Annotated in this window: 46 protein-coding genes and 4 tRNA genes (1 of these 50 running past the window's edge); 19 read left to right on the top strand and 31 right to left on the bottom strand. The window is 45.2% G+C overall.

Annotation, left to right across the window (positions count from 1 at the left end; all coding sequences use genetic code 11):
* The 3 genes in view from V512_RS13375 to V512_RS13365 are tightly spaced (at most 8 nt apart) and all read right to left on the bottom strand, a layout consistent with a single transcriptional unit that may run on beyond the window.
* Positions 1-344 carry the 5' portion of a P1 family peptidase gene (locus V512_RS13375; protein ID WP_099830947.1) on the bottom strand. 652 nt of this gene lie to the left of the window's left edge, so only the first 344 of its 996 coding nucleotides appear in the window; the start codon lies at positions 342-344; its stop codon lies off the left edge, out of view.
* Positions 345-352: 8 nt separating this feature from the next.
* On the bottom strand, positions 353-2,527 hold the full coding sequence (locus tag V512_RS13370; protein WP_099830946.1) for an FtsX-like permease family protein: 2,175 nt from the start codon (positions 2,525-2,527) through the stop codon (positions 353-355).
* Complete coding sequence (locus V512_RS13365) at positions 2,520-3,188, bottom strand: ABC transporter ATP-binding protein (RefSeq protein ID WP_099830945.1); 669 nt, start codon at positions 3,186-3,188, stop codon at positions 2,520-2,522. The genes V512_RS13370 and V512_RS13365 overlap by 8 nt, the downstream gene beginning before the upstream one ends.
* 214 nt (positions 3,189-3,402) lie before the next feature.
* Here V512_RS13365 and V512_RS13360 point away from each other — a divergent pair, with 214 nt between their 5' ends.
* The 6 genes from V512_RS13360 (at position 3,403) to V512_RS13335 (ending at position 11,339) form a co-directional block, all read left to right on the top strand.
* Positions 3,403-3,963, top strand: a complete 561-nt coding sequence (locus V512_RS13360) for a hypothetical protein (protein WP_243392450.1) — start codon at positions 3,403-3,405, stop codon at positions 3,961-3,963.
* Between the two features lie 22 nt (positions 3,964-3,985).
* On the top strand, positions 3,986-6,487 hold the full coding sequence (locus V512_RS13355) for an alpha-amylase family glycosyl hydrolase (RefSeq protein WP_099830943.1): 2,502 nt from the start codon (positions 3,986-3,988) through the stop codon (positions 6,485-6,487).
* Between the two features lie 41 nt (positions 6,488-6,528).
* The gene (locus V512_RS13350) at positions 6,529-6,870 is read left to right on the top strand and encodes a DUF4258 domain-containing protein (RefSeq protein WP_099830942.1); all 342 of its coding nucleotides are present in this window, start codon (positions 6,529-6,531) and stop codon (positions 6,868-6,870) included.
* A 94-nt stretch (positions 6,871-6,964) separates the two neighbouring features.
* Positions 6,965-8,536, top strand: coding sequence for a tetratricopeptide repeat-containing diguanylate cyclase (locus V512_RS13345; RefSeq protein ID WP_099830941.1), 1,572 nt, complete (start codon positions 6,965-6,967; stop codon positions 8,534-8,536).
* Positions 8,537-8,550: 14 nt separating this feature from the next.
* Positions 8,551-10,116: a GGDEF domain-containing protein gene (locus V512_RS13340; RefSeq protein ID WP_099830975.1), complete on the top strand. Its 1,566-nt coding sequence runs from the start codon at positions 8,551-8,553 to the stop codon at positions 10,114-10,116.
* A 386-nt stretch (positions 10,117-10,502) separates the two neighbouring features.
* Positions 10,503-11,339 (top strand): MBL fold metallo-hydrolase, encoded by an 837-nt coding sequence (locus V512_RS13335; RefSeq protein ID WP_099830940.1) that lies wholly within the window; start codon positions 10,503-10,505, stop codon positions 11,337-11,339.
* Between the two features lie 166 nt (positions 11,340-11,505).
* Here the strand turns inward: V512_RS13335 and V512_RS13330 are convergent, their stop codons facing one another.
* Positions 11,506-12,702 carry a hypothetical protein gene (locus tag V512_RS13330; RefSeq protein WP_099830939.1) on the bottom strand — a complete coding sequence of 399 codons (1,197 nt, stop codon included), beginning with the start codon at positions 12,700-12,702 and terminating at the stop codon, positions 11,506-11,508.
* A 158-nt stretch (positions 12,703-12,860) separates the two neighbouring features.
* Here V512_RS13330 and V512_RS13325 point away from each other — a divergent pair, with 158 nt between their 5' ends.
* A complete protein-coding gene (locus tag V512_RS13325; RefSeq protein ID WP_099830938.1) occupies positions 12,861-15,632 on the top strand; it encodes a transporter substrate-binding domain-containing protein in 2,772 nt (923 codons plus the stop codon).
* Between the two features lie 290 nt (positions 15,633-15,922).
* On the opposite strand, the gene V512_RS13320 is transcribed toward V512_RS13325, so the two are convergent.
* The 6 genes from V512_RS13320 to V512_RS13295 all read right to left on the bottom strand — a co-directional run bounded on the left by V512_RS13320 (position 15,923) and on the right by V512_RS13295 (position 24,561).
* Positions 15,923-16,924, bottom strand: a complete 1,002-nt coding sequence (locus tag V512_RS13320) for an alpha/beta hydrolase (RefSeq protein WP_099830937.1) — start codon at positions 16,922-16,924, stop codon at positions 15,923-15,925.
* Complete coding sequence (locus V512_RS13315; RefSeq protein WP_099830936.1) at positions 16,915-18,261, bottom strand: ATP-binding cassette domain-containing protein; 1,347 nt, start codon at positions 18,259-18,261, stop codon at positions 16,915-16,917. Before V512_RS13315 ends, V512_RS13320 begins: the two co-directional genes overlap by 10 nt.
* 99 nt (positions 18,262-18,360) lie before the next feature.
* Positions 18,361-19,407: a hypothetical protein gene (locus V512_RS13310; RefSeq protein WP_099830935.1), complete on the bottom strand. Its 1,047-nt coding sequence runs from the start codon at positions 19,405-19,407 to the stop codon at positions 18,361-18,363.
* Positions 19,408-19,415: 8 nt separating this feature from the next.
* A complete protein-coding gene (locus tag V512_RS13305; RefSeq protein WP_099830934.1) occupies positions 19,416-23,654 on the bottom strand; it encodes a PolC-type DNA polymerase III in 4,239 nt (1,412 codons plus the stop codon).
* Positions 23,651-24,145 (bottom strand): crossover junction endodeoxyribonuclease RuvC, encoded by a 495-nt coding sequence (gene ruvC, locus V512_RS13300; protein WP_180977914.1) that lies wholly within the window; start codon positions 24,143-24,145, stop codon positions 23,651-23,653. The genes V512_RS13305 and ruvC overlap by 4 nt, the downstream gene beginning before the upstream one ends.
* Positions 24,146-24,483: 338 nt before the next feature.
* A tRNA-Asp gene (locus tag V512_RS13295) sits at positions 24,484-24,561 on the bottom strand.
* Between the two features lie 912 nt (positions 24,562-25,473).
* Here V512_RS13295 and V512_RS13285 point away from each other — a divergent pair.
* Together V512_RS13285 and V512_RS13280 are read left to right on the top strand one after the other, a co-directional pair.
* Positions 25,474-26,760: a peroxiredoxin gene (locus V512_RS13285; RefSeq protein WP_099830932.1), complete on the top strand. Its 1,287-nt coding sequence runs from the start codon at positions 25,474-25,476 to the stop codon at positions 26,758-26,760.
* Between the two features lie 359 nt (positions 26,761-27,119).
* A tRNA-Cys gene (locus V512_RS13280) sits at positions 27,120-27,196 on the top strand.
* Here the strand turns inward: V512_RS13280 and V512_RS13275 are convergent.
* Positions 27,175-27,693: a nucleoside-triphosphatase gene (locus V512_RS13275; protein ID WP_099830931.1), complete on the bottom strand. Its 519-nt coding sequence runs from the start codon at positions 27,691-27,693 to the stop codon at positions 27,175-27,177. The two genes, V512_RS13280 and V512_RS13275, sit on opposite strands and share 22 nt — an antisense overlap.
* A 493-nt stretch (positions 27,694-28,186) precedes the next feature.
* Between V512_RS13275 and V512_RS13270 the strand changes: the two genes are divergently transcribed.
* Complete coding sequence (locus V512_RS13270) at positions 28,187-29,194, top strand: glycosyltransferase (protein WP_099830974.1); 1,008 nt, start codon at positions 28,187-28,189, stop codon at positions 29,192-29,194.
* Positions 29,191-30,201 (top strand): lysylphosphatidylglycerol synthase transmembrane domain-containing protein, encoded by a 1,011-nt coding sequence (locus tag V512_RS13265; protein WP_099830930.1) that lies wholly within the window; start codon positions 29,191-29,193, stop codon positions 30,199-30,201. Before V512_RS13270 ends, V512_RS13265 begins: the two co-directional genes overlap by 4 nt.
* On the opposite strand, the gene V512_RS13260 is transcribed toward V512_RS13265, so the two are convergent.
* Positions 30,185-31,342 carry a glycosyltransferase family 4 protein gene (locus V512_RS13260; protein ID WP_099830929.1) on the bottom strand — a complete coding sequence of 386 codons (1,158 nt, stop codon included), beginning with the start codon at positions 31,340-31,342 and terminating at the stop codon, positions 30,185-30,187. The genes V512_RS13265 and V512_RS13260 overlap by 17 nt on opposite strands.
* Positions 31,343-31,400: 58 nt before the next feature.
* Here V512_RS13260 and V512_RS13255 point away from each other — a divergent pair.
* Positions 31,401-31,475 (top strand) — tRNA-Gln (locus V512_RS13255).
* 14 nt (positions 31,476-31,489) lie between these two features.
* On the opposite strand, the gene V512_RS13250 is transcribed toward V512_RS13255, so the two are convergent.
* From V512_RS13250 to surE, 7 genes are all read right to left on the bottom strand, one after another.
* Complete coding sequence (locus tag V512_RS13250) at positions 31,490-32,002, bottom strand: ComF family protein (RefSeq protein WP_243392445.1); 513 nt, start codon at positions 32,000-32,002, stop codon at positions 31,490-31,492.
* A gap of 116 nt (positions 32,003-32,118) precedes the next feature.
* A complete protein-coding gene (locus V512_RS13245) occupies positions 32,119-34,671 on the bottom strand; it encodes an ATP-dependent DNA helicase (protein WP_099830928.1) in 2,553 nt (850 codons plus the stop codon).
* Between the two features lie 43 nt (positions 34,672-34,714).
* Positions 34,715-34,803 (bottom strand) — tRNA-Leu (locus tag V512_RS13240).
* 67 nt (positions 34,804-34,870) lie between these two features.
* On the bottom strand, positions 34,871-35,086 hold the full coding sequence (locus V512_RS13235) for a hypothetical protein (RefSeq protein WP_099830927.1): 216 nt from the start codon (positions 35,084-35,086) through the stop codon (positions 34,871-34,873).
* 2 nt (positions 35,087-35,088) lie between these two features.
* A complete protein-coding gene (fmt, locus tag V512_RS13230) occupies positions 35,089-36,021 on the bottom strand; it encodes a methionyl-tRNA formyltransferase (RefSeq protein ID WP_099830926.1) in 933 nt (310 codons plus the stop codon).
* Between the two features lies 1 nt (position 36,022).
* Positions 36,023-36,514, bottom strand: coding sequence for a peptide deformylase (gene def / locus V512_RS13225; protein WP_099830925.1), 492 nt, complete (start codon positions 36,512-36,514; stop codon positions 36,023-36,025).
* Entirely contained in the window at positions 36,511-37,275 is a 765-nt protein-coding gene (surE, locus tag V512_RS13220; protein WP_099830924.1) for a 5'/3'-nucleotidase SurE, read from the bottom strand. The genes def and surE overlap by 4 nt, the downstream gene beginning before the upstream one ends.
* Before the next feature lie 96 nt (positions 37,276-37,371).
* Between surE and V512_RS13215 the strand changes: the two genes are divergently transcribed.
* Positions 37,372-38,031 (top strand): HD domain-containing protein, encoded by a 660-nt coding sequence (locus tag V512_RS13215; RefSeq protein WP_099830923.1) that lies wholly within the window; start codon positions 37,372-37,374, stop codon positions 38,029-38,031.
* 3 nt (positions 38,032-38,034) lie between these two features.
* Here V512_RS13215 and V512_RS13210 read toward each other — a convergent pair whose 3' ends face one another.
* The 4 genes from V512_RS13210 to V512_RS13195 all read right to left on the bottom strand — a co-directional run bounded on the left by V512_RS13210 (position 38,035) and on the right by V512_RS13195 (position 39,678).
* Positions 38,035-38,313, bottom strand: coding sequence for an acylphosphatase (locus tag V512_RS13210; RefSeq protein ID WP_099830922.1), 279 nt, complete (start codon positions 38,311-38,313; stop codon positions 38,035-38,037).
* Positions 38,303-38,944: a lactate utilization protein gene (locus V512_RS13205; RefSeq protein ID WP_099830921.1), complete on the bottom strand. Its 642-nt coding sequence runs from the start codon at positions 38,942-38,944 to the stop codon at positions 38,303-38,305. The genes V512_RS13210 and V512_RS13205 overlap by 11 nt, the downstream gene beginning before the upstream one ends.
* Positions 38,945-39,012: 68 nt before the next feature.
* Positions 39,013-39,363: a hypothetical protein gene (locus V512_RS13200; RefSeq protein WP_099830920.1), complete on the bottom strand. Its 351-nt coding sequence runs from the start codon at positions 39,361-39,363 to the stop codon at positions 39,013-39,015.
* Positions 39,364-39,678, bottom strand: coding sequence for an SCP2 sterol-binding domain-containing protein (locus V512_RS13195; protein WP_099830919.1), 315 nt, complete (start codon positions 39,676-39,678; stop codon positions 39,364-39,366).
* Positions 39,679-39,768: 90 nt separating this feature from the next.
* On the opposite strand from V512_RS13195, the gene V512_RS13190 reads away from it, so the two are divergent.
* Positions 39,769-42,018: a TIM-barrel domain-containing protein gene (locus V512_RS13190; RefSeq protein ID WP_099830918.1), complete on the top strand. Its 2,250-nt coding sequence runs from the start codon at positions 39,769-39,771 to the stop codon at positions 42,016-42,018.
* Here V512_RS13190 and V512_RS13185 read toward each other — a convergent pair.
* Entirely contained in the window at positions 42,007-44,475 is a 2,469-nt protein-coding gene (locus tag V512_RS13185; protein ID WP_099830917.1) for a hypothetical protein, read from the bottom strand. The genes V512_RS13190 and V512_RS13185 overlap by 12 nt on opposite strands.
* 115 nt (positions 44,476-44,590) lie before the next feature.
* On the opposite strand from V512_RS13185, the gene V512_RS13180 reads away from it, so the two are divergent.
* On the top strand, positions 44,591-45,520 hold the full coding sequence (locus V512_RS13180; RefSeq protein ID WP_099830916.1) for a DMT family transporter: 930 nt from the start codon (positions 44,591-44,593) through the stop codon (positions 45,518-45,520).
* The gene (locus V512_RS13175) at positions 45,517-47,562 is read left to right on the top strand and encodes a glycoside hydrolase family 13 protein (protein ID WP_099830915.1); all 2,046 of its coding nucleotides are present in this window, start codon (positions 45,517-45,519) and stop codon (positions 47,560-47,562) included. Before V512_RS13180 ends, V512_RS13175 begins: the two co-directional genes overlap by 4 nt.
* Positions 47,563-47,632: 70 nt before the next feature.
* On the opposite strand, the gene V512_RS13170 is transcribed toward V512_RS13175, so the two are convergent.
* The 7 genes from V512_RS13170 to V512_RS13140 form a co-directional block, all read right to left on the bottom strand.
* Positions 47,633-48,952 carry a glycoside hydrolase family 36 protein gene (locus V512_RS13170; RefSeq protein ID WP_243392444.1) on the bottom strand — a complete coding sequence of 440 codons (1,320 nt, stop codon included), beginning with the start codon at positions 48,950-48,952 and terminating at the stop codon, positions 47,633-47,635.
* A 12-nt stretch (positions 48,953-48,964) separates the two neighbouring features.
* On the bottom strand, positions 48,965-49,411 hold the full coding sequence (locus V512_RS15215; RefSeq protein WP_243392443.1) for a hypothetical protein: 447 nt from the start codon (positions 49,409-49,411) through the stop codon (positions 48,965-48,967).
* A gap of 203 nt (positions 49,412-49,614) precedes the next feature.
* Positions 49,615-50,757 (bottom strand): aminotransferase class I/II-fold pyridoxal phosphate-dependent enzyme, encoded by a 1,143-nt coding sequence (locus V512_RS13160; protein ID WP_099830913.1) that lies wholly within the window; start codon positions 50,755-50,757, stop codon positions 49,615-49,617.
* Between the two features lie 7 nt (positions 50,758-50,764).
* Positions 50,765-51,766 (bottom strand): Gfo/Idh/MocA family oxidoreductase, encoded by a 1,002-nt coding sequence (locus V512_RS13155; RefSeq protein WP_099830912.1) that lies wholly within the window; start codon positions 51,764-51,766, stop codon positions 50,765-50,767.
* Positions 51,767-51,837: 71 nt separating this feature from the next.
* Complete coding sequence (gene galK, locus V512_RS13150) at positions 51,838-52,938, bottom strand: galactokinase (RefSeq protein WP_099830911.1); 1,101 nt, start codon at positions 52,936-52,938, stop codon at positions 51,838-51,840.
* Between the two features lie 113 nt (positions 52,939-53,051).
* Positions 53,052-53,291, bottom strand: coding sequence for a glutaredoxin family protein (locus V512_RS13145; RefSeq protein ID WP_099830910.1), 240 nt, complete (start codon positions 53,289-53,291; stop codon positions 53,052-53,054).
* 116 nt (positions 53,292-53,407) lie between these two features.
* Complete coding sequence (locus tag V512_RS13140) at positions 53,408-55,009, bottom strand: DUF2207 domain-containing protein (protein WP_099830909.1); 1,602 nt, start codon at positions 55,007-55,009, stop codon at positions 53,408-53,410.
* Positions 55,010-55,070: 61 nt separating this feature from the next.
* Between V512_RS13140 and V512_RS13135 the strand changes: the two genes are divergently transcribed.
* The 3 genes from V512_RS13135 to V512_RS13125 are packed head-to-tail and all read left to right on the top strand — an operon-like array spanning position 55,071 to position 57,460.
* Complete coding sequence (locus V512_RS13135; protein ID WP_099830908.1) at positions 55,071-55,859, top strand: HAD-IIA family hydrolase; 789 nt, start codon at positions 55,071-55,073, stop codon at positions 55,857-55,859.
* A gap of 24 nt (positions 55,860-55,883) precedes the next feature.
* A complete protein-coding gene (locus tag V512_RS13130) occupies positions 55,884-56,447 on the top strand; it encodes a LemA family protein (RefSeq protein WP_180977912.1) in 564 nt (187 codons plus the stop codon).
* Positions 56,448-56,452: 5 nt separating this feature from the next.
* Positions 56,453-57,460 carry a M48 family metallopeptidase gene (locus V512_RS13125; protein ID WP_099830907.1) on the top strand — a complete coding sequence of 336 codons (1,008 nt, stop codon included), beginning with the start codon at positions 56,453-56,455 and terminating at the stop codon, positions 57,458-57,460.
* Positions 57,461-57,671 lie beyond the last annotated feature (211 nt).

The raw sequence follows: 57,671 nt of genomic DNA, 5'->3' as shown, positions 1-57,671 counted from the left end.
GACAATTCAGGATTACTCTGGAGGGCGAGCCTTACCGCACCTTGATGTACGGCTCCAATTGAAAGTGTGTTGGTCAGAAAGATATCGCTTTCGATCGTCCCGAGTTCTTCTATCTGAATAAGACCCATCGACTTTCCATAACCGTTGAAGACGCTGGAAGCTGCCGGGACGGGCCTTTCATATACGTAAGGAATCCTTATGACGCTTATTCCCGTTCGAAGATATCTCGGTGAATCCTCAGTCAAAGTGTAATGCCCGACTCGTATTCCCTCAAGATCGGTGATCTTGTTCAAAGGCCCCGTTTCGTAACCGTCTCCCGGGTAAGCGAGCTCTCTATATCTCATCTCTTCACCTATCTTTCGATAATTGATATTGGATCTTGTTTCGAAATCAAGAATCTTGCCGTGATTACTCCGGCCAACATAACAATAACGGTCATTACAGAGATTCTGAAAAGCGTCTCAGGAACTACGATCGAGGAAATGTAAAGTCCCCGAAGAAAGACCGATCTAAAAATCTGCCAGCAGATCGTAGTCAGAAGATATCCAATTGCTGCGCCTAGGAAAAGCACTAATGACAGTTCTCCGAAAAAGAGAAGACCAATCTCATCTCTACTCTGTCCCAAAATGTTCCTGATTGATATCTCGCTCCGTCTCGCCAAGGTCACCCTTGTAACAGTAACCAGACCGATTATTATGACGACGATGTACTGAAGATAGATGATAATCGAGGAAATCAACCCCATGAACTGCGTCTCGGCACGGATCTTCAACTCGAAAGTCTTCTTGTCGACCAATTCCACCTGACCGGCCTCGGAGGCGAAACTTCTCATTTCACCTGCAAGATCACGGTCATCGTATAATACCAGGAGACCGGCAGATTCTATTCTGTCTTGCACTAAGACACCAGCGAGACTTTCTAGATTCGGTAGAACCTCCATCGAAGAGTAATCCAACCCCCTGACAGAACCATTGACAATTAAGTCGAAAAGACTCCTGCTAACATACAGCGTACCGGCCGACGGATCTTCGTCGAATATTGAGAGAAGTCTCGAATGCTCAGTAGATACAACAGGAATGAAGAGTTTCGAGGTGCCGAACATAAGCTTTACATCCAGCTCGAGAAGATCGGCAGGAAGAACAGCCGTCGATTTCGATGAGATTTCTTCAGGAAGCCGGATCTCCTCCAATGCCGAGGTCTGAATATAAGAACATTGATCGAACAACCAGCCGCTGTCTCGAACAGTATCCGTCAATGAAGATAGAAGCAAACCAAAAACGGTCACTAGCACGGCAAGCGCGGTGATGTTAACAAAAAGAGATCTGTAACCATCGCTTCTCAGAGGAAATTGGAGCCAGGGCAAACCGACATTCCTGAATCTGTTCTTGAGCAGACCGACTCTTTCTTCAGAACTCTTCAGAAGACCGACGAGATCTCTTCTCAGATGTCTTCCTATCAGTATCTGAGATAGAACAATCGTAGTGAACGGTATAAATAACGTGCAAATAGATGAGACGGCGCTGTCGCCTATATAAAGTCCATTGGGCGTGAAAAAGCGATCTTCGAATAGTGAAAGAACGGCTCCACCTGCAAGGAGGCCAAGGATCCAACCAGCGATTCCCTGATAAAGCGACTCCAGAAAGAGTCTTACCTTCAAACTCGCGGGAGAATGACCTATGGCAGTAAGGATAGCATACTCCTTCCTTCTTTCACGAATGCTTACCGAATTAAGCATTGTAAGAGCTATTATGAAGACCAGAGAGACAAAGAGATTTGTCAAGAAGACTCCCAAATAGTAGCTTGCGTACTGCCTTTCAAGGGCCTCCCGGGAAGAAACAGGTCCTCTGATCGAAACTGAAAGCTCTTCTCCGATGATCCTTGATCTCAGCTCGTTTTCAACTGCCATTAGGAAACCATCCTCAGCGAATACCAGGAAGCCAAATGATCCCTTGCCCCTCGAAATCCCCGACGGCCCCAGTCCAAACACCGATGGTCCTTCCAGAGATGCGACCACTGTATATAGACCTACGCTCGACATTTCGGAGATCTCCTCATAGACATTTTTCAGATCTACTCCTGAGGCTCTTAGAAATGAATCGGAGACAATAATCTCATTTGTCCCTGGGGAAAATACCGTCCCTTCTGAGATGTAGGCATTGCTCTCCCGCAACATTCGAGATATCTCCGTCTGCTTGATTCCATAAACAGGGAAATTGGCTCTTGCACTTCCGAAAAGGTTGTAGCCGAGATAGGCGATATCTACCGGGATAACATCTGAAAGACCAAATACGTCTTCGAAAATCTCGGTAAGACTATTGTCAATCGATTCATCTCTTCCACTTTCAGAGAGATACTGTACCGTAATCCAGCTCTCATTGATCTTTGCTATCCTGCTTCTCGTCTCTCCGAAGGAAAGAAAGATTGAGCTAATCACAAGGCTCATTGATAAACCAAGAGCGACAACGAATATGAAGACCAGTATTCTGCCCGGTCTTCTTCTGAGATATAGCCACATGTACTTAAGCATTCACACCAACCTCATAGACCTGGCCATTCTCCACTTTGAGTTTTCTTCTGAAATCACCTATAATCTCAGACGAATGAGAAACAAGTATCAGAGTCGCACCAGACTTCGAGCAATAAGACTTCAAGAGCTCTATTACCCTGCTACCATTTTCGTTATCCAGGGAAGCGGTCGGTTCATCGGCGAAAACAACCTTCGGACCGGCTATCAATGCTCTTGCCACTGCTACCCTCTGACTCTGCCCAAGCGAGAGCTCATACGGGAATCGCTTGAGAAGTTGGTTCAATCCAAGCGCAGTAGTGATTTCTTCGAGCCTCTTTTTTGCTCCTCGCTTTTCTTTCAGGGGGAGCAGAATATTCTCCCTGACAGTCAGATGGTTTATCAAGAAGTGTTCTTGAAACACAAAGCCGAACTCTTTGCGCCGAAGTTCGGCTTTTGCGGAAGGAGTAAGAGCCGTAAGCTCCTTGCCTTCGTATTTGACTTCTCCGCGACTTGGCTCCTTTAGTGTGCTCATAATGAAGAGAAGCGATGACTTCCCAGAACCCGAAGGGCCGAATATCCCAACTTCTTCTCCCTTCTCTATCTTGAGGTCAGTCGATTTGAGCGCCGCCAGAGCCTGCTTCTTCGTCTCATATATCAATGCGACTTCTTTCAATTCGAACATTCTACTTCCTCCCTCAAAAAACCTACTGAGATTATCCCATAAACCATGTCTAGTGACAAAGACAAGGCGGATTGATCTTTTCACTAGAGCGAAAAGATTTCTGAGTCTTCCTGATTGGATAATCGTTCACCCGAAAACCGAGATACCTCCTCGACAAAAAAGAGATAATAAATATGATATATACTCTTCTATACGGAGGTGAACCGTGAAGATAATGATAGATATTGATGACATCCTATCGAACTTCAATCTTGCATTCCTGAAGATCGCGAATGAAATGTTTGAAGAAGTGCCAATGGATGTTGAGGTCAAGGTATGGGACTTTTGGAAAAGCGTGCCCAATCTCACTCTCGATATGGAAGAAAGGGTGTGGGAGAGAATTAGAAATACTCCGAACTTCTACGAGTTTCTTCCTCCATATGCAAGTCCCAAGGAACTGAAGCGGCTGGGTAGTCTTGTCGCCCAGGGCTGCCACGAATTCTACTTCATAACTTCGCGTTTTCCTACAAAAGGAAGAAGTGTTCAGCTGCAGTCTCAGAGATGGATTCAGAAGAAAATCGGCGAACCGGTATCGGTTATCGTCAGCTCCCGAAAGGGCGAGCTTTGCAAGGTTCTTGGCATCGATTATGCAGTAGACGATGCACCTCATCACGTAGAGAATCTGCTCGATCACGGAATCAATACATACATAATGGATTGGCCTTACAACAGACACATCGATCACAGACTCAGGGTGAAGAACCTGGGAGAGTTTCTGGACAGTGTTTTGGTCTAGTAGAAAACCGGAGGTGAGAGGTTTGAAAAAGATACTTCTTGCTCTTCTTCTTTCAGTCTTCTTAACTGGAAGCCTCTTTACAGCAACAACATGGGAAGATCAAGTCATTTACTTCATCATGATCGACCGTTTTTCAAACGGAGATCTATCCAATGACGACATGGGATATGGAGAAGCCGGTACCGACAACTCGCGATACAACGGCGGAGATCTCGCCGGGATAATCGAGAGGCTAGACTACATAAAGGGATTGGGCGCAACGGCAATTTGGATAACCCCACCGGTGGCCAATCAATGGTGGAATCCATGGGTGAATTACGGTGGTTATCATGGATACTGGGCCAGAGATTTCAGGATGATTGATGAGCATTTCGGTGACGTTGCACTCTACAAGAGACTCGTTGAAGCCGCCCACGATAAGGGCTTGCTGGTAATACAGGATATCGTTCCCAATCATGTGGGTGACTATTTTCGTTTCGTAGATGGACAGTTCGAACTCAACTCCGAAAGCGTCCCGACCTCTTCTCCCGAACAGCACCCCTTCTCACTAAACGATTTCAATAATCATAAGGATGAGAGCATTTATCACTGGACTCCCGATATCTATGACTTCAATGACCCTTATCAGAAGCTGAACTACCAGATGTCCGGTCTGGACGATCTCAACACGGAAAATCCTGTGGTAATCTCAGCACTCAAGGATTCTTTCACTTTCTGGATCGAAGAGGCCGATATTGATGGATTGAGGATCGATACAGTAATCTACGTTCCTCTAGAATTCTGGGACGAGTTTCTGAATGGTGAAGAAGGTATCTATGAAGCTGCCGCGAAGAACGGCAAACCTGAATTCATAGCATTTGGCGAGGCCTGGGTTAGAAGCGACCCCTTCGACGATGCTGGGGAAATGGTTATAAAAGAGTTTTTCGAAGCAGGAATGAATTCCATGCTGGATTTTCCGCTGAACATTGAATTGAGAAGTGTATTCAAAGAAGGGAAACCAACAGCGAATATCGGATACAGACTTGAGGCGCGGCAGAGCCACTTCGATCAAACCAGGCTACTGACTTTCATCGATAATCACGACATGGAACGATTCTTGAAAGGGTCAGGATTGGCAAATCTTAAACAGGCTCTGGCCTTCATTTTCACGATTCCCGGCATCCCGGTGATCTATTACGGCACTGAGCAAGGCTTTGTAGAAACTAGGGCAGCGATGTTCGCCGGAGGTTTTGAGTCTGGTGAAATCGACCACTTCGATTCTCAATCTGAGCTCTACAGATATATAAGCGAACTCGCAATGCTGCGACAGGAATACCCTGCGCTGAGGTATGGGGAGGTCAAAGTGCTAAAAACCGACCCCAATGGGCCTGGGATCTTTGTCTACAGCATTGAACATAACGAAGAGAAGATCTTTGTTTTAATGAATACTTCGGGAGAACGTAGGATTCTAGCTAATTTGGATACCGGCCTTGGAGTGGGTCAGTTAATCAAGCCGATTTACACTTTCAATTCGCTCTCCAAAAGCTATCCTGTCGAACAAGGCGGGAAACTCGTGATGACCATGAACCCACGCTCCGTCTACGTGGGAATCGCTTCCGAAGAAACTCGTGAAGTTGAGACACCTGAAATCAAGTTTAACGCGAACCTCGAGGATTTTCAGAGGATCGACTCAACTTATACTGTGACAGGAACAGCTTCGGGAGCCTCCTCCGCGCGGATAATATTCGACATGAGAATTGAAGAGGCAGAAGACATCGAAATAGTCAGCGGAGAGTGGTCTTACGAATGGGACATTTCGAAGTTTGACCCGGGAATCCATTCAATTCTATTCAAAGTCTACGGTGATACAAGAAGAGAATCGATCTACAGCGAAGATTACCGAGTGATTCTCGATATTCCGGAATTGCTTCTAGCTTCGATTCCAGATCCCGAAGGAGATGACTGCGGTCCGGAATGCAGGTACAAATATCCTACAGACATCACTTTCAAGAACCAGATGGACCTGCTAGAGGTTGAAGTCAAGCAGATAGGAGCTTCGATGGTTCTGGGGATTAGAATCAAAGATCTAACCGACTCATGGGGACCACAGAACGGATTTGACCATGTTACCTTCCAAATATTCGTAGATGATCCCAACAGAAAGGGATCAACCGACCTGCCGTTCCTAAACGCGACTATGCCTGACGGACTGGACTGGGATTACTTTATCTTCGCAAATGGCTGGTCAATAGTTGCGTATTCTTCTGAAGGTAGTGGCCCGAAGTCGTTTGGAACTCCCATATCCCTCACTCCACTGGTACAAACGAATAGAATGAATAACGAAGTAATTCTCAGGATTCCCGGCGAGACGGTCGGAAGACCAGAGAGTTTTGAAGGGTTCAACATCTACGTAACTACTTGGGACTTCGATGGAATCGAAGCGGTATATCGAGACATCTATCCTGAACCAAAGAGCTACCATTTTGGAGGCGGAAGCAAAGAAGACCCTTATATTATGGATGACATCCTTATAAGGATAGAATAGGAGGATAGAGAGAGGCCTAGATACAGCTTCGGGAGGAGATTATGCTTTTTTTGCTGATTGTGATTCTGGCCGTGATAGTCGCTGCTTCTCTAATAAGGTCGATGAGTCAGGAAGATGAAGATAATGGAGAGGACATACAAGAGAGCACCGAGATATCATTTAGTCAGCATGCCGTTTCAAGAATGGATGAAAGAGGAATTGAACCGGAGAGAATAAAGCGCATTCTCGAAGAGGGTCGCAGGGTGGAAATTGCCAATTACAACAGACTGAAAGTAACGGACGACGAAATCACCGTGATACTCGAAAAGAGACTCGCTAACTTCGAAGTTGTCACGGTATATTGGAATAGTGGCGAGCGTGAGGAATCGCTACTAGATGATTGACAAAGAGATTCGTGATTCATTAACCGAGCCATATGTTCAGGTTTCTTATGAAGATATCTTATAGCCTAAGACCCTCTCAGAAAGCGGGGATAAGATGGAAGAAAAGAAAGATAGAGTTGTTGAATTGTTAAGAGAATACATGTCTTTGCCCGAGGAGGAAGTCCCCAAGAGGCTGGTCTTCTTGAAGGAAGCAGTTTCGATCCTCAGTGATCAGGGGAAGACCCTTGCTGCCCACGAAATAATCGATAGAGAAATCAAGAAGTTCGATCACTTCGATTCTCTGGAAATGGCAGGTTTGCTGAACACAATGGTGAAACTGAGCGCGCTTGTCGGTAAATTTTCACAGGCAGTTGAATATTCGCGTAGAGCACAGGCTATCTGTGCTGAAAAAGGCGAAAAGGAATTGTATGCGAGAGTTCTCATAAACACGTCCGGACTTTACTTGAAGATGAATGATTTTGGCAAAGCTCTGGCCAATGTGAACAGAGCTTTGGAGATAGCAAGAGAGAATGGGGACGAGATTAACGTTGCATGCTGTTTAGACAATATCGCATTTATCACGGAAAATGGAGAGTATGAAGAATCGGGGATTCCAAACTTTGAAGAGGCAATAGAGATAAAGGAAAGGCTCAATATGAAGACTGAGCTACTGAATAGTTATCTCAATCTTGCCGAGCTGTACTACGAATCGGGGAGAAAGACCGATGCCAGAGAGCTTTTGTCCAGAGCGAAATCATTGGGTGAAGAAAACGAAGACCAACACGTTATTGCAGAGACGATGAAATACGAAGCCCGTTTCTTGAAAGGCGAGGGAGATTTCACCTCGGCAATGAGCCTGCTTGAGGAAGTCAGGGAATACCATCAAGAAAATGGAAACAAGACTGAATTGCTTGGAGTATTGAACGATATCTCTTCAGTGTATGAGTTGATGGGAAACTCAAAAGAGGCCTTGAACATGTTCAAACAGATAACGGAATTGAGCCGGAGTATTTTCAAGGAAGAACAGGCAAGGTCGATAGCCCAGCTGGAATCATCATTCGAGGCGAGGGAAAAACTCAGGGAAATCAACGACCTGGCAGAGCAAAACAAGAGACTTAGAACGGTCAATGAAGAGATATCGGAGAAAAACAACGAACTCCAGGAAATGAAAGCCAAGCTGGAGGAAATTAATAAGCTTCTGGAAAAGCAGGCGGAAACCGACCCATTGACCGGGCTGTTGAATCACAGGAAGATGAAATCAGTGCTGGACAGTGAGATTTCGAGAGCAGAGAGATACGAAACTCCCCTGACTATGATAATGCTTGATCTAGATGATTTCAAGTCCGTTAATGATTCTTTCGGCCATTTGAAAGGCGATGAACTTCTTGCCGACATCGGAGAATCTATAAGGTCATCTATCAGAAAGAACGACTTTGCCTTCAGATACGGAGGCGAAGAGTTCCTAATCCTCCTACCTTGCGCAGATGTGGAAAAGGCATCGGAATTCTACTCGAGAATGAAGAGATCCCTTCAGGAGAAGCTTGATATTGAGGTCTATTTCAGTGCGGGTGCAAGGCAGTGGAAAGGGGAGTCCTCGGACGAATTCATTTCCATTGTGGACAAATTGCTCTATGAGGCAAAAGCAAAAGGAAAAGACAGGCTTGAGATAAGTGAAGCAGCTATTTGAGAAAGGTGGATGAAATGAGTCAGAAAGATCACGAGAAGAGCTACACTGATTATTACGAGGAGTATCTTTCGAGAAATGAGTTAGCCGTTGAGGAAAGACTGGCGCTTCTCAGGAAGTTCCAGCAAGCTTTGACAAGCTCGGGAGAGACTCTCATCGCCTTTGAGACCGTAAGCAGGGAACTGGAGAAATTTAGAGGAGTAACCAGTCGCGAGATGGGTCTTGCATACAATGGTATGATTAGAATCAGTTGTCAATCAGGTGAGTTTTCAAAGGCTCTTGAATATGCTTCCGATGCAATTGCTATCTTCAATGAATTGGGAGAAGAAAAGTTACTGTCGATGGTCTACAACAACATCTCCGGTGTCTACTTGAAAATGGGAGATTTCGAGACATCAGTAGAATATTCTGAGAAGGCGGTTTGCCTTGCCAAAAAGAATAACGACGAGCTATCACTTGCCAAGTATCTAAATAACAAGGGAATTGCTATTGAAAACATCACGGAGGACGGTTCAGGTGTGCCGTTTATCCAAAAGGCAATTGAAATCAAGGAGAAGAACTCTCTTAAGGGAGATCTCCCCTCCAGCTATATGAATCTTGCCGACATCTTCCTTTATACCGGAAGAAAGAGCGAAGCAATTGATCTCCTAAGGAAGGCCCGTAAGATAGCAAGTGAAAACTGCGATGATTACTCTCTTGCAGATATATGCCGCTACGAAGCAGAGTATTACGAGGCGACGGGAGATCTAGACTCTGCTCTGGAAGCCCTTGAACATTCACTCGAATATCACAGATCGAAGGGAAACAAATCGGACATCCTTCACAGGCTAAAGGCCATCTCCAAAATCCAGGAGGCAAAGGGAGATGTTGATGGAGCTTTGGAAAAATACAGGGAGATAGCAAGACTAAATTCCGAGGTATTCAGGGAAGAAGAAGCCAGAGTGATTGCAAAGCTGGGAGCGACCTTTGCTACCGTACAGAAGCTCAAGGAAATAGAGGAGATGACGGAGAAGAACCATGAAATTGACGAAGCTAACAGGTTAATGATTGCGAAGAACAAAGAACTAGTAGAGGTGCAAAACCAACCGGAATTGGCAAATCGACTTTTGAAGGAGAGAACCGAGACAGATCCGTTGACCGGTCTTATGAACCAGAAGAAGATGTTTGAAGTACTTGAATACGAAATCAATAGAGCAAAAATGTACGGCGGGAGTCTCTCCGTAATAATGATTGACATTGACGATTTCAAGCAATTCAATGACACTTTCGGGCATCAGAAGGGAGACGAGATACTTGAGGCCTTTTCTTCACTTATCGCTTCCAAAACAAGGAGTGTCGACTATGTTTTCAGATACGGCGGAGAGGAATTTGTCATCTTGCTGCCTTCAACCGGTCTCGAAGGGGCCTTATCTACGGCAACCAGAATACTTGAGTCAGTGAACACATCAGAAGAATTGAAGATAACCTTTAGTGCCGGTGTTGCCGAGTGGAACCAGGAACGCTCTCGTGAGTTATTGCTGAAGACAGACAGATTGATGTACGAGGCAAAGAGAATGGGCAAGAACAAAATCCAATATCAGTAAGGCTTGCATCCGGGAGATGCACAATGAAAGACGAAAGATCGGTCGATGGGATTCTTAGAGAGTACAGAGTTTCTATGGAATGCTCTTTGAAGGCGATGAACCTCTACACGGAACTGGGCCTATCCTGACGATGCTAACGATGTGATTGGAAACAGTGAAGCGACCGCATCTACGTGGATGAGCTCGATAAGAGAATAGAATACACTGACAGAGCTATCCAATACTCACTGGCAAAGGAAAACTAGTTATCTGCATCCATATTAATGAAGAATTGGGGGATAATCCTCAACAGACTCGGGAAGAAAGTGAATAGATTGAGCTTCATTATCTGTCGTAGTAAAGCAATCCCATCTTAGGACACAAAGTACCGCTGTAGAGGAGGAGAAATGAGAGTCCTGTTTCTTGGCACCGCAGCTTACGAGGGCCATCCAAATGTCTTCTGCGACTGTGAAAACTGCAGAAAGGCGAGGCTGGCAGGAAATGAAAGCTTCAGGCTTACGGCTTCCGTATATGTTGACGACGATCTGCTCATCGATTTCGGGCCGAATATCATGTCTGGGGCTCAGAAGGCAGAGGTTTCTCTTTTTGATGTAAAAACTCTCTTAATAACCCACTCCCACTCAGATCATCTGTACCTTCCAAACTTCGGCTATAGAATGAACAGATACAATGCCTCTTATGACAGACTTCCTCGAATGAGCGTTCTCGCCAATTCTACCGTCCTCTCTCTCATTTCCAATTCAGTCTACTTTGACCCGGAGAAAACCGTCCTTCTCCAGGCGGAACCTTATGAAGAAATCGAGGTTAACGATTGTACCGTAATCCCTGTGCCTGCAGTACACAAAGTTAAAGAAGACGAGCAACCGTTTATATTTCTGCTCAAGAAAGGTGGGAAATCATTCCTTTATGCGACCGATACCGGCCCAATCGAAGACTCTTCATTCGGCCGTCTTAAAGACCTAATTGATAGTCCGATAGATATTGCAGTTGTTGATTCGACTTTGGGATTCATGAAAGAAGTGCTCTTTCCATATCACCATACTGCTGAGCAAGTAATCTCCACAAAGAACAGAATGAGGGAGTTTAGAATTATAGATGACAACACTCTGGTAGTCGCCCATCACTTTTCACACTATCCAAACCCGCCCAAGAAGGAACTTGAAGAGTTCTACAACCGCTATAAGGTTGTAGTAGCACACGACGGACTACTGCTAGACATATAATGCGACAGTTCATTTATTGCAGAATTATCGTCGCCTAACCAAATCCTGTCAGAAGAAGTCTTAGCACCCGTCAGTTATTTTTGGGCTTGAGCAAATTACCGTCGCCGTTAGTGCTCACCGACTCTGTATGATTTCATACGTCGATTTCTAAATGCCTAAGACAAGTCTAGCGCTTGAGGATTTCATCTACACCCTCGAACAATTCAACATCTTCCCTTTGCAGAAGATCAGAATAGAACTCCTCTTTACTTCTATTTCCAAACACATAATCAATGAAGCCATGTATCACACTGTATAGATAGTACTCTCCGCCATCCTTCATGAAGACACCCGTAAAATCCAAGAAGTTAGCAAGGGGTGAGATTTGATCAAGCATCGCAAAATCGGGATGCTTAGCATCAGGGATTATTATATGATAAGGCGGAACGCTGCTTGAGTTAATCAAATCGGCTATTCTTCCTGATTCCTCGCGTTCCTTCCACTTATCGGTCTCCATGATCAACGCTGGTATTTTTATACCTTTGCTTATCTCCCGCTCGTTCATAACAAAAAGTGCGGGATCAAAAGTCAACAGAGCTTTTATTCTTTCATCGTAAAGAGAAGCAAAATGAACAACTCCTCCCCCACCTGAATGACCAAAAGCAATCACTCTTTCGGTATCAAAGACGCCGGCCAGAACATGGTTGCTTTTGTTCAGTTCGACGAGCTTATCGATAACAAACGATAAGTCCTCTGCCATAAGTTTCATCGAAAGTCTTACTCCCTCCTCAAATGTCTCGGCTCCGGGGAGTTCCATGACTCTGTCTCTATTGAAATGGAACTGGGTACCATCGGAAAATTCAACAACGGATGCTCCGTATGGATGCTCAATCCCAATCACGACTATACCTCTGCTCGCCAAATACTCAGCAAAAGCAAAATACAGCGGTACGATAGCCGGAGTTCCCGGCGAGAGAATCACCGCTGGTAGATTCCTGGCATCAGCAGAAGGTACGGCATCTAAGAAGGAATTGGTCTTAACGGCACGCAAGTGTTGAAACAATATGGGAGGAAGATCGTAATTTTCAGCAAGGCTGTTCACAAAAACCGAGTGATTCCTGAACCACGGGCTTCTTCTGCTTCCCGAGGTATCGTCGGAGGGATACCAGATGTCTATTATCAATCTTCTGGACATTTTTGCATCCGAGAATGGATCGAGTCTTGTTTCATCGCTCAACTCAATTATCTTAAGTCCGACTTCGTACTTTCCACCAGGGTCGGGTACTTTGGTTGTAGGAAATAAATAAGCGAGAATTCCGATTGCAGTAATAGCGATTGCTCCAATAATCAGCGCTATATCTATGGTTCCACGAGTTCTACTCATGATATCACCTCTACCCAATTATATACAAAATTGATCGGAATATCGTGCGCTCGAATGATCGACTACCTTCAAGAAACTATCTGTAATCTGAGTTTGTTTTCAGTTTTGCAATGTTATAGTTGGTCTTGAGGAAGGCTATTTTCTTCCGGGGGAGTACTATGAGAAGATCATTGTCAACCGTCTTTTTCATTCTTTTGTTTCTTACCCTCTTTGCTGAAGTAAGGTACAAATTTGGTGGAGACACCGATTATCCACCTTTTGAATATGCTAATGACCGCGGAGCTCCGGTGGGATTCAACATCGATGTCCTTAGGGCAATATCTAGTGCTCTCGATTTTGACGTTGAGATAGAGCTAAGAGTCTGGACGAGCGCAAGAGCCGCTCTGGAGGACGGCAAAATTGACGGTCTGCTTGGAATGTGCTACTCGGAAGAGAGAGATATACTTGTCGATTTCTCTAATCCGCACATAATACTTCATGGCTCTATTTTCTCTAATAGGAAGACTGGCAGATATTCTTCTCTCAATGATCTTAGAGAACTGAGAGTTGCCGTTCAGAAGGGCGACTTAATGGACGAGCTTGTCTCTAGTGAGGTAGCTGGAAGTGAGATCGTGAGAGTCGAGTATCCCGAAATTGCACTCCGGATGCTCAATGAGGGACAGGTCGATGCAGTACTACTCGGTAAGATACAGGGTTTGTATTTGATTAAGGAACTTTCTCTAAAGAATATCTTGGTGTCAGAGGATCCTTTTGTAAGGCTAGAATACTGCTTCGCAGTGAAAGAAGGAGATGTAGAGTTATTGTCTTTACTTAACGAAGGTTTGGCGATAATTTCTTCGACAGGAGAATACCGACAGATTTACAACAAATGGTTTGGAGCCATTGATGCAAATGCAAGTAACAGTCCGTGGCAGAGTTTCCTTTTATTCGCCCTTCCCGCTGCTCTGATCATGCTCTTGGTGTTGGGCGGAAAGTATCTGTGGAACAGGACTTTGAGGAAAGAGGTAAGAGAGAAGACGGCATTTTTGAGCGCGAAACTCGCGGAAGAAAAATCAGTTGAGACTCAGCTCTCCCTATCTGTACAGAGATATAAATCAATGTCAGAGACTATCTCAGATTACTACTACGAAATTGACTTCTCAAATGACGGGGAAGACCACGAAGTCTGGAGAAGCGAAGCCTTTGAAAGGATAAGCGGGCACAGTCTTGATTCACCCGACCTTCAAGAACTGGACTGGGAATCAGTTATTCATCCTGAGGACCTTGATTGCTACAAAGGGCATTTTGAAAGCGTGAGATCTGGAAATGAAGAGAGAATTGAATATCGTATTGTAAGGAAAGACGGCGCGCTTAGATGGGTGAGCGAGTACTCGAAGCCAAGTTACTCGAAAGATTCCTCCAGAGTAAGAGGCATCCGAGGAGCGGTAAGAGATATCACCGATGAAAAACTTGTGAAAGACGAGCTGGAAAGAACAAAGGAGAAGGTCTCTAAGCTTCACGATATCGCTTTGAAGATGGAGAAATCAAACGAAGAGGACACGATCTTCCACTCGATCATTGATGCGTCGGCCAATATCCTCGGGATGGAAATGTTCGGTCTCTATCTCCTCTACAATCAGGAAATCGTCACCCTTGAGACGAAGGGCGAGGTGGCATCGATGCAGGGCTACCTATTCAGGAGCGGCATTTTGAGAGACTCTATAGAAAACGGGAATACTACCTTTATAAGTAACAGTTCACTCTGCAAAGTCATAACCGACTGCGAGCAATCGATCTTGGCGGTCCCGATGAAGAGTATAGGAGTTCTCGTCTCGTACCATGACTCTCCAATGAAACAGGAAGAGGTAAAGCTAGTCGAGATTCTTATGGCTCATGCAGTTGAAGCGATCTATAGAATTCGTTCAGATAAGGAGATTCACTATGTCACCTTCCATGACCCACTTACCTCCTTATACAACAGATCATTCTTCGAAGAGGAGGTCGAGAGACTCAATGTACAACGGCAAATGCCTATAAGCATCGTGATGGGAGATGTGAACGGACTGAAAATCGTAAACGATGCCTTCGGTCATCTAGAAGGTGATAGACTACTGAAGACTGTTGCAGACTGCCTGAAATCCTCCATGAGATCCGACGACATAATCGCCAGATGGGGAGGAGATGAGTTTATAATGCTGCTTCCTCAAACAGATACGCAGTCTGCAGAATCTCTTGTTGGCAGAATCAGGAAAGCCTTGAATCGGATAACGGGCTTCAGTCTTCCTATAAGCGTCTCCTTTGGAATCGGAACGAAATTCGATGCTGATCAGGATTTTCGCGAAGCTCTTATCTCCGCTGAAGAAAGAATGTATAGAGACAAACTCCTGAACAACATATCCATGAGAAGCAGAACGGTCCAGGTGCTAGAGAAGAGTTTGCTTAACAAGAGTTATGAGACGGAAGAACATACGGAAAGGGTCAAGACTCTCAGCAGGGATTTCGGGAAGTTCATCGGATTGTCTGAAGCCGAACTCGATAATCTTCTGCTCCTTGGTGCTCTGCACGATATTGGAAAGATAGCAGTTCCTGAGGAGATACTAACTAAAGCGGGCAGTCTGACCTCTGAAGAATGGAAGAAAATCAAGTCCCATCCCGAAGCCGGATTTAGAATAGCCCTCTCTTCGCCAGAGCTGGTGGGAATCGCGGATGAGATCTTAAGTCATCATGAATGGTGGGACGGCTCAGGGTATCCCCGAGGACTGGTTGGCGAATCAATTCCGCTTCTGGCAAGAATGATGTCAATAATAGACGCTTACGACGTTATGACAAGCGGAAGGCCGTACAAGCACCCGGTATCCTCTGAAGAGGCAATAGAAGAGCTGCGCAGATGTGCTGGGAAGCAGTTCGATCCAGGGCTGGTTGATTCCTTCGTCAGTTTCTTGAACGTATAACGTCGTTCATTTGAGCGAGGTTAGTTCTCGATAAGCCTCGTAGGCTCGAGGTCGCGGGTACGGGTGTGCAGTAAGAAAAGAGATTCTTCGTTTTGGAGCGAGAATCTTTTCTTCGTTCCTAGACAAGGTGACAGATCATTCAATTTTCTGAACAACCAAGAGCTTTCATCTGAAGCGGGCCCAGCGCTAAAGGATCTTCTTGTCTCCTCCGCCCTAACCACTACGTCGGCTTTCTACTCTGTATATGGATCGGCTATAAAACAGTTGAAAGCACTTTCTGCGGCTCGCGATCATTCAGTAGGTTTTGTGCTCTCCAGAAGTCTCAGCTTTCTTCTTGCCTCTTTTATCCCCAGTTTCTTAAGAATGTACTTACCCAAAGCGTACTCAAGAGGGAACCAGGAAACATGCCCAGTAGGCACTATATATCTTTTCGGTCGGTCGAAGGCCTCCCACAACTGTTTTCTCGTCTGTATCGGAAGAGTCTTGTCAAAAAGCGCCTCGATCATGGTCACCTTATTGCTGTCGTTGAACCGAGCATATGCAATAGGATCTATCTTGAACAGGGGGTGGAGGTCGGATTCTAGCAGCTCGGAGGCACTCTTCATTTTCTTGACTGCCAGAGAGTCTTCTTCGAATCTCGCGTTCAGTCTCTTCTCATCGTTCAAATACCCTTCTTCACCCGAACCGCTTCTCAGCGACCGGCGAACAGATTTCAGCACGGGGGACTGCCACATAATCCTGGCGATGTTGCCGCCGACAGTCATTAGAATCAAGTTGTTAATTCTTTTGTCAATTGCACTTACTATTGTGGAGACCATACCTCCAAGACAATATCCAAATAGACAGTTGTTGTCCCACCAGATATTTTCTTGCTGGAGCAAGTCGATGGTTGTCATAGTATCCACGACGGCCTGTTCCCAGAATAGCGTCAACCTTCTTAGATCTGGCGAAAAGAAGTCCTTTCCGCTGGTAGAACCACTTGCCGTTCTCGTATAATTTCCCGGAAGTATCATCACGGAGGCTTGCAGACCGGCACTTGCCAAATGGCTTCCCATCCAGAAGAGGAATGGGATATTGACAGTGCCCAAGCCGTGAAGTATCAGTATCGAGCCAACGGCACGTTCTCTTGGGGAAAAATGATATACCTCGACGTTTTCGGTTCCCTTCGTGCAGTTCTTGTACAGAGAAGGATACTTTATGATAGAACAACGATAGTGTTTGCCTTTGAATATATAACCACTGGAAAACTCTATCTTCTTCTTCTCGTATGAGAAATCGGGGTTCATCTGCATACTATCATACCCCTAGTACAGAAACTCAGGCTTTCCATCTCATCGGTTAGCACAAGCGCCGCTTTAGAATTCACGGAAATGTCCCGCAGAACTCTGACAAGAGCATCAATTGAAACCGGATCCAGGCCAAGCAGAGGTCTGACAAATACGTAGAGATCACAGGCCTCAAACCTCAAATGGGAGAGCTTAACGTCCTCATCACTTACGATTCCGGCAAAGCCGTCTATCTCTTCAAGACCTGCAAGAAAGCTCTTCACGGACACTACACTCTCTTTGTTTAGAATGTAGCTTCTTCTAAGCTTTTTGGTCGATATGAAGCTGCGTGCTTTCTTCAGCATTACTTGAGAAACGAGTCCGCTGTTCTTCAAGGTTGCTGAGAAATACTTCTCTGCATCTGAAGAAGGTCCTCTGGAACCAAATCTTTCAAAGAAGCTCTTGGCCTCCCTGAATATCGGAACCGCATTTTCAGAAAACGGATCCTGCCGCGTAATTGCCCGGGTGAGTTCCCTAATAATCTCAGAGCTACCACAAAAAACATGGATGAGCTCGCCCCTACTGATTTCCAGATCCTTACCAGTACCAGCGACATTCCCGATTTCGATCAGGGGTTCTCCTTCAAAAGGAGGAATCGAGCGATCGTTTGAAGCCCCGATTCTCCGAAGTATCTCCCCTCTGTCGAGCGGAACCGGGAGATCTACAACTGTCGAATTCTCTATGAAAAACAGTCTATCCGCCTTCTGCATTATTTCGGGATCTGGGGTTGCAACAAGGACCGATGCTCCCCTATTCTTGACATCGTTTATCATTTTGAGCAGTCTTTCCTTGTACGGGCTGTTCAGCACGGAGAAGAGATCGTCAATCAATAAGACCCTTGGTTCTGAGAAAGCTGCAATCGCAAACTCAAGCAAGGATTGGTCATCTGCTGAAAGTGATGAGACTTTTGCAGAAGGTTCATACTCCAGGCCGACTTCCTTAAGTAGTCTAGAACTCTCTTGATTCATTTTCTTTCTGCTGATTGAAAACTTTCCACTTCCGAGGAAGATGTTCTCTGCAATCGTGAGGTCTGGAACAAGCATGTATTCCTGATATACTGCACTAATACCGATGTGTCTGGCATCGACTATAGACCGCAGCTCAACCCGCTTCCCATCGAAAACAATCTCACCATTATCCGGGCTTATGTCACCACTAAGAATCTTAATGATCGTCGACTTCCCAGAACCGTTCAGTCCGCCTAAAACTGTAAGCTGACCACTATCTAGATCTAAATCGACGGCTTTAAGAACTTTCTTTCCTCCGTATGACTTTTCTATCCCTCTCGCCTCGATAACTCTCATAGGACTTCAGCTCCAACTAGAAATCTTCTCCGCCCACTTCTTCCAAGACCCTCGAAGATTATTGCACAGTTATATACTACCAGATGAGAACTCTGCTCATCACTTTATGACGGGAACAAACAGATGCATCCTGCTCTTCTTGTCAACCATTAGAAGGTAATCGTCTCTTATCAAAAGGTAAATCGTAGAGTTACTCATTCTCGAAAGAACAGACTGGAGCTTCCTGGGGTCGACTTGAACGGCAAACTCCTCACCGTCAAATTTCCCGATCTCACACTCATATCGAAGACTTCCTGCTTTCAGAAAGAATCTGATCCTTTTCTTATCTGAGATCATCAGAATGGAGAAGCCTTGTTTGGAAAGTCTGACAATCTTTCTCAAAGCCGACAGAAGAGCCCTCTTCTGTACCCCGACTCCTCCTTCGACTTCTTTGAAAAGAAACGCAGGCGGTACGGGAAAACCAGTCTCGTCGGTGCATATGGAGAAAAGCAGAGGTCCCGCCTTTAATCCGAGCTCGGAAATACCTGTACCCGCATCGAGCTCTTTCGTCGACAACAACTCCAAAGACTTAACAAGATGCCTTGTGGTCACGTACTGTAAAGAAAAATGAAAGTCTGTTCTTGGTTCGTTTCTAAGCATTGAGAGAAGGATTGCTCTACCTGCAGAAGCAGCGAGTACAGTTTCACTTCCTTTGGAAAAAATCTCGATAGTATCTCCTTCCTGTGAAGCTGCAGATATGAAATCCAGAGATTCGTTGAATTCCTTCAAAAGAAAGCGAGAGGAGTACTCGAACTTCCTCTCCATCGAAGGAATGTTCTCGCCTCGAGCCTTCTGCAATGTGAGCACTTCTGAATCTGTTCTGATTTCAATGTTGTCTCCGTCTGAGGAGAAGATTATGTTTGACTCCTCGTCAGAGCTCTTGAGAACCCTGGCGTAGTCAATCGGTATCGAGAATACTCCGGTGAAAGGCGTGATTGGAAGCCCGGAAGAAAACTCAAGCTTCATACAACCATCGGTCGCGAAGAACTTCAATCCCCTCCTGTAATAGATCTGGAAATAGCGGAAAGAAGGCTCAACGGACCCCGAAACTCTTCCAAAGAGATCGATCAACTTTGCAAAATCGGAAGAAGCCAACTGGAAATTCATTTCTTCCCTCAGAACAGCCTGATCTGTTCTTTCTCGGCAAGACCCTTCAGAGCGCCGTGCTTTCTGAGCATTTCAACGCTGGTCTTGTTCAGAGCAGTTCTTCTTATCAGATCCTCCACTGAAGAGAATACTCTTTTTTCTCTCTCCTGCTCAATAGACCTCGCCGCCTTGTCTCCCATGTTTTGGAGCCTATTGAAAGGTATTCTGAGCGATCTCCCTTCAATCAAGAATCTCGTTGGATGCGATTTCATCAAGTCGACGTTCAAGAAGCCAAATCCCCTGAGTAACATTTCCATCACTACCTCCAGGAGAGTCTCTTTTGCCCTGTCTTTGACGTTCCTTTCTTGATCACCTCTAAGTCTGATAATCTCTTTCTTGATCGTATTGACGTCCGATGTACAAATATCTATGTCGAACTCTCCACCCTTAATTGAAAAATAGGTGCTGTAGAAGGCGAGGGGATAGTGTACTTTGAAATACGCCACTCTGTATCCCATGCTAACATATGCAGCGGCATGGGCTCTTGGAAAGAGATACTTGATCTTCTTGCATGAGTTGATGAACCATTCGGGAGCGCCACTTGATCTCACTTTATCTTCATCGTCCCTGTTGAGACCCTTTCCCTTTCTGACCTTTTCCATGATCTTGAAGGCCTCCTTTGGATCCATTCCCTTAGCAATCAGGTAGTTCATTATATCGTCGCGACAGGCTATAACATGAGAAAGTGAGGCTTGTTTCGAAGTAATGATGTCCTTAGCGTTATTCAACCACACATCAGTTCCATGGGAAAGACCCGATATTCTTACCAGTTCGCCGAAACTTGAGGGTCTTGTATCTGCAAGCATGCTCCGAACAAAAGTCGTGCCGAACTCGGGGATTCCCAGGGTGCCCATGTCGGTTCCAAGCTCGTGGTATTTCACTCCCAGAGGTTTTAGTGAAGAGAAGATCGCCAGAGTCTCAGTATCATCCATTGGAATGCTTTCTGGATCAACTCCAGTTATGTCCTTCAGCATCCTGATAAACGTAGGATCGTCATGGCCTAGAGCGTCTATCTTAACCAGATCATCATGAATTACCTCATATGCGAAGTGAGTTGTCAGCGTTGAACTCTTTGTATCGTTTGCGGGGTGCTGAACCGGTGTGAAAGTATGAACGTCCATGTCTTTCGGCACGATCATAAGACCACCGGGATGCTGACCAGTTGTTCTTTTTACTCCTACGATGCCACGCGCAATTCGCTCCTGTTCAGCCCTTCTAAGCGTTCTACCGCTCTTTTCAGAATAGGCCCTTACGAACCCAAAGGCCGTTCTTTCAGCTAGAGTAGAGATCGTTCCTGCTCTGAATACATGGTCTCTGCCAAACAGTTCTTCTATAAAGGCGTGGGCCCGTTCCTGGTACTCTCCAGAGAAGTTCAGGTCTATATCTGGCACTTTGTCCCCCTCAAATCCCAGGAAGGTCTCAAAAGGAATGCTCTGGCCATTCTTTGCCATCTCATTCCCGCAACCCGGGCATTCCATTCTAGGAAGATCATAACCGGATTCGAGATCGGTTTCAGGAAAGATCGACTTGCCACATTCGGAACAGAGATAATGTGGTGGAAGCGGATTTACCTCAGTTATTCCGATTACATTGGCCACCAGGGAGCTTCCTACTGAACCCCTTGAACCGACCACGTAACCTTCCTCATTGGACTTTGCGACCATTTTCTGAGCGATGAGATACAAGACCGCGTAGCCATGACCGATTATTGCGTCAAGCTCACGACTGAGCCTCTTTTCGACGATTTCCGGCAGAGGATTTCCATACAACCGTTCGGCATTCTCAAGAGCCATTCTCCTTACTTCTTCTTCTGCGCCTTCTATTACTGGAGGGTGTAGCTTCCCCTCAATCGGAGTCACCTCCTCGATCATTGAGGAAATATACCTTGAATTATCGATAACCACTTCCTTTGCAATAGCCTTGTCTTCGAAAATATCGACTGCTTTGTTCATCATCTCCTCCGTTGTATGGAGATACAACGATGGTTGGTTCTGAAAGTTATCGTAATCCTGAGCAGCATTTATTGCGGCTCTATAAATGTCATCATGTGGATTTATAAAGTGCACATCCCCAGTCATAACTACAGGAATGTTCAGTCTCTTGCCAACTCTGTAGAACTCACGGTACATCTTGGTCAATGTGTCTCTCGACATATTGGTCTCGCCCTCGCTAGTGTCAATATTGTCTAGTGGCATAACCTCAATATAGTCGTAGAATTTCGCAATTTCCTCCAGCTCTTCGGTACTAGCGCCACCGATAAATGCTTTGGATAGTTCACCCGAGACACAAGCGCTACCTATCAGAAGCCCATCTCTGAAATCAGTTAATAGGCTCTTGGGAATCCTCGGCTTCATATAGAAGTACTTCGTGTGAGAGGCTGTTACCAACCTGTATAGATTTTCGAGACCCTTCTTGTTCTTGGCCAACATACTTACATGAACCGGCTTAAGAGAGTCGAGATTTTGGTTCTTTCTCAGTTTTTCAAGCTCGCCAACGCTCTGAATCCCTCTCTTTTCCGCCAGCTGAATGAACTTCTTCAGGACTTCGGCGGTAACCTTTGCGTCCTCGTAAGCCCTGTGATGATCAAAATGTCCAAGTTTGAGGCGCTTCACAACGTTATCTAGTGAATAGCTCTTGGATTTGAATAAGCTTTTTGCAAGGGCAAGCGTATCGACGCATGGCATCTCCCAATCTCCTCCGAAATGTTTCTTAACAGAGTTGCGGACGAAGCCGTAGTCAAAGGAGGAGTTGTGAGCAACAAGTATGCTTCCCTCAGTGAACTTTACAAATTCGGGGAGCACTTCTTTGATCGAACGAGCATCGGAAAGCATGTCTTCAGTTATTCCCGTCAAACTAGAGATCAGAGACGAGAGTTCTCTTTCAGGCTTAATAAAAGATGAGTATGTCTCAATGACTTCGCCGCCTCTCATCTTTACCGCACCGATCTCAATTATCTCATCTTCCTTTGGGTTGAGACCCGTCGTCTCGAGATCAAAGACAACGAACAAAGCTTCATCTAGAGATGAGGTGTCTTCGTCTATGTTCATCGTTATTTGCTCTGAATCGTTTATCATGTAACCTTCCATACCGAAAATAGGCTTGATTCCATTCTTCTTAGCTGCAAAGTAGAACTCCGGCACTGACTGAACTACCCCATGATCAGTCACGGCAGCCGCGTCATGTCCCCACTCTCTGAAAGTGTTCACTAGCTCTTTGACGTCAACAACTGAGTCCAAAGCACTCATCTTGGTATGCAGATGCAATTCCACACGCTTTTCGGGAGCATTGTCAACACGCCTTGAAAGAGTCGTTCTGTTGATATCTCTGGGAATCAGAACCTCGTCTTTAATCCACGTATCGGTTTCCATCTTCCCTCTTATGGTAAGCTCATCGCCTTCGCGGAGCTTTTCGGAGAGGGAACGAGCATTTTCACCGATAAGTTTTACAGTAAGAGAATCCGTGTAATCAGTTATGTTGAACGTAAGAATGAAGAGCTTTCCGTTTCTCGACTCCAGTCCAAAGGTCTTACCACTGACCACTACATCGGTCTCGTTTCCAAGAACCTCTTTCATTTTCTTTGAGACAGCTCTTATTTCTCTTCCTATCAGAACCAAATCAGCCTCACCGGAAGAGACCTTGCTCTCTCTTTCAACTTCGGGATATGAGGAATCTTCGTCAACGGTCAGCTCCTCGTCCTCACGGATATCTAGAACTATATCAAATGGTATGGTTCTCTCGCATACCTTTTCGATCGCTTTTCTTAAATCGTGCTTTTTTGAACTGATTCTCTGAAATGAAAACTGATCGTGAACAGTGATCAGAATTCTATTCTTCTCGAACACCATTTCGGAAGAAGCAAGGTATGAAGATGCGCCGTTGGTGAGTTTGAGTATCTCTCTGAACTGCTCTTCAGTTATCCTCGAAACTTCTTTCTCTGCACCTGCGGTCTCAAAATCTCCAGGTTCAAATGAAAGCCTAACAGAAGAACCGAGAAGTCGCATCGCTTCTTCACGAAAGGTAGATTCTAGATAATGTCTCACGTCTTCGTTTACCTCGCAAGAGAAATCGATCGAGACCTCTCTTGATGCACAGTCAATAGTTATTCCAGATATTTCAATACCCCCACAGTCAAAGGCTGGATCGGACTTCAACACTCTTGAAAGAAGTCTCGAAATAGGGAGCTTAAGATTCTTCATACAAAGTTTCATGCCTTTCGAACACCTCCGGGAAACTTCCTCGCCGCAAGGTGGCACCATGCAACAGCTAAGGCGTCAGCGGCGTCGTCGGGCTTTGGGTTTTCCTTCATCCGCAAAAAGGCCTTCAGAGTTCTTTGTACCTGTCCCTTTTCCGCTCTGCCATAACCTGTGACAGCAAGTTTCACCTGGTGAGGAGTGTATTCGAATATGGGAACTTCATGTCTTCTCATAGCGAGGAGAATAACGCCTCTCGCTTCACTAACCTGTATTGCAGTCGTGACATTCCTGAAGAAGAATAGCTCCTCGACTGCAGATTCATCGGGTCCGTATTCCTGAAGCAGGACTTCCAGTTGATCGTGGATCTTCAGTAGTCTGTCAGGGATAGGTTCATTAGGCTCGGTCCTGATCGCCCCATAAGATACAAGCTCGATCCTTGAAGATCTCATCTCGACAATACCGTATCCAACAGTACCAAAACCCGGATCAATTCCCAGAACCCTCACACAAGCCGGCAATTACCAGCACCTCCAAAAAAATCAAACCATCATTATAGAAAAACAGAATTGAGTACAAGTCCCCTCAGATTAGAATCGCAAGTTCATTCTCTCATCGGCTTCCCGAAATTTCAAATGCGAAACCGGCATCGCGTGCTAAGATCAGTTTGACCAAAAATCCGGTGATAGTCTTGAAGTTACTGCCCTGAATATATTCTAACCGCACGCAGCCTGAAAGAAGTTAAGCAGATATTGATTGGAAGATCTTGCGGGTTGCTGGACTATTATGAAACATGCATCTTGAGAGATACACCCTAAAAAAGAAGAGAGCCCCTAAGGACTCTCACTGGCGGGGACGACGAGACTTGAACTCGCGGCCACCGGTGTGACAGACCGGCATGATAACCAAACTTCACCACGTCCCCGAACAGATAAGATTTTACATTACTCGCATCTTTCTGTCAATAGCCCGATATGCCGTGATGATATTGCTGTTAATTGAGAAGGCCAAGCAATAACTACGGGGAAATGAAGCGATTCGATATGAAACACCCGCAAGCAAATCGGGATATGGAAGAGAAAATTATCGTCGGGAATTGTTCACCAAATCCTGGAAAGACTACGAATCGTTTAATATGTTTTTTATGACTCCATTCGTACACATACCACGTAAGATACATTCTATCGCGTAATTATCGTAATAATTTTGCATATTACTGTGACAATCTGCGATTTAGGTAACACAGGAGGGCTATTCGCGAATACTTAGTGCTTATCATATCTAATTTACTTAATTACTATTTTTCTATATGACATATATAATGATATTATTTCAGTATCGTAACTACATAGAAAGTAGGGAACTCCGATGTTGAAGTGGTGTTTTTTGATTCTTCTTTCGTATTCCTGTCGGTTTTGACATTTGGACTAACTGGCGTGCGATTACAGGAGTAGAGGACCCAGGTTGCTATTTGTATGAATGCGATTGTTTCTGGTATTCAGAGTTTTCCTACAGCAAAGAGTTGATAATTAATACGAGACTTGTACCCTACGCAGTATATTGCTGTATTTCTACAGAAGCACGTCATTACGACGCAAACAACAACCCTTTGAGTGTATATGCAAGCGCTTACGGAGAATGAGATACTCGATTGACGCAAGTCCGTGGAGCTGGGAGTACGTGGATGTTGACTGCGAAGGATTTGGCGTAGCCAGCTGCAACAAATGCACAATAATGTTCTATTTCTTCCAAATCGAAGATGACTTTGAAGCCGAAGCTGTGAGTGAAAGTTGTTTTTGCTCCGATCTTTGACATATGAATTGAGGAGGTGATTCGTATGGCTAAAAAGGTAGCGATATTGCTTGTCGTTTCGTTGATTTCGTCGGCGATGCTTCTTGCCGGGACTCTGTCCGGTTACCTCACGGAACGGATGGGCTGGACATACATCGCGAGCGGAAGCGATGTCGAAATGAGTATTTATCCACCGGAAGGAGTCAGCGCACTCGCAGATGAGCGTATTTTCTATGGACAGATCAGAATCGGGGATTCAACTGTCAACATAGCAATCATGAACGTCGAGCCTCCGATCCTCTGGATCGACAGCGATTACGACGGCTGTTTCCTAAACAACATTCCTATAAAGGGACAATATAGAGGGACCGTTATAAATGAAAGCCGCGCCTATAAATTCAGTCAACAGTTAAGGGTAGAATATCTTTCCAACGGGAATTCATCTTACATGACCCAGGATCTTGAAATTCACGCGATCCTTCCAAAAAAGGAAGGCGTCGAAGTCGACTACTTGCTCATGAGTAGAAGAGAAGGTTTGCTGGAAGTCGACGGAGAGCTGATCGAAATCGCCCTGTTTCCTACCGCGCCCGATGGCCTGGCCGATAAGATAGACGAAGTCTTCATCGGAATAGATCTGAACAGAGATGGAACCATAGACATGGTTCATAAGAATCACGAGCTTTTCGAAGCGACCAGCGTCATAAGAATCAACGACAAGAACTACAGAGTAAGCGAGATCAGCAGGGATGGCAGAAAAGTCACATTCGAGCAGGTCGATGAAGATGCCCAGAACAGGCCTCTGTTGAAAAAGGGTTCGATCGCACCTCTGTTCGAAGCCAGAGACGTATTTGGAGAGACCTTCTCTATGAGCGATTATCTCGGAAATCCCATCATTGTAGTCGTGACTTCGAAGACACCGCTTGAAGTCTTCACCGGCGGATTTCCATGCGCTACAGGTGATTGCGAAGATACCGGCAGAGAAGAGAAGAGACTTAGAAGCCTTTTGAGTGAACTTGTCGCATGGAACGAATACTCCGCAAAACCGGAAGTTGAGCTCATATGGCTTTATTCCGGCGACGAAATCACTTCTGCAGACTCTCCTGACGAATACTCCTGGTTGCACCTGATAGCCGATAAATCGGCGGTGGAGCTTTACAGCACCCCGTTGTCGAACGGCATGTACCTGATCTCGAAGGACGGTACGATCGAGTATCTTGACGATTATGTCCTTCAGGCGGGCGATGGTTCGATTCCCATATATCCGGTGTTCAGAATTCCCACTTTCGGTATTTCCAGTTACGTTTGGTTCAGAGAATTCGTTTTCGGCAAGTGATTCATGCCTGTTCATTCAGCAGAGAATGTTCGAAAGAACTCTGTCTCCCTTACTAGTTTTTTTGGATGTTACGGATGCAAGAGCAAAGAGCATACTTTCAAATTGGTGTTCATAGTGTAGATAAAGAGTGCTAAATCACTTTGCTCGTTTCAGGTCGGATGAATTCGCATTTGGTTTTGGGTAAGCAACGATATATCATTGATTTGCAAAGGATGTCCCCGCGTCCTGTTGCAAGTTGGTTCCAGACCCGAGTAACAGGGAGCCAACCTCCCTCCTGAAGAATTTTCCACCCCGAGGGCCGCCGATAGCGGCCCTTTTGTTGAAATGATCCTATTTACATGCTAGAATAATTCTCGTTGGGCGACGTAGCCAAGGGGTCAAAGGCGGAGGTCTGCAAAATCTCTACTCAAGGGTTCAAATCCCTTCGTCGCCTCCAGGAGAGGGCAGCAACGCCCTCTCTCTTTCTATTTCTCTAGCGATTCTCCCGAATACTTGCTCTCTATTCTCAGGAGTTAGCTCTATACTTCTTATTCCCATAGATGACTTAAGGTGACCGATAAATGAGAAGTCGCCCTTTCTAAGAACACACAAGCAATGCCTCGCTCTTCTGAGGGCAGAGACAACCGCTTGCTGAAACTCGGGGGAGTCTTCCTCAAGAAAACCTATCTCATCCATTATCAGGAGATGATCGGATGGAATCTCAATAGCTCCAAGAAGTTTTACAGCAGATGAGAACCCTTCGTCCACCATCTTTAATCGCCCGTTATCTCGAGAACCTATGAGAAATGAATTGCCATTGAAAAAACTAATGGAAAGGTCAACAAGATCCTCGTCAAAGCGTGTCTCAAACCCTGTGAACTTGGCCAAGGCCTTAACTCTTTCTACAAGATAACTCTTTCCTGAATTTCTCTCTCCTGTTATGAAAAACTTCATAGGAATTCCCCCAACATTATCAACGAAGACTTACGAAGGCATCAACTGCTACAACTTATGCCTCCATAATACTCTGTCTCCAACACGCATTAGTATACCTTAATGACTAGGTTCATAAACTCCATGCCTAATAAGCTTCAGAAGATCTTCTGTGTCTTATTTGTGAAGTGTGGTTCGCTTCTTCAATCGAGAAACAAATATGGATAGTTAAGACGAATGAGGAGACACGCCAGTTCTGTTAGGGAAACCCTATCCGTACTGAATGCAAAGGATATGCTAAATGCATCAAGATGGGGTAAAATAGTCGTTGAAGAGCGTCTCGCCGTTCTGGAAGTAGTTTCTCAATGTGCGGTTCTTAGTGGCTGAGAATAGGAAAGAAATCTCTTCGATTCAGGTTTCGAAACTACTTTCTGTAACAGAATCACTTCTAGCAGATGAGCATCTTTGGCGAAGCTACACTAACGATCAACATGGAGTTCTCCTGGAGGTAGAGATGAAGGTTCTGCTTTATTCCGAAGGCAAAAAGCTATTCAGCAAGTCGGGCGTGGGAATGGCTCTCAAACACCAGATGTCTGCTCTTGACAAGGTTGGCGTTGAGTACACAACGAATGAGGAAGACCGTTTTGATGTCGTTCACATCAACACGATCGGACCGGGAGCAGAGAGAGTTCTCAAGAAAGCAAAGAAAGCTCATATTCCCGTCATTTATCATACTCACACGACTTATGAGGATTTCAGAAACTCGTTCACTCTTTCAAATGTCATTGCTCCCTGGCTTAAAAAGAGGTTGATAAAGCTTTACTCATCGGCGGATTTTCTTATTTCCCCAACTGAGTATGCTAAGAAACTCATAATGAACTACGGCATAAATCTGCCGATTAAAGCCGTGTCCAACGGTGTTGACAACAAGAAGTTCAGCAGAAACAAGGCTTTGGCCGAGAAATTCCTGTCAGACAATGAAATTCGAAAACCATTGGTTGTGTCGGTGGGCCTTCCCTTCGAGAGAAAGGGCGTCATAGATTTCTGTCAGATCGCGGAGGCAAGGAAAGACCTTACCTTCTTCTGGTTTGGAGCTAAGATCAGCAGTCTATTACCCGCAAAGATAAGACGGCTTCTGAGAAATCCCCCGGACAATGTGAAGTTCCCTGGTTTTGTTCCTCAAGAGATGATTATTGGCCCTTACTCGGCCTGTGACGTGTTTCTATTTCCAAGCTACGAGGAAACTGAAGGCATCGTAGTCCTCGAAGCGCTCTCAACTGAAGCACCGATAGTACTTAGAGACATCCCGGTCTACAGCGACTGGATGAAGCACAGTGAGAACTGTCTGAAAGCCAAGAGCAATGAAGAATTCATGCGGCAGATCGATATATTGCTTGAGAGCAATAGTGTTAGGAAGAAGATTACATCTTGTGGGAAGGAGACCGCTCTTGAGAGGGATCTTTCGATTATCGGCCAGAAACTGAAGAGTATCTATCTTGAGGTACTTGACAAGAGACCATGAAGAGAACCACAAGGAACTTTTTGATCGCTATCTCGTTGAGCGTTCTGATTATAGTAATTGTCCTACTTGCTACCGACTTCAACAAATCGATCTCTTATCTTGCAAGTGCCAATCCCGGATGGCTCTTTCTTACTTTTTGTCTGACAGTTGGCACTTGGTTCTTTGAAGCAGTAACCCTTAAGACTTTTGCTTTGATGAGGAGCCTGACAATCCCTTTGACTTATCTTTTCAAGATCACGGTTATTGGAACCTTCTTCAATGGGATCACGCCCTTCTCCTCGGGAGGACAGCCCGCACAGATAGTTTTTATGCAAAGAAAGGGAATATCTGTTGGCGAGTCAACAGCAATGTTGGTCTCAAGGTTTCTGATTTACCAGTCAGTAATTACTGTTCTTGGAGCTGCTGCAATCATTAAGGCTTATCCCATAGTTGTGGGAAGGATTTCCAACTTGGCCGTTCTGTCGATTTTCGGTTTCGTACTCAACAGCTTTGTTTTTGCATTCTTGATTCTATTCTCCTTAAACCCAGGGTTCACGGAAAAGCTAATTCGCTTGATGATCAACTTGCTGAGCAGAATAAGGATCATAAAGGATAGAGATTCGATGATAGAGAAGGCTCTTAGAGAACTGCGTTTCTTCCACTCTTCAATGAAGTGTCTTATAGAAAGACCTGTTACACTTGTCATGGCATCATTGAGTACGCTGGCTCAGCTGATCTGCATGATATCAATTCCGTTTTTTGTTTCACTTTCGATCGGTACTCCCGTCAACTACCTTGAGATCACTTCCGTCCAACTGATACTCTTTCTTGTTGTCTCGCTTATTCCTACCCCGGGAGCAAGCGGTGTTTCTGAAGGCGGTTATGTTCTCTTCTTCAAATCCTTCTTTGGCGATGGGATAGGAGCCGCACTGCTTATTTGGAGATTCTTCAGCTACTACGCCAACATCATTTTCGGTGGAATGCTTTCGGCACACGAAATTGGGTTCAAATCTAAATCTCGTTTCTAATCACTCTCTGGTAAAGATTCAGCGTTCTCTCGACATTCGCTTCCGCTGAGAAGTCTTTAGAAATCTCAACAGAGCGCTTCGACATTCTCTCCATGAGGTCTCTATCTGTAAGCAGCTCAATCGCCGCAGTAGACAACTCTTCTTTTGAGGGGCACATAAACCCGTTCTCTCCATCTAGAACCATATTTGCAATGCTGTCATCCTTGAAGGCCACTACCGGCAGGCCGGATGCCATTGCTTCAAGCGTAACCAAGCCAAAGGTCTCCGTGTGAGAGGCAATCATGAACGCATCACTGCTCTTGTAGGCTAACGTAATCTCATCCGGCCACTTCAAGAAACCTGTGAAGTGAACCCTCTTGCCAACACCCAAGTTTCCTGCAAGTTCCTTCAGTTTGCCCTTTAGAGGTCCGTCTCCAACTAGCAGTAGATGGGAATCCGGCAGAGCTGTGTTGATCCTGGTGAAGTTCTCGATGAGTTTGTCTATACTCTTTTCTTCTCCCAGTCTGCCGACGAAGATCAGAACCTTCTCGTTCTCGCCGATCTTGTACTTGTTCCTAAACGATCTGATTTCATCAATATCGACTTCTTTCATGAAAGGAGCCAGGTCAACGCCATTTGGAATTACCTCTATATGAGACGAAACGCCGTAAGAGAGCAGCAGCTTCTTTATCTTGATCGAAGGTGCGATGACGGCTCTGTTCTTGTCGCAAAACCTTCTATCCTGACCTCTTATATATACTCTCAGAATAGGCTCCATAAAAGGGATATAGTGGACATACTCTTCCATCATCGTGTGATAGGTCGTGACAGCAGGAATGTGAAGATTGGAAATCACCATACCAGACAGATATCCTACTATGAGAGACGTATGAGAGTGGACGATGTCTATGTCGAGGCTCTTCACAATCTGAATGAGTTCTTTGAAGTTAGTTGGAAGGCCAATTCTATGTTGCTTCTCCCATGGAAATCTCAGTGAAGGGACACGGTAAACGTTCTCCTGAATGCCGGCCTCGGGGTGATCCACTGTGAAAATGTAGACATTGTGTCCTCTTTTCTGAAGATTTTCCTCAAGCATTCTGATCATGGTTACCACTCCGTTAACCTGAGGAGAATAAGTATCACTGAACATCGCTATGTTCATCATATGCCTCCAAACGTCTTGACACCAGTTGCCTTCTGCTTTATAATCTTTACTGTCTTGGGAGATCGTCCAATTGGTAGGACAGCGGACTCTGGATCCGCCGATGGAGGTTCGAGTCCTCCTCTCCCAGCCAGGGGCCGTGAGGCCCTATTTTTTTGCACTGGCAACTGCAAAGAAAACAATATCTTTTACTCCCCCTTCTCTAAGAACTCTAGCACATTGGCTGGCAGTTGCGCCAGAAGTAACAACGTCATCGAAAAGAATCACCGAATCGCATGACGGCTTCTTCTTGAGACGGAACTTGTCCTTCACATTATCAATTCTATCCTTCATTTTGAGAGTAGATTGAGGTACAGTCTTTCCCGATATTGAGAGTATGTTCTCAATCCTTATTTCCACCTTTCGGGAGAGAAATCGCAGTATTCCCAAGTTTGTGTCATAACCTCTCTTTACGAAAGCTTGAAGCGATGTTGGTACCGGAACAACAACGTTCGTTGCCGGGAGAAACGTATTCATCATCTCGAAGGTCATATTTGAAAAGAGATGGGCTATACCCGGTCTGTCTTCGAACTTGTAAGCGTGAATCAGCTCCCTCATCGGGCTTTCGTACTTCCAGTAAGAGAAGGCTGAATCAATGTATGGAAGTTCAAGTGGGGCCATAATCGGACCATCCATCGAGTTTAAGCACTCGAAGCAAAGGTAATGACCTGGATCTATTTCCTTCTCGCAGGCGAGACAAGAGTTGGGAAAGAAGTGAGAGATGATAGACCTGATCATTAGATCCATCTCTCCCTCTTAAGCTTTCTTAGTTCTCTTAAGATCTTGCTGCTGCTTTCAGCCTGAATGTCTACTCCGGGAGGAAGAGAAGCCTGCAATTTCCTAGAGTAAGCTCTTCTAGAATCGATTATCCTTTTGTCCAGCACAATCACAACCCCATGGTCACCCCTGGTTCTTATAAGTCTGCCGAGTCCCTGTCGGAAGGCCGTTATCATCTTTGGATAATAATACTTGTTCATACCTTCTACGAAACTCCTCTTCCCGTAATGTTTTATTCTAGCCTCAATTAGCGGTTCATCCGGTCTTTCAAAGGGGAGCTTGTATACAATCAGGAGTTTGAGCTGTTCACCAGGAAGATCTACACCCTCCCAGAATGCTCTGGCTCCGAATATCACGGACTTCTCTGAATTTACGTGGTCTGCAAGAATGGTTGTCGGACTGTCCTCCCTATCTTGAATGTGAATCACCATATCTCCAAGTCCGCCGGAGATTCTGGAAAGAGTCCCTTTCATGTCTTCGTAAGAAGTGAAAAGCACCATTGAACCACCACCTACTATCTTCAAGGCTTTGAGCGTTATATCCGCCGCACTTTCGAGATAGATTAGCGAATTCGGAAGATAGTCGGGCAGATCGGCCGGGACGAAGAACTTCAGCTGCTGCGTATAATCAAATGAAGTTCCGAGCCTAACCGCTTCATTGTTACTGCTTGTTCCAAGTATTCTCCTGGCGTAATTGAAGCCATCGCTACCCCTGCTGTAAACCCACAGAGTCGCAGAGATGAAAATCTTGACGCTTACATCGGGGAAGATCGATGCCATCAAGGTATCGTTTTCCACAGGTGAGGAAATTATGCTGAGGCTATCGAGGCGCCTTTCAAATCGGCTTACATAAACAACCCTCGACTCCTGAGAAGAAGTGATTCCCGCTATCTGTTTCATCCATTCCCTTGTTTCAGTGAGAATCCTGCTTACTTCAGCTTCTAAACCATCTATCTTTTCATTTCTTTCCTCTACATCATCCAGCATCTGCATCGTCTGGGTACCAATATATACGTGTGTCTGAAGAGTATCGGAAATTGCTGCGAGCATAGATATTATCGCTTCGAGTTCTCTTCCTGTGAATGTAGTTCGGTTTTCGGATTCAGAACTGCCTGTAACCTTGACAAGCTCTGTGATCTGTTTGTCCAGACTAGCGGTTGCCTCTTTGAGCTTTGTCCACAGTCTTCTCAAAAAATCCTCGTCAAAGTGCCTCTTCAGAAATCCAAAGGAATTCCTAACTGCCTTTATGAGTCTTCTCACAGTACCGGCCAGCTCGTACGGCTGAAAGCGGTAGCTCATGGCCTGTGTCAATGAAGCCTCGAGCTCATGTGCCTCATCCACAACGAGATATTTGAATCCCGGGAGAAGAGTTCCGATATCTTCTCGCTCTTCGGCGTCTCCGTCGGAAAGTCTTATGTTTGCTTCGCTAAAGAGGAAGGAGTGATTCGTGATAACTATGTCGGAGCATTTCGCGTTTTCTCTCTGGACGTAATAAGGACAGATCTCGAAGAAAGGGCAGAGTCGTCTCGTGCAGTCGAATCTGTTTCCAGAAATCATTCTTCTCATCTCTTCTTTCAACGGAAGCGTGTCGAGATCTCCCTCGCAAGTTATCATAGACCAGATGAGTATTCCTGAAAGTTCCTTTGACATCTCTTCATCCAACATCTTGTTGAGAGCGAGGGTCACGACCTCAAAAAGCTTTCTGACACAAAGATATCTTTCTCTCCCCTTCATTACCGAAACACGCAGATCATCAAGGTTAGGAAAGGTCCTCAGCACCTCCACATCTTTCTTAAAGAGCTGATCTTGAAGGATTCTTGTTCTTGTAGAGACAACTGCCTGATTCATAGTCGAGATACAGGCGTATGCAATCGGTGCCAGGTATGCTATACTCTTTCCGGTTCCAGTACCGACCTCGATCATAAGATTGCCGTCTCTTTCAATTGACTCTGCGATTTCAAGAGCCGTCATGAACTGCTCTTGTCTGAATTCGTATCCCTTCATTGAATCCTGTAGGAGCCCACCCTCACTGAAAACCAGTTTTACGGTCTTCTGAAGATTGATCCTGGGATTGCCCCTTTCTCTTCTTTCATTCCTCTTGAGAGCGGAAAGCACATAATCCTCCCACGGATCTAGAAACTCGCTTTCCCTAAGTGCAAGAAGAAGGAAGTTCCTCAGCCCACCGTTCTCTACGGTCTTCTCAACTATCGATGAGAGCCCTGCTGGCATTTTCTCAAGAGTCTTTCTGTACTGAAGAATCCGAGTCCCGAGATCCTTAGACTCCGACTGAAAAAGAAAGCTTCTCAGATATCCTTCATCGATAGCTATCTTCTGGAGATACTCACTGTCCAACGACCCATCCACAAAAAGACAGTCTTCACCTCTCTCCGAAAAGAACGAAGGAAGATCTTCGATATTCATTGAGACGAATGGAGAGTTCTGAGAAATCCGTCTCAAGCTAATTCTTGTTTTTGCGTTCCGTTTGAAAATATTACCTAGCAGAATCTCTCCCAAGAAGCACCTCAAAAGAAAAAACCGGGCTATGAACCCGGTTCAGTGGTGCCGAGGGCGGGACTTGAACCCGCATAGGCTAAACTGCCCACATGGACCTCAACCATGCGTGTCTGCCAATTCCACCACCTCGGCAACGTCACACGTCAGAAATTATAACTTGACCGGATTCCTTTGTCAAGAAGCAAAGTGCGAGAATGGTTTATATAAGCATATCAAAACCGAGTTTGGACAGTTCTTCCTGAATTATATATCTGTCAACGATTGCATTCTCGTATTCAACTTCTACCACTCCGCTGGCAACATCTGCCTGAGCCTTAACTATGCCGTCGAGCGACCTTAGTCTCGCAACTATTCTAGCAGCACCATCTTCAGTGATCTCGTTTCTGATCTGAAATAACCTCATTACCCTGGGCATTTTTATCCCCCCAAAATCATCCCTTCGTGAATTAACCGACCACTTACAGCATCCTTGGGTCTCATCGGTTTCTTCCCGGGTAACTGCACTAACGATATAATAACATTTCCAGTGCCACAGCTAATAACCATTCCGCGGTCATCAATTTCCACAATTTCGCCGATTCTACGGCCTTTCCCATAGAAGTCAATTACTGAAGCCCCATACAACTTTATCGGTTTACCTTCAAGCTCTGCTCTTGCTCCCGGACGGGGGTCGTAAGCTCTTATCTTATTCACTACCCTCACAGGATCAGAGAAATCTGTGATGACGAGATCCGAAGATTGGATTTTAGGTGCGTTCGAAAACTCTCCTTGCTGTGGAGAAAGCTTCAGCTTTCCCTCGTTTACGATTCTCAAAAAGTCCAGCAATGTTTCTGTACCAAGCTTTTCAAGCTTCGTGTAAAGCGTTCCTAAAGTGTCCGACGATTCTATTTCGATTTCTCTTTTGAGAGCAATCTCACCAGTATCCATTCCTTCATCAATCTTGAATATCGTTATTCCCGTCTTTGTCTCTCCACTTTCTATTGCTCGCTGAATCGGGGCTGCACCTCTATATTTGGGCAGAAGAGAAGCATGAACGTTGAAACAACCGATGGTTGGAAGGTTTATAACACCCGACTTAAGAAGTTTTCCAAATGCCACAACAACGATAATATCTGGAGATAGCTCCAAAAGTTTTTCGAACCCTTCATCAGAATTGATCTTTTCAGGCTGAAAAACTGGTATTCCGTAGCTAGTGGCGACTGTCTTCACCGGGGTGGGTTCTACTCTCCGCCCTCTCCCCTTAGGCCTGTCAGGCTGTGAAAAGACTCCTGCCACGTTGTTCCCCGATTCTACAATCGCCTTGAGATGAGCAGCCGCAAATTCGGGAGTTCCCATGAATACGATCTTCATTTTATCTTATGCTTTCCTTAATTATCTGATTCAATTTTGGTTTCAGCACCGCTCTTTTTGATGAGGAAAGATAATCGACGAATAGCACTCCTTCAAGATGATCGCTCTCGTGCTGCACTATTCTCGCAGGATAGTCCGTCAAATCCTCTTCGTGGTGCCGGCCATATTCATCCTGATAATGTATTCGAACTGCAGACGGCCTGATGATATCGGCGTAAATTCCGGGTATGCTGAGGCAACCCTCTTCCATCCTTACTGTCTCATCACTCTTGGAAATAATCTCTGGATTAATTACTACCCTCAACCCGTCTCCGGGGTCGTAAACAAAAATCCTCCGGGACACAGCCACTTGCGGTGCTGCGAGGCCCACGCCGTCCTCAACGTACATCGTCTTGCTCAACTCTTTCACGAACGCTTTGAGATCATCGTCGAAAACTTCGACACTCTCGGAAACATTTCGAAGTATGGGGTTTCCTATATAAATCACTTTCATTCCGACCACCCTTCCGAAATCTCCTTCAGTTCCTCAAAATACTCTTTATCGGTCATAATGGCATGGAGAGGGGTTATCGATACGAAGTTGGATTTAACTGCGTTGAAATCACAATCAGTAGAACATTCATCTTCGACTACCTCTCCGAATATCCAGTAGTAGTTGTTCCCATAAGGATCCTTTCTCTTTTCGAAATAATCCTTGTATCTTCTTCTGCTCTGTCTGGTCACTTTCCAACCCTTCAGTTCCTCGTACTTGACTGAAGGAACATTTATATTTAGAGCCGTGAAGTCCGGCATCTTACTGACATCGTAGATTTTGAGAAAATTGACCATGAATCTGGCTGCGGTTTCATACTCGGGATTACTCCAGTCACTGCTTGAGACCGCAATCGATGGGGTATCAGTCACTGCGCCCTCTAGAGCACCTGAGACTGTTCCAGAATAAAGAACATCTATTCCCATATTCTGCCCTTTGTTCACCCCGCTTATCACAAGATCTATCTTCCTATCCGAAATCGCAAGTAATCCGAGCTTAACGCAATCAGCCGGAGTACCATTAATTGCATAGCCGATGTTCTTATTACCGACTTTGACTTCCTTGGCCCACAGCGGAGTTCTGATTGTTATTGCGTGTCCAGTCGCGCTTCTTTCGACATCGGGTGCAACTACAAGGACTTCATGCTCTTCAGAAAGCGTTTCGGCAAGCAAAATAATCCCGGGCGACATGATTCCATCATCGTTTGTAACGAGGATATTCAATATTCGTGCCTCCTTTCACCTATTCATACAAATCATCTTGTATACTTATTTTACATTATGCATCTAGACTTTTCTTTTTTACTCAAGGAGAGAAATATGAATCTTACAGAGCTGATGGACTGCATTCCACACTTGCGAGAAATCCTCCACATCGTTAGGGAAGCCTTTGAAGACTACGATGACCCTGCTCATGATATTTCCCACACTTTCAGGGTAACGGAGAATGCGAGCGAAATTGCTTCTCGGGAGAGGTGTGACCTTCAAAAGGCAGTCATCGCCGCACTCCTTCATGACATTAAGCGGCCTCAAGAAGCTCTAACCGGCATCGATCATGCAGAATCCGGCGCGGAATATGCTTTAGGACTTCTACCGACCATGGAATTCAACTTTTCGTTTATCTCGGAAGTCTCGCAGGCGATTAGATCGCACAGATACTCCGGCGGTTTAACACCTACCAGTGTGACGGGAAAGATCCTCCAGGATGCGGACAGACTAGACGCTATAGGTGCAGTGGCCATAGCAAGGGTCTTTGCCTATTCCGGAAAGGTCGGAACTCCTCTTCACTCTCTCCAATTCGGTCCGTGCAACTCTTATAGCGGCAATTCGCGTAGTTCTATCAATCATTTTCACGAGAAGATACTTAAGATAAGACCGGAAACTTTCTGGACGGGAACTGCAAGAAAAATGGCTGAGGACCGCTACAGTTTCGTTGTGGAGTTTGTGAAGAGGTTCCTAGCAGAATGGGGACAAATCTAAACCTCAGTACCTAATTTCGAAGTTATTGAACGGCTTGAATGGGAGCTCTTCAATTTCTGTCTTTGTAATGCTGGCATAGGATGGACCCCTATCTATTCTTTCAACGAAAGCATCGATTTCCTCATCACATCCGGAACAAACGATCTCCACACTTCCATCGGGCTCGTTCCTCACAAAACCCGTCACCCCAAGAGACGTGGCGGTGTGAAGGGCAAAGTACCTGAAACCAACGCCCTGCACACGCCCAAAGACTCTTATCCTGAGAGTTTTCTTACAGGCCAAGCTCTTCACCTACAAGAACGATCGTGTAGCGCCATGGTCTTCTTCTCGAATCGATTATTATCGAGTACGTTTCACATATTCTTTCTTCGCTGCTGCAGTCGGAGCAAAATCCGGTTGTCACGCAGGGAGTATGCAAGTTCAGCCTCTTTGCATTCATCGGTGCTATCGACTTGATCCTCTTGATGCCTGCATCCAGATCGTTCACGACTTTATTAATTCCGGCGACAAAAATCACCTTCTCGGGGCCGAACGTTACTGCAGCGGCCCTGTTGCCGCTCCCATCCAGCAGTAGAATCTCTCCATTCTCTGTTATGGCATTCGCGCTACATAGATAATAGTCGGACTCAAATGCCTTGATCATGATCTCCCTTTTCTCTCTATCTTCGGAAACCGAGTCTCTGTCAAGAAATTCATATTTCCCCGACCTCAACAAATCCATTACTCCAGACTCCTGAAGTGTCACCGATCCGCCTGAACTAACGGTAGCTCCATCGGGAATCAGCTTATGAACTTCTTCGACCACCATTTCTATATCTGGGAGGTAAATCACCCTCACGGATTTGCTTTCAAAGACTTCTATGAGTTTCTGCGCCAGTTTTTCATTCTTCCATCGTCTAAGACTGTTCCTCATCACGAACTCCTTTCTTTGAGAGAAATCTGCCTTTAGTCAGCTCTCCGCAGTAATAATTCGAATTTCCTCTAGAATGTAATGATCTCGGCTCCACGCTCCACATATGGTGCCAGCGGAACGTGGTTCCTCATGTCCCCATTCAGGGGGAGACCCTCTTTCTCTACTATGTCAAGGACGCCCATCATTTTCGAACAACCATAACATACGGCCTTTATAAGGCCCCTTTTCTTCGCTTCAATGTAAATCTCATGAACAGGATCCTTTTCATGTGTAATCTCTTTCATGAGACGGGGAGATTCTCCCTCCATTACGACAGATACGGCAAATCCCTTTTCCGACATGTCAAGTGCATTCAGCAAAGCATGAAGAAAACAAGATTTCTTCCCTTCAAAAGCCAATATCAGTACTTCATGTGCCATTCATCCACCTCCAAGCAGTTTGTTAAGCTTCATCGCAAAGGCCAGATCGCCCGATACCCTTAAACTTCCAGTCATGAAAGCTGTCAGAGGATTCACAACTCCTTCAATCAGTCCTTCAAAGGTCGCGAAATCTGTGCGTATTGAGCAATCCGAAGGTCGTTCTTCTTCAAAAACCTCTAGCCTGCCATCGCAGATCTCGACAGTGAATCTCTGTGGATCACCTCCTTCGATAAAGAACGAGAATTTTCCAGTAATCTCCGAAAGCATCTCAGCTTCCAATCCCTTGATCTTCTCAATAGCTTTCCTGACTGTCATCAATCTACCTCCTCGCTTCTGCTTTACATACAAAGTCTAACATTTTGTTGTACAATGAGATCGAAATTTCCTATAAATGGAGGCGCTGCTTTGAGAAAACGATTCTTTCGCTATTTCGATTCAGTAATCAAAATGGAAGTTGAAAGAGAGGGAAAGACGAAGTTCGAAACTGATTCGGTGTTGACGGCGCCTGCAGAAGAACTGGACAGCGACGTGGCAAATCATCTCTTCCAAGGGTTGAGGCTGCACGGGCTAGAAGGATCCTCATCGCAGGACTTCAACGAGATGGAGATTGTAGAAACGACAGATGGATTCAGTATTAAAATCGAACTACATGACGACCAGGCAGTTCTTGGACTCGGACAATCGATCGGCCCTCTCAACAAAAGGGGCGCAGTTTATGAGATGTACAATACCGATGAACCTGATCATTCTCCCTCAAAGAAAAGGCTTTACTCAACGCTTCCAGTATTCTATATAGCTTCAGCCAGGAGACAGATCGGCTTCTTTCTAGATCACCCGGGATACTCCAGATTCGACGTAGGCTTCGAAACGCGAGACAGGCTGAAAATCGATATAGAAGGTGATGGTTTTAGTCTTTTCATGTTCTTTGAGAGCCCACATGAGACTATAAGAGACTTATTCAGACTAACCGGGAACCCTTTGTTCTTACCCGCCTGGGCTTTGGGTTATCATCAGTCAAGATGGTCGTATGGAGATGAGAAATCCGTTATTGAAATCGCGGAAAATCTCAGGAACAAAAAGATACCATGCGACGCAATACATCTGGATATTGACTACATGGACAGTTATAAGGTATTCACTTGGGATGAGAATAGCTTCCCCAATCCGTCGTCAATGATAGAACGACTATCTAATATGGGCATTAAGATCATTTCAATAGTAGATCCGGGTGTTAAGGCAGTTGAAAACTACGACATCTATGAGGATGGCCTCAAGGGTGACTTCTTCTGCAAGAAGGAAGATGGTACTCCCTTTAGACCTGCAGTCTGGCCTGGAGAATCCAGACTCCCGGACTTCCTGAACTCTGCTACGAGAAATTGGTGGGGAGAACATTATGACAGGCTCTTGAAGGACGGAGTCTCTGGCTTCTGGAACGACATGAATGAGCCCTCGATTTTCTACACACCTGAATTGCTCAAAGAGCTACAACAGCTTGCAACCGAAATAGATGACAATGGAATTGAAACGGAATTCCTTTTTGCGAGGATTGCCTCAAAGAAGAAGTACTACGACTACGGGAAGGATTTTGTTCAGACTGATGATAATGGGATCGCTCACTTGCATAGAAAGGTCCGAAACATCTATGGGTTCAATATGGCTCGAGCAGCATTCGAGGGAATAAGGAAAAGCAGGCCCGATTCAAGACCCTTCATTATCACTAGATCGTCATATCCCGGCATTCAAAGATACGCGATCCTTTGGACGGGCGATAACGAGAGTAGTTGGGAACAGCTGCTAAGCGAAATCAGGCTAATCCAATCCATTTCGCTTGCAGGAGTAAGCTTTGTTGGTTGCGATGTGGGCGGCTTTGGCGGCGATTGTAGCGGAGAGCTGCTTGTACGATGGACTCAACTGGGGGCCTTTCTTCCCTTCTTCAGGAATCACAGTGCCATTGGAACGAGGAGACAGGAACCTTGGGCCTTCGACAGCGAGGTGGAGAGGCTTATTAAGAAGGCAATAGAGCTTCGTTACTCATTGCTTCCCTATTTCTACACAATTCATAAGCAGTCAGCCGACGGAAAAATGACAATGATTAGACCCCTCCCGATTGTCTGGCCCAAAGACAGGGAAACTTATAACGCCGACGATCAGTTCATGATAGGTCCGTCTATCATGGTTGCTCCCATTTACCAGAGGAATTCAAAGGGTAGGCACGTTTATCTTCCAGAAGGAGAATGGCTAGATCTTAACACGAAGAGAGCATTCGCTTCAGGCCATGTCTGGACAGAGGCTCCTTTAGATACCATTCCCTATTTCTTGAAGGAGGACTCCATGGTCGTTACCACCTGCAGCTCTCAATTTGTTGAGAGCGGATCCTGGGGAGATCTTCGAATCATAGGTTTTGTTAAGAATTATGCGGAGTTTGAACTGTATGAAGACGACGGAATTAGCAACGCTCACGAAACCGGCGAATATTCTTTGAAGAAAATAGTTGTGCGCAGTTGTACAGATGGAATTAGAATTGAAGTTCTACCCAAAACAGGTAGCTTCAAATGCAGAGAGAGATCATTGACATTCGAAGTTCACAACGGAGAAAGGCTGTACGCTGTGAGCGTGCAGGATTCTCCTGAGGGTTGTGAAGTTTTAGTAAAGTAGTGCGAAATCTATGTAGGGCAGGAGTCTCATGCTTTCAAGCATGATTCCTGCTTTTATTTCAATTGGGTAAGCTGCGTAAAGGTAGACCGTCTCAAACTTATATATAGCCAGTCTCCAGGAAAAGCTCCTTCCTATCAACGTATCGATCTTCGCTCCAATTCCTTCCTCAGAAAGGTGAACAAGATTAATAAGATTGAACCCTCTCCTCGAAATAGTGTAGTCAGACGAGATTGAAAGGCCAACGACTATGTTGGAATCGTCCCTGAAATCCCATAGCTCAACCGGTACTAGAGATGGATCTTCTCCGAAAGTTACCCTAGAAAAGATAGCTGAATCTAATGCAAATCCGTTTTTCTTCCAGTCAAAATCGACTCTTATCCCCACGTCCACAAGATTTGAAGTTGCCGTCTGCGTATCCCTAACGGCGATATTCGTCTTCAGTGATGCCTGACCCCCGTAAAGCACAGATGAATCCTGAAGAACAACGTTAATTGATCCCGAGACTTGCAGGGGATAATTGAGCTCGGCCTTCCAGCCGAAAGCAAGTTTGGGATTAATGACATACTGACGATAAGCCTCCAAAGAAGCTTCGACATTGAGATCCGAAAACTCGAACGAAAGGGTGAAATCAACGGGCGTGTAGTCAATACTACACAGTTCGAGGTGGAGGCTCGGAAGCATTGTTCCAAAGTCGAAAGATCCACCGGCAATCAGATGGTTGTGAAATGTAAGATCGGAAAAAAGCAAAGACAGACCCTTGTAAGGAATGGGAGACACAAATCTCCAACTTGTGAAACCTTCGTATTTCTCGCCTTCTAATGGCTCAGGAACTCGCATCTCAACAGTCGTTTCTTTGAGCTTGAACTCAGTGGTCTTTGATTCAACTGAGTACAACAACTTGTTTCCCTTGACCTGACCGACAGCCACAATTCCTTCTCTTGTTCTGGCAGGATCTCTGACGTACCTGGGAAAGGTGGCAAGACTTGTCATCTCGCCTTCAGATGTGACAAGATAAACACTGCTGCCAAATCCGTTCTCTACCGAAATAAGAAATCCGCCTGAAGTCCAGCTTCCAAGTGAGAAGTCCTTATCGATTTTGTACATTAAAGGGGCATCGAAACCCGATGAGTAGAATGCAATATACTTGTTTCCGCGCATATTGACTCTGAACGCTACGAGCGCACCATCTTGAGATGCTCTGACGCTAGTGATCTGCATTTCCGGGTCTATTGCCGCGAAAATCGTCGTCACCCTTTCATTTCGAAGTGAGAGGATTTCCACAGACATAGTCCCCAAACTATTCCTCAGAATTGCTAGACGATCTTTTCCGGCGAAATCGATTCCGACAAGGTGGGAGTATTTCGTTCGCTCAAGCCTTCCTTCCCTGAAGAAGTAAAGCCTTGTTTCGGAGACTTCCTTCTCAAAAAGCAACAATGCAATTTCATTCTCAAAAACAGCGAAATCAATGATCTCCATGCTGGTTCTGAGAATTTCGGTGTCTTCCCTATATAGCGTGTAGTATCTTTGCTCTCTATCAAACCCAATATAATACAGTCTATTCGCGTAGGTCTTTGATCTGTAGTGACTGACAAATTCCCCGATATCCGAAGAGAGTCTATGGATCGATGGAGTCTCTACTCCTTTCCACTTTTCCGATTCAAAATCGATAAACTCCGCCTTTAGCTCCTGATAGCTTTTACCATATACTCTCTCAAAAGAAAAATCAATTCCTGCAAATCCAAGAATCCCCGACTTTATCCTGACCAATTCCTGAATGCTTTCAAAGCCATAGGTCTCATATAGAAATGTCAGGAACGCATAGCCGTAATTGTAATAGGCCTCTCCCCCGATGCCGCTGTGACCGGATACTACGGTCTCCTCGAGAAAGGGGTCCTCTCTGTCAAGTTGATCCCAAAGAAAAGGTAAGCGTCTGTAATCGTACTCATAAAGGTCTCCAATAAGTTCGCTCCCTAACTGCGCAAAGCCTTCGGTGAACCACATGGGCTGAAGGGCGTTAGGAAGGTAAAGTCTTGAGAAATAGTTTCTCAGAAAGTTTCCAACTTGAGTTGTTGCGGTAATCTGAAAAAGATGACTAAGTTCGTGAGTGATCACTTCTTCCAACCAGAAGCCGTCATTTCTGTAGGGATAGTCGAGACCGATCGTCATTATGTAGATTGATTCCATGACTGGATTTGCCAGACCGTTTGACCGATCCTCATAGCCTCCAATCAATATGGAGATCTTGTCTCTGAAAGGGTTCCCGAATAATTCACTCAAGCCAAGGAAGGTATTTTCTGCAATCTCTTCAATTTGGGAAACCGAACCGGCCACTTCGTTATGGTATATATAAACAAAGTGCTCTGATTCATGCTTCAACCAGTCCAGATCTCTGAATGAATATCCGCTTACGATGACCGAAATCAGCAGAACAAAAAACGGAATATATCTTCTGAACAAAACAACACCGCCTTCTTGAAAAGGAGATCACTACTATTATAGACTATGCAAAGGCGACAAGGCCCTAAGGTTGCCGGTTACTTCGTCGCAGTGCTATTATTGGTTGAGGTGCTTTATGGCAGAGATAGAAAGAGACAGGCTCTTGGCATATTTTGCAGGAATCGGTTCTTCAGTTATCTTTGGTCTTTCCTTTCTATTTACGAAGAACGCACTTGAATATACAAATCCCATGTACTTTCTTTCGTACAGATTTTCTGTTGCCTTTCTGACTATTTCATTGTTTAGATTGTTTGGTATCGTCAGAATCAGACCCTACAGAGCAGTTTTTAAAGACCTTCTTCTTCTCAGCCTTGTTCAACCGGTCATGTACTTCATCTTAGAAAATGTTGGGGTCTCTTTGTCCACTTCATCCGAAGCTGGAATACTCCTTTCGACAATTCCAATATTCGTACTGATTTTCGCCAGGATATTTCTTAAGGAGAGACTTGCCGCTCCTCAGATAATCTCAGTTGTGACTGCGCTATTTGGCATAACTTTGATAACCGCCGGAAAGGGGATTTCCTCAGGAAGCAGTCCACTGGGGCCGATCATTTTGATAGGTAGCACAATCTCGGCAGCCTTCTATAACATTCTCTCGCGAAAAGCCTCTGTCAGGTTTAGTTCATGGGAGATCACATATCATATGATGACGATGGGCTTCATCTCTTTCACCGTAATTGCAGTTATACTGTCTTTGTCAAGAGGAGAGTTTTTGTTCTATATCGGCGGAATTGCTCAGCCTGGTGTCGCCATTGCTGCGCTTTACCTCGGTACATTATCGTCGGTCGGAGCATTCTTCCTGATCAACTTCATGCTTTCCAAGCTTGAAGCATCGCGCTCAACCGTCTTTGTCTACCTTTCAACAGTTGTATCTCTTCTCGCCGGCGTGATTTTCAGGGGAGAAAGATTCGGACCAATTCAGATGTTTGGAGTAGCTCTTATTCTCTTCGGAGTATGGGGGGCCAACGCTCTGTCGAAGAGGAAAATCAAGGAGGGGTCGAAATGATGAAAATGAAGAGCGTCGTTACTACGGTTTTCATCTTGGCAATGACAATTGCCAGAGGAGTATCCTTTCTTACTACTGCAGATTCAACACCCTCAGTAGTGATCATTGAGAGTTCACTGGAACTGAATATGTCTCGACTCGATAACAATTGGTGGTCAGCAGAAGTTAATATTGAGCCAGGTCTCTATCATTACTACTATTCCACAGAAGATGCGACTTTTCTTGACCAAAGGAATCCTGACAAGTCGTACAAAGATGGAGCAGAACTATCAGTGTTAAGAGTAGAAAACCTTGGAGACCTGCAAGACTTTGCCAGACACAGTGTTGGCGACAGAGATTACTTCAACCCGGTAAACGAAAATGAATTCTACTTTGCCGTTTCACTTCCTATTGGAACTACTTATCAGCTCAGCCTCATTGTCGATGGGACTCGCTACAATCTAGAGTATCTACGCGACTTCGGCAAAGATAGCTTTTATCGTACAGACAGGATAAAAGTTGAAAACTTGGAGTATTACTTCGAGATAGAGGATGGAGACAACTCAGTGGTCCTCGATTCTCTCGGACTGTGCCAGGAGTTACGTCTTCCATTCATTTTCGAGAAAGATAGGCTTCCCATAACGTATTTTGATCTTCCGGAATGGTCAAAGGGAGCCGTTTATTATCAGATTTTTCCTGAGAGATTCGCAAATGGAGATCCCAGAAACGATCCTGTTGGAGTTCAGCCGTGGAATTCTGATCCTGTTTTCGCCAACCTCGGCGGCGATGGCTTTTTCGGAGGAGACCTCAAAGGGATCATCGATCGTTTCGATCACATTCTTGAGCTGGGAGTAAATGCGATATACCTGAACCCGATCTTTGAAAGCCCTTCGAGTCACAAGTACGATACTGAAGACTACCTGAAGATAGATGACAATTTCGGCGACGACTATGTTTTCGAGGAGCTCATTTCACTGGCAGAAGATTCTGGCATCAAATTGATTCTGGATGGAGTCTTCAATCATACCGGCTACGACTTCTTCGCCTTCAAAGATCTCCGTGAAAGAGAGGAGACTTCCCCCTACAAGGACTGGTATTTTGTCAAACGCTTTCCAATAAGGAAGATCCAGGATAGGGCAATGACATATGTGGGATGGAACGGCTACGCATATATGCCTAAGATAAACAGCCTCAACGAAGGCTGGCAGGCTTACGTGGAACAACTTGTACGCAAGTACGATCTTGAAGGAATCGGTGGCTGGCGTCTCGATGTTGCAACGGAAGTTGACCCTCTTTTCTGGAGTGATTTCTTCAGACCACTTGTGAAGGGGTTAGACAAAGAAAAATTGCTTGTCGCGGAATTTTGGGGAGACGCCAGAGCACTGCTTAGAGGCAAGTCTTTTGATTCGGTTATGAACTACCCCTTTAAGGATGCGGTTGTGGAGTATGTTTTCAGAGCGGGAAACTCTGCTGCAAAGTTCGCAGCTATGACTAATCTGTATCTCAACGCTTATCCGCCTCAGACTCTGCATTCTCTCTGGAACATTCTGGACAGCCACGACACCGAGAGAATTCTTACCCTTGCCTTCAATCAGGTTGATCTTCTGAAGATAGCAGTGGCAATTCAGATGACTTTCATCGGCAGCCCTGTAATTTACTACGGAGACGAAATCGGAATGAAGGGGGGAAAGGATCCGGAGAACAGAGCTCCCATGATCTGGGACGAAGAGAGATGGAACTGGGAAATCTACGAATTCTACAAGAAGCTAACAGTGCTTAGAGAATCTCACGAATCTCTTCGTACCGGAGAATATGAAGTCATGACAACCAGTGGCCCCGTTCTCTCTTACAGAAGATGGAACGATCAGGATGAAGTAATTGTGGTAGTTAATCCATCAAGAGAAAGCGTCTCCTTCAGTCCTTCGACAAGTGGCGAATTCTTTGAGTATCTTTCCGGAAGAATACTGGTAATTGATCAGCACACAGTAGAGATCCCTGCTATAACAGTTTGGATTCTTGTTAGGAACGAGAGCGGTGAACTGGCTTCTGCCGACAACTCTTGATATCGAGTTCTAAGTCCCGTCAACTATTCATCCATAACCGAGTTTATTGTCGGTAGTTGATTCAGGCGGCTCATTCTAAACCTTCTCGTGCTTCTCGCTTTTCTATCCATATGCTTCGGGGAGGTAGTTCAACTTCCATAACGGAAGGAATTACGCCTGACCAATCCTGATACATCTTCTTGAGCTTAATTGAGTGCCGAGGTGTATCGTTAAGATTCACGAAAGAGGTGACGTCATAGACGGGTGCATTTCTCGTACAGGTTGCGAAGACTCCGTTCATGCCGTCAAGGAAGACCCTGGGTTCTCCTCCCCTAAGCTGCATCGCTTCCATGAGCAAAGAAATCCCGTCGCGGCCAACCTGAGACATGTCATCACTGGTAAGCATCATTCCATCAAGTAGACCCACAGATAATGCAAATACTCGCTTCTCTTCTTCGGTAAGTCCGCAGTTCCTCAAAACAATCGTATCGGGATCATTCAGCCACAGCCTGCGGTGCATGAAGGACCTTGTGTAGGCATTTCTCAAGCTGTACCTTGCGCTCGGAACTCCTATATCCATCGTTTCCCCATTCCACTCAGGCGCAGTATCGGACCCGATTCTCATACCATCAACATAACCTACTGAGGGAAGCAGAGGAGCTCCACAGCCAAGAATGAAGCAATCATCTCCGGCAGCAGCTCTAATTGTCTGCATTCCACTTCTATACGCCTCAACCGGTGTTAAGAATTCGTTGAAGCGCCCTCCAGGAATCGCACCAGCGAAGAGAAAATCTATTTTCAAATAGTCAAAGCCATAACTCCTTATTGTCTTTATAAGCCTTTCGAGGTGAAGTAGAACTTCTGGATTAGTCGTGTCAAGAGCGAAAACCTGCTTATTCCAATTTCTGTATGCTACTCTGGGATTGCCATCACTGTTCTTTACAAACCATTCTTTGTGCTCGTTAAACAGCCTTGAGGATTCGGAAGCAGAAAACGGGGCTATCCACAGTCCTGCTTTGAAGCCTTTTCCCCTAATTTCAGAAGCGATTTCTTTCAAGTCCGGAAATTTGGAGTTGGTCGTCAGCCAGTCGCCTATTTCCTTTTCGTAACCATCGTCAAGCTGAACCAGTCTGTAATCGATTCTCTCGCGATCTCGAATTTCGGCAAGAAGCTTCACATTCTTCGACAACTCATCGAAAGTTATGTCGGTGAAGTAATGGTACCAACTACACCAACCTATCCCTTCAAACTCATTAAACTCAACCTCATTACTCTGCTTTATGAGATCAGCATACTTTTCAAGCATAGTCCAGAGGCTTTTATTACCAAGAATAACCATCTCTTCGAGTTCTATTGACTCGCCCGATGCAAGTTCAGTACCGAAGAGATCCACTGAACCAATGATGCTCAAGGTCTCATCGTCTCATAGGAAATACTGGTGAGTGAATTGATTCGAGACAAAACCTACAAGGAGCTCGTCGGTGGCAATGAAGTAATCGCTAGGTCTTTGCCCTTTCCTAAGGAGCTCAGGTATTGGGGAGGCGGCAAAGAGACTTATTCCTTGAGAATCTGCGTACTGAACAAACGAATCCACTAATGGTCGCTCCCAGTAAGCCTTGAATGGGAACCATGACTGCCAGTTGTTGTAGTAAACGGGCTCACTAACATCCTGGATTTCGATTAGATCGATCTTGCCAACTTTCTTAGGAGAGGGATCTTCGTTGCGAATTGAGACCCTGAGCAAAACTCCCGATGAGTCTGGAAGGTTTGAAAAGCCATAGATAAGGACAAGGTTTTCTCTCTCTATCTTGAACTCTCTCTCGCTGCTAAGGAACAGCTCCTCTATTCCCGCGATTCTTGTCTTCAACACTTCAAATCACCTCACAACCTTGTTGTCTATTATAGGCCAACAAGAAAACAAGTTGAATCGCGGTTTCACTACTGATGCTGAGAGGAAAGACGTTTATGACTCCAATTCTGGTTGTCGGTTTTTCTTGCTCTTTCAGACGCCGGGTTCCTTTCTTTCTCGGAACAGGTACAAAGAAGCAGAACCATTCATTTTCTTGGTTGCTCCTAGATTGCTTCAAGAGCTGCACCTAGATCTTCCAGAAGATCTTCAACATCCTCGATCCCCACCGAAAGCCTTACCCCTCCTTTGGATAGACCCACTTCACTAAGCTGTTCATCTGTAAATGAAGAGTGACTGGTGAGAACAGGTATCGTGACAAGTGATTCGACTCCGGCCAGACTTGTTGCTTCTAGAAAGAGCTTGCTGCTTCTTATGAATCTTTTCGCTTTTTCCAGATTCTCCAGCTCAAGATACACGACTCCCCCAAAGCCTTTGCAATCTGCAAAGCAGCTAGGTTTAGTGTTCATCAAAGAAGGATAAGAGACTCTACGCACTTTTGGACTTTTCGAGAGAAAAACCGCTACTTCTTCCCCGTTCTTATTATGCAGTTCCATTCTGGGACCAAGAGTCTTCACTCCACGACTGACCAGAAAAGCATCAAATGGAGCTCCATTCGTGCCCAACCTAATCATTTTCTGTCTAACAAGCTTCTCAGAATCGCCTTCGCTGAAGGCGGCAAAGCCCGCAATGACATCGGAATGGCCATTCACATACTTAGACAGACTCTGGATATCTACGTCGGCACCATGTTCAAGCGGCCTAAAATTGTAGGGAGACAGAAATGTATTGTCGACTATCAAAAGCGCTCCGCTCTTCTTTGTTATCTTTGATATGTTTTCGATTTCCGATAAGACCAGGTTCGGATTTGCCATTGACTCAACATACACGATAGCGGTATTGTGGTCGACAAGATTCTCAAGGTCTTCTAACTTTGACTGGTCAAATCTCCTGACCTCTACTCCCATGCCGGGTAGTTCCGCGATAAGACTCTGAGTCCCTCCGTAAACGTTTTTCGAAATCACCAAGTTCATCCCTGACTTGAGAAAAGTGAGAAATACCGTAGTGATAGCGCCCATTCCCGATGAAAAGAACACTCCGCCTTTTCCTCCGAAAAGATCGGACAGCTTCCTTTCTAAAACTCCTATCGACGGATTTCCGACCCTTGTATATAAGGTCTCTGAGGTTTCGCTGAGATACTTGTCGTCATTTGCCAGGAAGTTCGAAGTCTGGAAAATAGGAGTTGTTACGGCGTCGCAAACTTTTTGCTCTTCGCCACTATGAATAGCTCTAGTATTGAAGCCACTCATCTTCCCATCAACTCTCCACTATCAATGAGTCCACAATCACTACTCGTTTCTCATTTGCAGAAATCAATCCGGCCTCAACGGTCGCCAGATCAAGGATTGCCTCCCGAATAGAGCCGAGAGAATTCTTCTGACCTTTAATGACTCTGTAGAAATCAGTAAATTCCTCAACGAATCCATCACTGTTATTTGCGTAGAATTTCTCTCGACCGTGAGCCTCGATTTCGATTGTCGCTTCATCCTTGTCAACACGCAACAGGCCTTCTGTTCCAACGATCTCGAGTCTGTTAAGAGTGGCCGGAGCTCCATATACAACCGAGTAGTTCCCAATCACTCCTTCTCCCAGTGTCATATTGAAGACCACTGAGTTCTCCGCACCAAGATAATCGAGATTCTTCTCTGAAAATCCGCTAACTTCTCTCACATTCCCAAGGATTTTTCGCAAGGCCGCAATGTCATGAACGCCACCGTCAGAAATGAATCCCCCCACATGTTTCGGGGCTTGCCTCCACTTAGTCTGAACATACTTGTTATCCAGTCCGAAATCTACCCATTTGAGCCAACTGAATATGATTGGTTTGCCGATCCTTCCTTCCCTCACAAATTCGGAAGCCTTAGTGTAAACTTCTATGTGTCTGTAATTCTCTGCGATGTAGACAGGTGAATTCCCCGGAAGATTCAACAGAGAAAGTCCTTCTTTCACCGATGCAGCAATAGGTTTCTCACAAATAACTGGTTTCTCCGCCGTTCTCGCAGCTACGATCATTTCGGGATTGAGGGCAATTGGCACTGCAAGGACAATCGCATCGACATCATCGGAATAAAGAATCTCTTCATAAGAATCGAAGACTTTGATTTTACCTCCAACGAGATCGGCGAACTCCTCAGCCTTCTTTCTTGTTCTGCTGTTTACAGCAGTAATTGTGAATAGATCTTTCAGCTCCATTAAGGCGGGAAGATGAAGTTCCCTTGAGGCGATTCCCGCTCCTACAACGCCTAGTCTAATGTTCATATCATCCTCCTTCGCAAAACCGTTCAAAGCAACAGAACTGGGATAAGTCCATTTAAGTCAGACTTTCTTTCTCACAAAGGGAAAGAGGCTTCAACTTCCCTTGCACCATCCGAGGGCCTTACTTCGTAACAATCGATATCTATCGCAAACTTCTCTTTATATCTCGTTTTCACCACTTCAACTATCTTCTTCTCCTCGGTTTTCTCACAAAGGGCGAGTACCGATCCACCGAACCCGGCTCCAATCATTCTTGCACCCGATACGCCCTTCATCTCTCTAAGCGTATCAACAATGAAGTCAGTTTCTTCACAAGTAACCTCATAGTCAAGAGCCAGAGATTCATGAGATTGTATGAGAAGCCTGCCAAGGTTTTCAAAATTCGAGTTTGATAGAATCTTCATTGACTCCAGAACCCTCATGTTCTCTGAAACAACATGCAAAGCTCGTCTATAATAGAGATCACCCATTTTTCCTCTGTTCGGAAACAGATCAACCATTGAAACTTCGCGATAGCTACTCCTGCCAAGAATCTCAAGAGCCTTTCGTGCTTCCTCTCTTCTTGAATTATACGCGCCTCTTGAAAGAGAATGATGTACCTTTGAATCGAACACAAGAAGCGTATAGTCGCCCAGTTCCAGGGGGACATACTCATATTGCATCTTGAGAGTATCAAGGAATATCGCCTTGTTCCTACGTCCCATTACCGCCGTGAATTGATCCATAATTCCACACTTGACTCCGACAAAATCGTTCTCTGCTTCCTGAGCATAATTGTACAACTGAGTTTCGCTGAGCTTTAGATCAAAAACCGAGTTCAGTGCTACTATCAAGGCAACCTCTAAAGCGGCAGAGCTCGAGAGACCTGCTCCTTCAGGAAGGCTGGAGCGAATATCAATATCCATTCCCCCGAACTTGGCGTCAAGCTTATTCTTCAAGATCCAGATTATTCCTTTTAGATAATCGCTCCAGTCACCTGTCTTTTCAATAACACTTTCTTCGAATGACACCGGTTTTCTTCCCATGGAGCTCAGGTGAATCCGACCGTTACCATTCTTCTCAATTGACAGAAGAACATATTTGTCAATCGCGGCTGGCATTACGAACCCTTCGTTGTAATCAGTATGCTCTCCAATGATATTAATCCTACCAGGCGCAACAAAGTACCTCTTCAACTCAACACCTCCAGCAATGTACATATATGCTTTTTGCTCTATATTGAGAGAATAGCACCCCGTTGACAAAAAAACAAAGCGGGCTAATGCCCGCCGTGAAATCGCTTCTTCAGTTAATGGATACCCAGAAGGCCGTCTATCTTTCCCTTGTCAAATCCTACAATAACCTGGCTTCCTATTGTTATCACCGGAACACCCATCTGCCCACTCTTCTTGACCATTTCTTCCGCTTTGGCTTTATCCTTGCTTACATCATAGTCTTTAAAAGCAATTCCGTTTGCCCTGAAATAGTCCTTTGCTCTCTTGCACCAGGGACATGTGGGAGTAGAATATACAACTACCTTTGCGCTCATGAAATTCACACCTCCATTTACCCCCTAGGGGTATTAGTAAGTAAATTATAGAATATTTCTGCTACAATTGTCAACTGCTCGATTTAGGGAGACATGTATTCATTCGGGAGAAGTTATCAGGATTTCGCTTTATCAAGAAGCAGTTCGAGTTTCTGCAGTTGGCGGAGTACTGAAAGCTGTTGTTCGTTAACCTTCTGTCTGTTGGCAATCAGATTCTGCAGATGCCCCATAGCTACAAGCTTTGACAAATCATCGTTGTTAAGCGAGGGCTTTGAAAGAAGATCCTTCTCTGACTTCTTCCATTCCATATAGAACAGTCTCCCTGAAGGCGTCCATCTTGCGAAAATCCTCTTCGGGACAACTAGAAGAAGCCATCCCAGGCACCAGTCTGCATAGAGAACTATTGACAGCACGAGAGATTCATCTGGAAAGGAGAGGTAAATCTGCCAGTTTCCAAAGACAAACTTCAGTATCATGGACCAGATGATTAAGTAGAAGATCGAAAAAACCGACATGACCGTAGAACCGAGGTACTCATAGAATCTTCCTGACTTCACGCTGCGCATCGCATTCTTCTGCCAAAGACTGTAATGTTCCCTGAATTCGTTGAGCGAAACGCTGTTGTTTTCAGCATCAGGAATCTCTATTGAACCGTCTTCATTTCTCTTTAGAGACTTGATGGCCTGAAGCGCCCATTGCTGCTGCGTTGGGATTCCATTATGAGTTGCCTTCACGGATATAGAATTCTCACCGATAAATATCTCTCCGCTGTTGTGCATCTCAAGAATCGTTGCAAGGAAGCCGTTGTGATCCACTTCCTGGAATGGATTCCTTATTACTGCATTAAGAATATAGCCCGGTACATCGTAGATTCTATAACCAATTTCCGACTTAACCTGAGGCTCGACTCCAAAAAGGATAAACGTGAAGAATAAGACGAAAAAAGGCACTGCTATCTGAAACCCGATCAAACCCGAAAGAAAAGCCTGCTGGAACATGGCTATCTCGTGTTCCTTGCGAATCGAACTTTTGCTTACGGTTGTACTCACCGCGTTTGGCATAGTACTGGCAATGTTTTTTGGAAACGAGATCTTGATTTCGCCCGATGCATTTGAAAGAACAGATTTCATTCGAAGCTTCACGGAGTTTCCTTCTATCTCCACCCTGGCTTCTTTATAGGGCCTGACAGAGATATCGTCCTTTGTTATCCTAGAGATTATGGCCTCGGGTAACTCTATGGAAAGAGAGATGTCTCTGGTCATGGCATCTGAGTTTGGTTCCCAGAATCTATAGCTCAACACGGCGATATCCGTTCCTATCTCGACAACACCGGATAAACTGTATTCAGTTGTCATCAGAAACTGGGTGACTTCTTGTTCAAGAAAGATCCTCGCATCGAAGCCGCCGGGGGATGACGATATCTCTCTGACAACACCGGTTCCCTGGGAAACCTCAATAGAATACGAGTTGAGAACCGAGGGATATGATAAATGGAGTTTCTTAGTCGCTGTCCTGTTGTTGCGAGATAGCGTATAAACTGAAAGCTCTTCTACGAGAAGCTCCCCCTGATCATTCAGTCTGGCGTTGATTTCAACCGAATCGATCTTGTAGGGAGCTGATTCCCTCCAGAAGCCATTTCCTAAGGCAATGAACATAAAAAATCCGCTGACTATCATGAATATGATAAAGAAGTACTTTCTTTCGAATTTCCTTTTCATTTCATCTCACCCTTTGTATTATACTCTGCATATGAAAACAGCTGGAAAAATGGAGGAAGAGATGCTCAAACACAAAAGACTCTTCGTTTCAGATATGGATGGAACGTTCTACCTGGGCGAGCATCTTTTACCAGGCAGTCTGGATTTCGCCAGGGCCATCTACAGACACAATTCAAGACTCGTGTTTCTAACCAACAATTCATCACGTACTCCTGAAGAATATATCAGAAAACTGGTGAAAATGGGCATCGAAAGGAGACTATTCGAGGTCTACACATCCGGGGAGGCTACTGTAAGTCTCCTCAAGAACTGCTTTCCTGGCAAGAAGGTGTATCTGTTGTCAACGCATTCAGTCCGGAAGATGTTTTTAGATAAGGGGATAGTCCTCGATGAAAGTAATCCTGATGTTCTCGTTCTGACATACGACACAGAGATTACTTACGAAAAGATCAGGAAGGCCGCTCTCTTCATAAGAAGAGGTGTTCCATACATTGCAAGTCATCCTGATATTAACTGCCCTACCGAAGAAGGCCCTGTACCGGATGTTGGAAGTCTTATTAGCCTCTTCGAGACATCTACGGGTCGTAAACCTGATCAAATAGTCGGAAAGCCGGATCCAACGATACTCAATATGGTCATGAAAGACTTCGGTTGCTCACCTGAAGAGACGGTTATGGTTGGAGATAGGCTCTACACAGATATTGAGTGCGGACTGAGAGCGGGAGTTGACACCTACCTTGTTCTATCGGGAGAAACGACCGAAGATATGATACCCGTTACACATAGTTACAGAGTTGTGCAGAACACCGGATCACTAGCAGCGATGATTGACAAAGATAATACTGTATAATTACCATAAGTTGGAGGTGATTGAATGGTCATCCTTTTCGTTGTAATTGGAATTATTGTTGTCTTAGCTCTATGGCTCATCGGGGTATATAACAATTTAGTCACCCTAAAAAAGAGGGTCGAAAATGCATGGTCGCAGATCGATGTTCAGCTCAAGAGAAGACATGATCTAATCCCGAACCTTGTTAGCTCTGTGAAAGGTTACATGAAATTTGAACAGGAAACTCTGGAAAAAGTAATGCAAGCGAGAGCAAAAGCTGTTTCAGCTCAAGGTGTGGGAGACAAGATCAAGGCAGAACAAGAACTTGGCGGCGCGCTCGGTAGACTGCTTGCAGTAGTCGAAAACTACCCTGATCTGAAAGCAAACACAAATGTATCACAGCTGATGGAAGAATTGACCACTACCGAGAACAAGATCTCTTACGCAAGACAGTTCTACAATGATTCTGCTACCAAGTTCAATACAAAGATCGAGATCTTCCCGAATAACGTCATTGTTGGCTTCTTTGGGGGCAAATTTGAATTGTTTCCTCTCTTTGAAGTGACAGAGGCCGAAAAAGAAGCTCCCAAAGTAGATCTTTCCTTCTGAGAGCTATGTCTTTTACAGTAGATTTCTACGAAGAAGGCAGGAAGAATGTCAGAAAGACCATCATTCTCGTGATGGTCTTTCTTGCCATGATGGTTGCATTCGGCATGATAATAGACTTGATCTTCGGTATTCTACCTATATTCACTCTTGTTTTCCTCTCCGTTGCCCTAATACAGATTCTTATTTCTCTCTCCTCAGGAAAAGAGATCGTCTTAAAATCAGTAAAAGCGCGCCCTCTCAAAACGAACGATCCAGAGGAACGACAGCTCAAGAACATCGTAGATGAACTCTCAATTGCAGCTGGAATGGGGAAACCTCCGGATGTATTTGTGATTGATGATGACTCGGTTATCAATGCATTCGCTACCGGAAGGAGACAAGATGATTCCGTCGTTTGCGTAACTAGCGGACTTTTGAAGAATCTCGATCGTGAGGAGACCTCCGGCGTAATCGGCCACGAACTTAGTCACATACTAAATAAGGACGTTCTCCTTATGACGCTGATCTCTGCGCTTCTTGGTGCGGTTGTGATTGTTCAATTGCTTGCCTTTAGGGCACTGATCACTTACCTGCGGTTTGGCGCTATTGGAGCGGCTACAAGGTCAAAACGCTCCTCAAAGAAGAACGACAACTCTGCTCTGCCTATAATCGCTTTTCTTGCGGCAGTTGCAGGGCTTGGCGCACTCTTCTCCTTTACTGGAAGACTCTCGTTGCTTGCTGTCTCGAGAACAAGAGAATACTTTGCTGATGCGAGAGCCGTCGAATTGACTAGAAATCCCGCAGGACTATCGAGAGCTCTCCGAAAGATTGCAACGACTTCTGCGAAACTCCAGACAGCAAATGTGGCGACCGCTCATCTATTCATATCAGATCCTTTGAAGAGGAGGATAAACAATAAGACCTCCTTCTTCGCATCCTTGTGGAGCACACATCCTCCGATCGCGATGAGAATTTCAATACTTGAAAACAAGACACTGACGGAAATTGAAGCGGAGCTTTCCGACTATATCTGATCTTCAGCACTCCTCCCAATGTATTCACGCAAAGAAGTGACTAAGGAAACGAACCTGTAACTTGACAGTGGGTAGGGGTACTGGTAATATAGGAATTGCTGACGCGAAGTTAGCGTTAGTGGTAAGAGCGAGCGAAGGAAGAAGGGTCATTGAAAAATGGATAGCAATCCAGCGAGTTTCGAAAAAAATGAGTCATGGATGGAGGGTTTGA

The sequence above is a fragment of the Mesotoga sp. Brook.08.105.5.1 genome (assembly GCF_002752635.1).
Lineage (GTDB): Bacteria > Thermotogota > Thermotogae > Petrotogales > Kosmotogaceae > Mesotoga.
Note: the sequence above shows the minus strand (reverse complement) of the source record. Positions and strands in the feature narration are given on the sequence as shown.

Excerpts from the sequence above, each read along its gene's own strand:
- fmt (WP_099830926.1), bottom strand. The coding sequence starts at position 36,021 with ATGAAGATCGTATTCATGGGAACTCCCGAATTTGCGGCTGCTCATCTC.
- V512_RS13250 (WP_243392445.1), bottom strand. The coding sequence starts at position 32,002 with ATGGCCCCACTTGAACTTCCATACATTGATTCAGCCTTCTCTTACTGG.
- V512_RS13180 (WP_099830916.1), top strand. The coding sequence starts at position 44,591 with ATGGCAGAGATAGAAAGAGACAGGCTCTTGGCATATTTTGCAGGAATC.
- V512_RS13215 (WP_099830923.1), top strand. The coding sequence starts at position 37,372 with ATGAATCTTACAGAGCTGATGGACTGCATTCCACACTTGCGAGAAATC.
- V512_RS13365 (WP_099830945.1), bottom strand. The coding sequence starts at position 3,188 with ATGTTCGAATTGAAAGAAGTCGCATTGATATATGAGACGAAGAAGCAG.
- V512_RS13175 (WP_099830915.1), top strand. The coding sequence starts at position 45,517 with ATGATGAAAATGAAGAGCGTCGTTACTACGGTTTTCATCTTGGCAATG.
- V512_RS13330 (WP_099830939.1), bottom strand. The coding sequence starts at position 12,702 with ATGAGTAGAACTCGTGGAACCATAGATATAGCGCTGATTATTGGAGCA.
- V512_RS13370 (WP_099830946.1), bottom strand. The coding sequence starts at position 2,527 with ATGCTTAAGTACATGTGGCTATATCTCAGAAGAAGACCGGGCAGAATA.
- V512_RS13325 (WP_099830938.1), top strand. The coding sequence starts at position 12,861 with ATGAGAAGATCATTGTCAACCGTCTTTTTCATTCTTTTGTTTCTTACC.
- V512_RS13135 (WP_099830908.1), top strand. The coding sequence starts at position 55,071 with ATGCTCAAACACAAAAGACTCTTCGTTTCAGATATGGATGGAACGTTC.
- V512_RS13315 (WP_099830936.1), bottom strand. The coding sequence starts at position 18,261 with ATGAGAGTTATCGAGGCGAGAGGGATAGAAAAGTCATACGGAGGAAAG.
- V512_RS13265 (WP_099830930.1), top strand. The coding sequence starts at position 29,191 with ATGAAGAGAACCACAAGGAACTTTTTGATCGCTATCTCGTTGAGCGTT.
- V512_RS13305 (WP_099830934.1), bottom strand. The coding sequence starts at position 23,654 with ATGAAACTTTGTATGAAGAATCTTAAGCTCCCTATTTCGAGACTTCTT.
- V512_RS13310 (WP_099830935.1), bottom strand. The coding sequence starts at position 19,407 with ATGAATTTCCAGTTGGCTTCTTCCGATTTTGCAAAGTTGATCGATCTC.
- V512_RS13260 (WP_099830929.1), bottom strand. The coding sequence starts at position 31,342 with ATGAACATAGCGATGTTCAGTGATACTTATTCTCCTCAGGTTAACGGA.
- V512_RS13200 (WP_099830920.1), bottom strand. The coding sequence starts at position 39,363 with ATGGCACATGAAGTACTGATATTGGCTTTTGAAGGGAAGAAATCTTGT.
- V512_RS13235 (WP_099830927.1), bottom strand. The coding sequence starts at position 35,086 with ATGCCCAGGGTAATGAGGTTATTTCAGATCAGAAACGAGATCACTGAA.
- V512_RS13275 (WP_099830931.1), bottom strand. The coding sequence starts at position 27,693 with ATGAAGTTTTTCATAACAGGAGAGAGAAATTCAGGAAAGAGTTATCTT.
- V512_RS13195 (WP_099830919.1), bottom strand. The coding sequence starts at position 39,678 with ATGACAGTCAGGAAAGCTATTGAGAAGATCAAGGGATTGGAAGCTGAG.
- V512_RS13360 (WP_243392450.1), top strand. The coding sequence starts at position 3,403 with ATGATAGATATTGATGACATCCTATCGAACTTCAATCTTGCATTCCTG.
- V512_RS13160 (WP_099830913.1), bottom strand. The coding sequence starts at position 50,757 with ATGAGTGGCTTCAATACTAGAGCTATTCATAGTGGCGAAGAGCAAAAA.
- V512_RS13345 (WP_099830941.1), top strand. The coding sequence starts at position 6,965 with ATGGAAGAAAAGAAAGATAGAGTTGTTGAATTGTTAAGAGAATACATG.
- V512_RS13145 (WP_099830910.1), bottom strand. The coding sequence starts at position 53,291 with ATGAGCGCAAAGGTAGTTGTATATTCTACTCCCACATGTCCCTGGTGC.
- V512_RS13285 (WP_099830932.1), top strand. The coding sequence starts at position 25,474 with ATGGCTAAAAAGGTAGCGATATTGCTTGTCGTTTCGTTGATTTCGTCG.
- V512_RS13340 (WP_099830975.1), top strand. The coding sequence starts at position 8,551 with ATGAGTCAGAAAGATCACGAGAAGAGCTACACTGATTATTACGAGGAG.
- def (WP_099830925.1), bottom strand. The coding sequence starts at position 36,514 with ATGAAAGTGATTTATATAGGAAACCCCATACTTCGAAATGTTTCCGAG.
- V512_RS13350 (WP_099830942.1), top strand. The coding sequence starts at position 6,529 with ATGCTTTTTTTGCTGATTGTGATTCTGGCCGTGATAGTCGCTGCTTCT.
- V512_RS13335 (WP_099830940.1), top strand. The coding sequence starts at position 10,503 with ATGAGAGTCCTGTTTCTTGGCACCGCAGCTTACGAGGGCCATCCAAAT.
- V512_RS13270 (WP_099830974.1), top strand. The coding sequence starts at position 28,187 with ATGAAGGTTCTGCTTTATTCCGAAGGCAAAAAGCTATTCAGCAAGTCG.
- V512_RS13205 (WP_099830921.1), bottom strand. The coding sequence starts at position 38,944 with ATGAGGAACAGTCTTAGACGATGGAAGAATGAAAAACTGGCGCAGAAA.
- V512_RS13320 (WP_099830937.1), bottom strand. The coding sequence starts at position 16,924 with ATGCAGATGAACCCCGATTTCTCATACGAGAAGAAGAAGATAGAGTTT.
- V512_RS13140 (WP_099830909.1), bottom strand. The coding sequence starts at position 55,009 with ATGAAAAGGAAATTCGAAAGAAAGTACTTCTTTATCATATTCATGATA.
- V512_RS13125 (WP_099830907.1), top strand. The coding sequence starts at position 56,453 with ATGTCTTTTACAGTAGATTTCTACGAAGAAGGCAGGAAGAATGTCAGA.
- V512_RS13155 (WP_099830912.1), bottom strand. The coding sequence starts at position 51,766 with ATGAACATTAGACTAGGCGTTGTAGGAGCGGGAATCGCCTCAAGGGAA.
- V512_RS13130 (WP_180977912.1), top strand. The coding sequence starts at position 55,884 with ATGGTCATCCTTTTCGTTGTAATTGGAATTATTGTTGTCTTAGCTCTA.